Here is a 57,671-nt window from a genome sequence, read left to right on the forward strand (position 1 = left end):
CGGCACGCCTATGCGACCGGTACCGCCGCAGGCCGCCGCACCGACTCGATGATGCTGCTGCACTACGGCAGCGGCGGCACCACCCTCGTCAGCCTGCCGCGCGACTCCTACGTCCCGATCCCCGGCCACGGGTCCAACAAGCTGAACGCCGCGTTCGCCTTCGGCGGCCCCAAGCTGCTGGTCCGCACCCTGGAGCAGGCGACGGGCGTCCACATCGACCACTACGCCGAGATCGGCTTCGGCGGCTTCGTCGGCGTGGTGGACGCGATCGGCGGCGTCGACATCTGCGTCAAATCGGCGATGAAGGACCCCAAGGCGGGCCTGAACCTCAAGCCGGGCTGCCAGACGCTGAACGGCGGGCAGGCCCTCGGCTACGTGCGGACGCGCCACTCGGCCCGCGCCGACCTGGACCGCGTCCAGCACCAGCGCGAGTTCTTCGGCGCGCTGATGAGGAAGGCGACGAGCCCCGGCACGCTGCTGAACCCGTTCGCGAGCGTCCCGCTCGCGCTGAACGCCACGTCCAACTTCCGGGTCGACAATGGCGACCACCTCTACGACCTGGTCCGCATGATGTGGGCGATGCGCGGGGTGAGCGGCGGGAGCGGCCTCACCACCACCGTCCCGATCGGCGGGACGGGCTCCTCGGCCGCCGCCGGCTCCTACATCACCTGGAACCGCACGCTCGCCGGGCAGCTGTTCGGGGCGCTGAAGGAGGACAAGCCGGTGCCCGACACCGCCGTCGCCAAGTGAGCGCGCACCGGGCGGTGATCTCCGGTGGCTAGAGTTCGGGCATGACCGATGTGACGCCCGGCGAGGCCGAGCTGGAGAAGATGCCGACGTCCGACCTGCACGACGCGGCGGTGAAGAGGGCCCGGGAGCGGCGCGACGTCGGGTTCATGTGGGAGCTGCTGCGCGCCATCCCCGCCGCGGCCGCCACGACCGGCGACGTGGACCGCGCCGAGTTCGACATGTTCCACGTCCTGTCGCTGCTGGAGGAGTACCGCAACGCCGGCGAGGGCGAGCTCGGCGAGGCGCTCCGACCGATGTATGTGAGCTATCTCACCGAGCACGGCCTGCCGGCCGGCGACTGACCCCGCCACCTGCGCCGTTACCGAGGCGATCGCGGAACTCCGCGATCGCCTCGACGCGTTCTTTGCGCCGCGTTGACCAGCGTCCGCCGCAGCCGGGGAATTACTCTTCGTAGTTAAGTGAGCGCAGAGGGTGGGGGACGTGAACAAGAAGCACATGAAGCTGGGTGCCATGGCTTTTGTCGCCTGGTACGTGATCAGCCGGCCCGAGGGCGCGGCCAACCTGGTCAACAGCGCCCTGGGGGGTCTCGGCGGCGCGGCCGAATCGCTCTCGCAGTTCGTCAGCGCCATCCCGTAGCGGGGGAGGGCCCGTCCGCCCCGTGCCCGGTTCCGGGTGCGGGGCCCGTTCGTCCGCGGGGGGATCGAACGGCCGTCCGAGCGCCAGACATCATCCGCTAGCCGCAGAGCCACAGTAAAATCGCGCTTTGCGAGTCGGAGCAGATGGGCACAATCTGATCGGGTCAGTGTGTCGCTGCGCTACAACAGGGACGGCGTTCGGATGAAGAAGAACCTCCGCTATGTGGCCATCGCCTTCGTCATCTTCTACCTGCTCACCTCCCCCCGGGCGGCCGCCCAGGTGGTCAACAACGCCTTCGACCAGCTCGGCAACGCCGGGCACTCGCTGTCGGTGTTCGTGAGCGACCTCGGCACCTGACGGGGGCCGGCCCGGGGCCGGCGGGTGCGGCGGGGCGGCGGGGCGGCGGTCTCCTAAGATCGTCCCCATGTCTGTCTTCGACGTGGAGATCGGGGGCCTGCGGACGCCGTCCGCCGACCTCGAACAGTACCGGGGCAAGGCCGTGCTGGTCGTCAACGTGGCGTCCAAGTGCGGTCTCACCCCTCAGTACGGCGCGCTGGAGGACCTCCAGAAGCGCTACGCCGAGCGCGGTTTCACCGTTCTCGGGATCCCGTGCAACCAGTTCATGGGGCAGGAGCCGGGGACCCCGGAGGAGATCGAGGCGTTCTGCTCGACGACCTACGGGGTGACCTTCCCCCTCACCGAGAAGGTCGACGTCAACGGCGACGACCGGCACCCCCTGTACCGGGAGCTCGTCGGCGTCCCCGACGCCGAGGGCTACACCGGCGACATCCGGTGGAACTTCGAGAAGTTCCTCGTCGCCCCCTCCGGCGAGGTCGTGGCGCGCTTCTCGCCGCAGACCGAGCCCGACACCGACGCCGTCGTCTCGGCGATCGAGTCCCACCTGCCGTCCTGACGGCCGTCCCGCCGCGCGGCGGCCGGGCGGCTTGTCCGCGTCCGGCCGCGCGCCTAGGTTGGTGCGGCGCCGACGTCCGGCGCGCGACATCGGAGGTTCCCATGGGCTGGTCGGCGTCCGACATCCCCGATCTGCACGGCCGGCGGGCCGTCGTCACCGGGGCCAACAGCGGCATCGGCTACCACACCGCCCTCCAGCTCGGCCGGCACGGCGCCGACGTCGTGCTGGCCTGCCGCGACGCCGGGCGCGGCGAGGAGGCCCGCACGAGGATGGCCGCGGCCGTCCCCGGCGGCCGGTTCGAGCTCGCCTCGCTCGACCTCGCCGACCTCGCGTCGGTGCGGGCGTTCGCGGCCGCCCACGCCGGCGACCCGCTGGACCTGCTGGTGAACAACGCCGGCGTCATGGCGCTGCCGCACCACACCACCGCCGACGGCTTCGAGATGCAGTTCGGCACCAACCACCTCGGCCACTTCGCGCTGACCGGCCTGCTGCTGCCCGCGCTCCTCGCCGCGCCCGCGCCCCGCGTCGTCACGGTGACGAGCGGCATGGCCTGGACCGGGCGGCTGCGGCTGTCGGACCCCAACTCCGAGCGCCGCTACAACAAGTGGGCCGCCTACGGCTGGTCCAAGCTCGCCAACCTGATCTTCGCCAAGGAACTGGACCGCCGCTACGAGGGGCTGCTCGGCGACGCCGCGCACCCGGGCTTCGCGGCCACCAACCTCCAGGCCGCCGGCCCGAGGATGGCCGGGCGCGGTCTGGAGGAGAAGCTGATGGGCCTCGGCAACACCGTCATCGCCCAGTCGGCGGCGTCCGGCGCGCTGCCCACCCTGTACGCGGCGGCGTCCCCCGACGCGCGCGGCGGCGCCTGCTACGGCCCGCGCGTGCTGAGCGCCTGGGGCTCGCCCACCAAGGCCGTCATGCCCCCGGCGGCGAACCGCCCCGAGGCGGGCCGCGCCCTCTGGGAGCTGTCGGAGGACCTGACGGGCGTGAAGTACCCGGTGTGAGCTTGCGAGCCGCCACGGGGCGGGCCGAGCCGGAGGGCGGGGGATCTCCGGCTCGGCCCACGTCCGGTGGGTGGTACGGACCCAGGGTCGGATCGGGATCGACGTCAGCCGAGACCGCTCTTGATCGCGGAGATCAGCTCGCCGTTGGAGGTGTCGCCGGTCAGCTCCCAGAAGAAGGCGCCGCCGAGCCCCTGGGCGTTGGCGTAGGACATCTTGCCGCCGATCGTCGCGGGGGTGTCGTAGCTCCACCACTCGCTGCCGCACTTGGCGTAGGCGGTCCCGGCGACCGTCCCGGTGGCCGGGCACTTGGACTTGAGGACCTTGTAGTCCTCGATGCCGGCCTCGTAGGTGCCGGGCGCGGCGCCCGTGGCGGTGCCGCCGGGGGCGGCCTGCGTGACGCCCGTCCAGCCCCGGCCGTAGAAGCCGATGCCGAGGAGCAGCTTGGACGCCGGGACGCCCTTGCCCTTGAGGTTCTGGATGGCGGCGTCGCTGTAGAAGCCGGGCGTCGGGATGCCGCTGTAGGAGGTGAGCGGCGAGTGCGGGGCGGTCGGGCCCTGCGCGGCCCAGGCGCCGAAGTAGTCGTAGGTCATCGGGTTGTACCAGTCGACGTACTGGGCGGCGCCGGCGTAGTCGGCGGCGTCGAGCTTGCCGCCGCTGGAGCCGTCCGCGCTGATCGCGGCGGTGACCAGGTCGGACGAGCCGAACCGCGAGCGCAGGGCCGACATCAGGTTCTTGAAGGCCGCCGCGCCGCTGGAGTCGCAGGACAGGCCGCAGGCGTTGGGGTACTCCCAGTCGATGTCGATGCCGTCGAACACGTCCGCCCAGCGCGGGTCCTCGACGAGCTTGTAGCAGGAGTCGGCGAAGGCGGCGGGGTTGGCGGCCGCCTGGGTGAAGCCGCCCGACCACGTCCAGCCGCCGAACGACCAGATCACCTTCAGGTTCGGGTACTTCTTCTTCAGCTCGCGCAGCTGGTTGAAGCTGCCGCGCAGCGCGCCGGCGTCCCAGGTGTCGGCGGTGCCGTCCACGCTCTCGGCGGCCGAGTAGGCGCGGTCGTAGTCGGCGTAGCTGTCGCCGACGGTGCACTGCCCGTTCTGGACGTTGCCGAACGCGTAGTTGATGTGGGTCAGCTTGGCGGCCGAGCCGCTCGTGTCGATGTTCTTGACGTGGTAGTTGCGCTGGTAGACGCCCCAGTCCACGAAGTAGCCGACGACCTTCTTGCCGCCGGGCTGCGTCGTCCCGCCGTCGGGAGTGGTGACGCTGACGGCGCTGGACGCGGCCGAGGTGTTGCCCGCCGCGTCCCGCGCCTTGACGGTGAAGGTGTAGGCGGTCTTGGCGGTGAGCCCGGTGACGGTGGCGCTCGTGCCGGTCACCGACGCCGCCTTGGTCGCGCCCTGGTAGACGTCGTAGCCGGTGACCGCGACGTTGTCGGTGGAGGCCGTCCACGACAGCGCGACGCTGGTCGAGGTCGAGCCGGTGGACTTCAGCCCCGACGGCGCGGTCGGCGCCTGGGTGTCGGCGGTGCCGCCGCCCGACCCGTCGCACGCGCCGCCGTCGACCTTGCAGCCGGTGACCCAGCCCGGGCCGGTGCCGCCGAAGCCGAACGCGACCGAGGCGCCGGCGGCGACGGTGCCGTTGTAGGAGGCGTTCGTGAAGGTGTAGTGGTCGCCCGAGACGGCCTTGACCGCGTCGTAGGTGCTGCCGATCGCGGTGCCGGACGGCAGGTCGAGCTCGACCTTCCAGCCGTTCAGCGCCGTCCCGGTGCCGTTGGTGACGGTGCACCTGCCGTCGAAGCCCGTGCCCCAGTCCGAGGTCTTGGCGCAGGTCGCGGTGACCGACCCGGCCGAGAGCGCGGGCGGCGCCCCCAGCAGGCCGCCTGCCGCGGCCATCGCGAGCGCGCCGAGCAGCGCGCCGATCCTTCTGGACATGACTCTCCGTTCGTCCGGCCCCCGAACCAACAGGAATCCCGCCATCTCTTAGGAAAGTTTCCTAAGAGTTGAGGGGATGGTAACCGGGCGATCCGGGCGCCACAAGGGCGGATCCGCAGGTCTAGGGGTGGTCTAGCCGCTGCGCTGGACCCGTCCTGTGCGGCGGGATCGGCCCGGGGCGGTGCCGGCTCCTCGGGGTCCGTACCGCCGCCTGTCCCTCGGTGCGCGCCGGCCGTCACCGTGCGCCACACCTTGCTCACCCGCAGGGGAAGGAAGGGCGTCCCCGGTGCCCATGGCGCCCCGGAGATCACCTGGGGAACATGCTTCCCGGGAGGCCCGCATGGCGAGTGATTTCCAGTACAGCAAGATCGCTCTGGTGTTCGCGGCGATGGACCGCGACGGGGACGGCTACCTCACCGAGGCCGACTTCGCCACGCTCGCCGCCCGCTGGACCGCGCTCCGCGGCGCCCCGCCGGGAACGCCCGAGCACGCCCGGCTGCACGCGGTGATGACCGGCTGGTGGGACACCCTCGCCGCCACCGCCGACACCCGCCACCCCGGCCGCGTCTCGCCCGCCGACGTGCTGCGCGTCGTCGACCACCTCGCCGAGATGCCCGACGCCGTCGCCGCCACCGCCGAGGCCATGTTCGAGGCCGTCGACGAGAACGGCGACGACCGCGTCTCGCGCGCGGAGTACCGCCGCCTCATCGAGGCGTGGAACGGCCGGCCGACCGACACCGACGCCACCTTCGACCGCCTCGACCTGGACGGCGACGGCCACCTGTCGCGCGCGGAGTTCACCCTGCTGTGGGCGCAGTTCTGGGCGGGCGACGACCCGGCCGCGCCCGGCACCTGGGTCTTCGGCCCCCTCGACCTGCGCGCCCTGGCCTGACCGCCGCCGCCTGACCGCCGTCGCCGGGGGCGCGGCGGCGCGTCAGGACGGGGCGCCCCCGGCGGCGAGGCCGTGGACGGCCTGGGCGACGGCGGCGTCGATGACGGCGGCGGCCCGGCCGGGACGGCGCTGCGCCGCGACGGCGGCGGCGTCCACGATGCCCTGCACCAGCTCGGCGCGCAGCTCGGCGTCGGGGACGCCCGCCTCCTCCAGCGCGCCGATCAGCGGCCGCAGCAGCAGGGCGTGGCCGTCGCGGATGCGCTCGCGGGCGGGCTCGGCGAGGGCGTGCTGGGCGAGCGCGACCGCGGCGGCGTGCCGCCCGTCGGTCATGATGACCAGCTGCGCGCGGACGTAGGACTCGACCTTGCCGACGAGGTCGGGCGGGCCGGCGAGCGCCCGCGCCGTCAGCGCCGCCCAGCGCGGCAGCTCCTCCTCGACGATCGCGGCGACCAGGTCGTCCTTGGAGCGGAAGTACTCGTACAGGCTCGGCCGCGACAGCCCCACCCGGCGGGCGAGCGCGGCGAGCGACAGCGCCTCGATGCCCTCCTCGGCGACCAGGGTGCGCGCGGCGTCCAGCAGCGTCCGCAGCTGGCGGGCGCGGTGCTCGGCGACGGTGGGTTCGCTGATCCTCGGCACGCCCCCATCCTACGTTTGCCGACGGCCCGTCGGTAACTCCGCGCGGCCCCTCCGGGCGCGCGATACGCCCGGGAGCCGCGCGCGGCAAGCCCCGGAGCGGGCCGTTCCGGGACCTGTCCGGCATGGGTCACACCCCTGCCGATCAGCTCCCTTTCCGTCCTACTTTGCGCACAGTGGACGCACGTTCACTGATCGTATTCACGGGGAGGCGGGCATGGCCGTCGTCAAGAAGAACGTCAAGACCTGGGGGAAGGGGCCGATCACCTACGCGGTCGCGGGCTCGGGGAAGCCCGGCGACAAGTGGCTGGCGGACGGGATCGGCAAGTTCAACACCCGCGTCGGCACGACCGTGTTCACGCCGGTCGCCTCGGGCGGGACCGCGCAGGTGACGTTCCAGTACTCCACCGCCGGCGAGTCGGCCATCGGCTGCACGGGGACGGTGCCGCAGGTCATCAGCTACCACGAGAACGACGCGTTCGGCGTCGCCGCCTACAAGACGCTGCACCACGAGATGTGCCACTGCCTCGGCCTCGGCCACGAGCAGTTCCACAGCGCCTTCCCGCTCCGCGCCGACCTGATCTCGGTGCTCACCGGCAGCACCGAGTTCCGCGAGCAGCACACCCTCGACGCGCTGAACAGCGGCGACTGGGCGGACCTCGGCGGTTACGACGCGGCGTCCATCATGATGTACGACCTCGGGTCGATGGCGAACCCGGGCCGGTTCGAGAAGGACGCCGCCGTCACGGCCGTCACGGTGCTGCCGGCGGGCACGACCACGCCCACGCCGACGTCCACCCCGGCGTCCTCCACCCGCGCCCGCAGCTCCAGCAACCCCGAGCCGTCGAAGACCGCCCCGGCGCCGGTGACGCTGCTGACGCCGCGCATCCAGTTCCCGCCCGGCTACCGCATCCCCGGCGGCGACAAGCTGACCGACCTGGACGTCGCCGCCATCCTCAAACTCCTGACCTGACCCACCCCGCGAGCCGCCCTCCGCCCCCAGCGGCGGGCGGCTCCGCGTCCGGGCGGACCGCTCGTCAGATCGCCCGCCCGGCCGCCTTCGCGCTGCGCCGCCGGTGATAGTGGACGGTGACGGCGGCGAGCAGCGGGCCCCACAGCACCACGGGCGCGTAGAGCACCTGGATCAGTACCTTCGCCCAGGGGGCGGCGTCGATCTGCGAGTGAAAGTTGGTGTAGACGAACAGCACCCCGTAGACCGTGGTGATGAGGGAGCCGAGAGCGGCGGGCACGGTGGCGGCGAGGACGGGCACGCGCCTGCCGCGCACGAGCGGAACCCAGCGCGGCCAGGTCTCGCCCCAGGGCTGGACCAGCCCGAGCGCCAGGAACCCGAAGACCTCGGCCAGCGCGGACAGCCCGACCAGGTAGAGCGATCCCCAGCCAGGGGCGTGCAGGGCCCGCAGCTCCGAGTCGGCCAGCCCGAAAGCGAGCCCGCAGGCCAGACCGATCCGCCACAGCCCGGACGGCACGTTCACCAGCGCCGCCCCGTGCGCGGCCCAGCGGGCCCAGCGCGGGACTCCCGGGACGGTGCGCCACGGGGACACGCGCGCGGCCGTCCGCTCCGCGGTCGGATGGGTGGGCGACAGGGCCACGACGACCTCCATGAAGATCAGTTTCTGGTCGTCCACGAGCATCCCGACGTGCCGCCGCCCCGCGCTTCCCCCATCGGGGTCGGCGGGTTCGCCCGTACGGGGGAGCGGCCGCTCCCCGCTGAGGGGAGCCGATGGGGGCCGGGCGTGCGGGTCCGCGCGGCCTCGCCTAGGAGCGGGGGCCTTCGGCGGGGTCCCAGTCGAGGGTGGCGGGGAGGGCGCCCTCGAACATCAGGAGCCAGCGCTTGACCTCGACGCCCGACCCGCCGCTGTACCCGCCGAGGCCGGTGGACGACACCACGCGGTGGCAGGGGACGATCAGCGGGATCGGGTTGCTCCCCATCACCTGCCCGATGGCCTGCGCCGGGACGCCCGCGCCGCTGCGCGTGCCGATCTCGCCGTAGGTGGTGAGGGCGCCGTAGGGGACGGTCGTGTAGAGGGTCTCCAGCACCTGCCGCTGGAGCGGCGAGTACAGCCGCCAGTCGAGGGGGACGTCGAAGTCCCGGGCCTCCTCGGCGAAGTAGGCGGCGAGCGCGGCGGTGACGGGGGCGGTGCGGGCCGGGTCGGCCACGACGGGCAGGCGCAGTGCCCGCACCGCGCGGGCGCGGGCGTCGGGGCCGTCGCGGAAGTCCAGCCAGGCGACGCCGTCGCCGGTGACGGCGGCGAGCAGCGGCCCGAGGGGCGTCTCGGCCGTCGCGAACGCGAGGGTGTCGGTCATCGTGTCCATGATGCCCGTCATGCGAGGGCCTCTTTCAGGCGCCGGGCCTCGCGGGCGAGGCGCGAGGAGCCGCCGCGTGCGGCGGCGGCGTCGAGTTCGGGGAAGGAACCGGAGCGGTCGGCGACGCGCGTGGCGAGGGCGAGCAGGTCGGGCAGCCCGGCGGGCGCCTTCGGGCGGGTGAGCAGGCCGGGCAGGGCGGCCCGCAGGACGGTCCGCACCTGGACGTGCGCGCCCGCCTCGGCGCATTCGCCGAGGGCCGCCGCCAGCCGGTTCGGTTTGAGGGCGACGCCGCCGATGACCTCGCCGATCTGCGCGGCGGGCAGCAGGTCGCGGGCGGCGAGGGAGAGCAGCGCGTCGACCGCCGCCGACCGGGCCGCCTGGTCGCGGGCGCCGAGACCGTGCGCCAGGCAGGCCGCGGTGGCGCCGCCCGCCGGGCCGCCGGCCTCGGCGAGGGCGGGCAGCGGCGTGGCGAGCGGCCGTTCGCGGTCGGTGTCGTCGGCGAGCGCGGGCAGCAGGTGCGCGGCGGCCGCCTCGCGGTGGCCGGGCAGCAGGATCGGCCACCAGGCGACGTCCAGCCCCTGCCAGCGCGCGCGGCGCGCCTCGTAGGGCGGCCAGGCGGTGTCGAACAGCGGCGCGAGGGCGTCGGGCGCGCCGTCCGGTGGCTCGATCACCGCCTGCGCGGTGCCGCCCGCGACGAGCGCGAGCACGCGCACGTCGTCGCGGGCCCCCTCCAGCCACGCCACGTAAGGGGCGGGCAGGCGGGACGCCAGCGGCGCGGGGTCGGTCCCGGCGGGCAGCCGCAGCACGGCCTGCGCCAGGTCGAAGGGGCCGGGACGGCGGCCCGCCGCCGCGAGGCGGTCGAGGCGCTCGGCCAGGACATCGGGGTCCACGTGCCCGGACGCGGCGGTCGGCGTGGCGAGCAGCAGCGGCGCCTCGCCCAGCAGCCGCGCCGCCTCCTGCAACCGCTCGGACAGGAACCCTTGGAGCGGCGGGAGGCGCTCGCCCGGCATCGTCCGGCGCGGCGGGTAGGTGTCGTGCCCGGAGAAGCGGGCCAGCATGAAGCGGACCCAGCCCGCCGGCTCGTTGAAGAAGTACCAGTCGTCCAGCGGTGCCGCGCCCGCGACGGCCCGCGCGGTGCCGTCCGGGTCGCGGTGGACCTGCTCGACCAGGCCCGCGAGGAGGCGCTCCAGCCCGCACGGGTCGAGCGGCGGCCCGATCTCGCCGGCCAGCTCGTCCAGCGAGGCGATCGGCGGCGGCAGCGGCGCGGGCGGGACGTAGGCGGGCAGCGGCGGGAAGGCCGGGACGTCGGCGACGGGCCGGGCGGTGCCCCCGAGCTCGGCGGCCAGCTTCGCCGCGCGCTCGCGGAGCAGCGCGTCGTCGTGCGCGAGGACCGGCTCGACGGCCGCGGCGGCGGCCTCGCGGCGGCCGGCGGACCCGTCCCGCACCCAGTCCAGCATGGCCCGCACGAGCTTCTTCTCCGGCCGGAAGGCCAGCGCCGACGCCGCCTCGCCGAACAGCGCGGCGTCCAGCGGCGCCACCGCGTCCACCGCGCGGACCTCGGCGAGCGCCAGCGACGCGACGGGCCCGGGCGCGGCGGCCAGCAGCCGCACGTAGTCGCGGACGCGCGCGGCGGACTCCTCCGCCGACGGCGCCAGCAGCCCGTGGAAGTGCACGAACCAGCGCAGCTCCCCGGCGGTGCCGCCGCGCAGGAACCGCGACAGGCAGCCGTCCAGCAGGATCTCGCGGTCCGCCACGGCGATCAGCTCGCGGTCGTAGCGCTCCTGCGCCGGGCTCCAGCGCAGGTAGCCGTCCCAGAGGCGGCCGACGCCGTCGACCTCGAACAGGCGGGGGATCAGCGCGGCCGCGAACGGGTCGTCCGCGGGCTTCAGCCGGTCCATGTCGTGCACCGCCCAGCCGAGGACGAAGGCGTCGTCCAGCGGGACGGGCAGCCCGTCCGCCGCGACGATCCCGGCGGCGACGCGCCACGTCCCGGACCGCCCCGACCCCGGCCGCAGCCCGGCGGCGAGGCGGCCGGCCAGGTCGGCGCGCCAGGGCGCGGGCCGGTCCGCCAGCACGCGCAGGACCGCCCGCACCAGCACCGGCGCCGACCACGGTGCGAACTCGCGGCGCCGCAGCCAGGCCGCCACGCCCGCCGCCCCGCCGATCGTGCCCGCCCCCGCCACCAGCAGCGCCTGCCGCTCCTGGGGCCGCGCCCGCAGGACCCCCGGCAGATCCGCCGCGACCGCCTTGCGACCCGCCGCGTCCAGCGCCAGGACGGCGTCCGCGACGGCCTCGGCATCGCCCGCTTCCCACACGTTCACGCCAGTGCCTCCTGCAGACGGGCCGCCTCGCGCACCAGACGCGAAGAACCGCCGCGCGCGGCGACCTCGGCGAGGCCGGGCACGGGGGTGCCGGGGACGGCGGTCGTGGTGGCGAGGGCGATGAGGTCGGGGAGCCCGGCGGCGGCGCGCGTGCCCGGGGCGGGCCAGAGGGCGGGCAGCATCGTCGTGATCGCGGCGAACGCCTCGCCGGGGGCGCCGGCGGCGGCGAGGTCGGCGAGGCAGGGGGCGACGCGGTTCGGGCGCGGTTCGGGCAGGCCGGCGAGCGCGGTGCCGAGCAGCGTCCCGTCGAGCTGCCCGCGGGAGGCCAGGACGATCAGCGCGGACGTCGCGTGCGCCCGCGCCTCGCGGCGGTCGAAGACCAGGCCGCGGGCGAGGGCCGCCGCCATCGCCGGGCCGACCGGGCCGTCGGCGTCGGCGAGGGTGAGCAGGACCTCGCCGAAGTGGACGTCGAACACCCACGTCTCGGCGTACTCCTTCATCCACGGCACCAGGTGCGCGGCGGCGATCTCCCGGTGGGAGGGCACCAGCAGGTGCCAGCCCTCCATGTCGCCGTCGTCGTCGACCTCGTCGGGACCGCGCGGCGGCGCGGTGAACGGCAGGCCGCCCTCGGGGACGGCCGTGACCAGCTCGGGCAGGTGACTCCCGGGCGGCACCCGGAACACCGGGTCGCCGGGGACGCCGGGGGCGGTGCGCGGGCGGCGCAGCAGCGCGCCCTCCAGGTCCGCCGGGCCCGGCTCCAGGCCCGCCGCCTCGTAGCGGGCGAGCCGCTCGGCGAGCACGTCCGGGTCGACGTGGCCCGTCACCGACGTCGGCGTCGCCAGCAGCACCGGTACCCGGCCGACCAGCCACGGCAGCTCCGCCACCCGCCGCTGCCAGAACTCCGACAGCGGCGGCAGCGGCAGGTGCGTCCTGTACCGGACGCCCGTCAGGACGCCGCCGAGCCAGTTCCCGGTGTCGGCGGTCACGCGGTTCACCAGCTTGCCGACCTCCTCGGGGTGCTCGTAGGCGAACCGGACGAGCCCGTCGAACAGGCGCTCCTGGTCCGCCACGGCGGGCGCCCAGTGCGGGACGCCGTCCATCGCCTCCTCCAGCTCGGCGAGGGAGCCGATCACCGGGAACGGGCCGGGCGGCGCCCAGGCGGGCAGCGCCGCCGGCGCCTCCGGCCCGGCCTCCACCGCGCCGAACGCGGCGGCGATCCGGTCGCGGAACGCCGCCGGCAGCGCCGTCGCGGCGTCCCGGACGGCCCGCCGCGTTTCGGGTGACGCCGCTTCGGCGTGCTGCTCGGCGATGGCGACGGCGCGGTCCAGCAGGTCCAGGGAGTCCTGCCGGAACGCGGCGGTGAGGGCGGTGAGCGCGGCGTCCGGCCGGGTGCGGGCCTCCTTGGCGACCCACGCCAGACCCGCCCGCACGATCTTCTTCTCGGAGCGGAACAGCACGCCCTCGGCGGCCCCGGTGAACGCCGCGTCGTCCAGGCCGGGGACGCCCCGCACGAGCGGCAGCACGAGGTCGACGACGGGGCCGGGCGCGCCGGGCAGCACCGCGACCAGGTCGCGGGCGCGCGCGGCGGCCTCGTCGGGAGTCATGGCGAGGGCCTCGAACAGGCGGGTGAACCAGCGCAGGTCGCGGGGCTCGCCGCCGCGCAGGAACCGCGACACGCACCCGTCGACGAGCAGGGCGCGGTCGGCGCGGCGGGACCGGTGGGTGAGCGCCCGGTGCCACACCATGTCGCCCTCCAGCAGCCGGCCGACGCTCTCGTGCTCGAACAGCAGCGGCAGCATCGCCTCCCGGAACGGGTCGCCGGCCAGGTGGCGCGGGTCGGTGAACGCCGCCCAGCCGAGGACGAACCCCTCGTCGGCGGGGGCGGGCGCGCCGGTGTCGCGCACCAGCGCGGCGGCCAGGTGCCAGGTCGGCTTGAGGCCGTCGCCGCGCCAGTTCAGCAGGTCGGCGGGGCGCAGCCGCGCCGCGATGCGCGCGGCGACGTCGGCGCGCCACTCGACGGGGCGGTCGGCGAGCAGCTCCAGGATGAGGGCGGTGTGCAGCTCCAGCGGCCGGCCCCCGGACCGGAACCGGATCTCGCGGCGCGTCACCCACTGCGCGACGGCGGCCGCGCCCGGCAGGCACGCCGCGCCCGCCACGTGCAGCGGCGCCGCCTCGTCGAAGACCCCCTCGCGGGCCAGGCCGCGCAGGAACGGCGCCAGCTCGGCGCCGGCCGCCTTCCGCTCGGCGGGCGACGCCGCGCGGATCGCCGCGCCCGCCCGCTGCGCGTCGCCGCGCGCGACGGCCGCGCGGATCTCGTCCCAGAGGCTCACCGCGCACCCCCCGCCGGGACGGCCGCGCCGTCGCGGACCAGGCGGGCGGCCAGCACGTGCTTGCAGGGGCCGCGGTCGCCCCGGTACTTCGCCCACCACGGGCAGGTGCAGCGGGCGGCGTCGCCGGTGAAGCGGACCTGCCGGTCCTGGTCGCTGCCCGGGACGAGCGCCACGTCCGGCGCGGTGAACCGGACGGCGCCCATCAGCTCGCGCGCGGCCCGCAGGCGCGGGTTCAGCGCCGCCACCCGGGACGGGTCGTAGGGCAGCTCGCGGTGGAAGAACGCCGCCTCGGCCGCGTCGAACCCCACCCGCCCCGACGTGCCGAGCTGGGTGAGCGCCGCCCGGGTGCGGGCGAGGTCCAGCCCCGACCGCTCGGCGAGCAGGTCCGGCTCGACGCGCGGCTCGAACGCCAGCAGCGCGCCGAGCAGGTCGGCGTCGGCGGCGACCTCGTCGCCCGCCAGCGCGTCCAGCACCGCGCCCTCCCCGGAGAACCCCCGGTCGGTCTCCGGCGACAGCGCGAGGACGTAGCGCATCCCCGGCAGCTCCAGCTCCCACACGCTCGACAGCGGCCCCGACGCCGCCGTCGCCGGCGGCCCGTAGGCGCGCAGGCCCGTGGCGAACCGCAGCAGCGGCAGCATCGTGCGGAGCCGCTCGGCGCCCGGCAGGCAGACCGCGCCCGGCACCGGCCGCGACCCGAGCCGCAGCGTCCGCCCGGCCGGCACCGCCCACATCGGGCCGCGCGTCCGCGCCGGCAGCGCCCGCAGGAACCGGACGGCGTCCGCCGCCGCCAGCTCGGCGCGCGGGTCGAACCCGGCGGTGATGACCTGCACCTCGGCGAAGCCCCGCAGCCACCGGTCGGGCAGCGGCACCTTCTTCTCCACCACCGCGCCGTCGCCGGTCGTCACCACCAGCTCCTCGGCGCCGACCGCGAAGTGCAGCGGGTCGCCGCCGCCGACGCGGGCGAGCGCCTCGCGCAGCGGGCCGTTGACGTCCACGTTCGTCGTGCCGCGCTCGCGCACCTCGCCGTCCATGCCCGCCTGGAGCACGTCCAGGCGGGCGTAGACGCCGCCGCACGCCGAGAACGACTCCAGCCGCAGCCGGTCGCCGTTGCAGGTCACCACCGGATCGCGGAACCCCGTCGGGCGCGGCTGGAAGTAGCGGGTGCGCGCGACGTCGGCGAGGCCGAGCAGCGCCGCCGCGGCGGGCGCGGGCCGCGTCAGCACGCCGCTGAAGAAGTGCGGGTGCGCCTGCGGGCCCGCGAGCGTCGTGCCGCCCGAGGTCGCCAGGTCGAGGACGCCGCCGGCCAGTCCCGACGGGCGCGCGTAGCTGTAGCCCTGGGCCGGGCCTGCCGTGGTCGCCATGGCGCAGAAACTAGAGGACGGGCCCGACATTCCGCGGCGCTTCGCCACAGAAGACGATCAACCCGTCGTCAGCCGAGCTCGGCGGGGAACAGCAGCGCCAGCTCGCGCGGGTACTCCGCGATGAGGCGCAGCTCGTCGTCGGTGAGCGGGCGGCCCGTCATCGCGTTGCACAGCTGCACGAGCTTGAAGGACAGCCCCTCGTCCACCGGCTCGATCCCGAGACCGTCCATGACGTGCCGGAACCCCGCCTTGCCGCCGTACTCCCCGGTCAGCACCACCCGTCCTTCGCGGGCGTGCCAGTCGTCGGGGAACGGGCCGAGCGTCCCCTCGTCGTACAGCTCGTAGTTGCCGTGGTCCTTCAACGCGCCGTCGGCGTGGATGCCCGACTCGTGCGCGAACGCGTTCCGGCCCGTTCCGACCTGGTTGTAGGGGAGCGGCTGCCCGAGCGCGTAGGACGCCCAGAGCGCGAACCGCCGCGCCCACGACAGGTCGATCGGGTCGCCGATATCGGCGTCCAGCCCGAACCCGTGCCGGAACGCCAGAATGCACGACAGCAGGTCGGCGTTCCCGGCGCGCTCGCCGACGCCGTTGACGCAGGTGTTGATCCAGGCGTCCTGCCCGGCCTCCAGGTCGCCGAGCGCCCCGGAGATGGAGTTGGCGACGGCGAGCCCGAGGTCGTTGTGGCAGTGCGTCTCCACCGGCATCCCGACGGCGGCGGCCAAGGCGGCGAACCGCTCCCTGATGCGCCCCGGGGTGTCGCCTCCAATGGTGTCGCAATACCGGACGCGGTCGGCGCCGGCCTCCTTGGCGGCGAGCGCGAACTCGGTGAGGAAGCCGTCGTCGGTGCGCGACCCGTCCTCGGCGTTGACGCCGACCGTCGCGGCGCCGCCGTCCTTGGCGGCGCGCACCGCCGCGACCATCTCCGTCACGATCGCGGCGCGGTCCAGCCGCCCCCGGAACTTGTTGGCGATCATGTATTCCGAGGTCGAGATGGACAGGTTGTAGTGCGCGAGGCCGAGCGGGACGGCCTTCTCGACGTCGGCCGCGACGCCCCGGCACCAGCCCGACAGCCGCAGGCCGCCGAACGCGCCCGCCTCGGCGAGCGCGACCTGCGCCCGCACGTAGGGGACCTCGTGGAACAGGAACGGGAACCCGATCTCCGACTGCGCGACGCCGAGCCGCCCGAGGTAGCGGTTCACCATCGTCTTGCCGAACTTCGACAGGCCGGTCCGCGCGGTCTGCACGCCGTCGCGGTTGGTCACGTCCAGGAAGTGGATCTGAGGCATGGCTTCAGATTGACACCGTGCGGCACATGTATCAATATTGATCAAAATCAATGTATCGGGGTGGGGATGGGCGAGAAGGACCAGGCCGGGGAGTGGATCGACGCGGCGGCCGCCGCCGAGCGGCTCGGTGTGAAGCCCGCCACGCTGTACGCCTACGTCAGCCGCGGCGTGCTGCGCCGACGCCACGCCCCCGACGGGCGGCGCAGCCTGTTCGACGCCGCCCAGGTCGAGGAGCTGGCCCGGCGCGGCAAGCCCCGCCGCCCGCCCGGCCCCGGCGAGCCGGCCATCGAGTCGGCGATCACCGCGCTCGGCCGCGACCGCCCCTACTACCGGGGGCGCGACGTCCTGGAGATGGCGGGCGCGCTGCGCTTCGAGCAGGTCGCGGCCTGGCTCTGGACGGGCGGGGACGGGGACGGCGCGGGGGAGTGGCGGGCCGCGCCGGGGGCGGGCGCCGCCGTCGCCGCCGCGCAGGCGGCGCTGCCCGCCGGGACGCTGCCCCTCGACCGGCTCCAGCTCGCCGTCGCCGTCCTCGGCATCACCGACCCCGGCCGCCACCGCCTCGACCCGGCGGGCGTCACCGCGACCGGCCGCGCCCTCGTCGCGGGCCTCGTCGAGGCCCTGCCCGTCCTCGGCCCCGAGCCCGGCGCGCCCGACGGCTCGATCGCCGGGCGGCTCTGGGCGCGGCTCTGCCCGCACCCCGCCGGGCCGGGCCTGCGGCGGGCACTGGAGGCCGCGATGATCCTGCTGGCCGACCACGAGCTCGCCGCCTCGACGGTCGCCGCCCGCGTCGCCGCGTCCGTCCGCGCCGACCCCTACGCCGTCGCCGCCGCCGGGATCGGCGCGGTGAGCGGGCCGCTGCACGGGGCGGCGTCGTACGGGGTGGAGCGGCTGTTCGCCGAGATCGGCGGTGACCCCGGCGGCGCGGCGGCGGCCGTGGACGCGCGGCTGCGCGCGGGCGAGCGGATCCCCGGCTTCGGGCACCCCGTCTACAAGCAGGGCGACGCGCGCTTCGGCCGGCTCATGGACCTCGTCCGCGCGGCCGCGCCGGACCGGCTCGCCGTCCCCGACGCCGTGCTCGCCGCGGCCGCCGCCCGGCGCCTGCCCGCCCCCAACGTCGACTTCGCCGTCGCCGCGCTCGGCGCCGCCGCCGGGACGGCGCCGGGCGCCGGCGAGGCGGTCTTCGCGATCGCCCGGACGGCGGGCTGGCTCGCGCACGCCCTGGAGGAGTACGCGCGCCGCTCCCCGCTCCGCCCGCGCGCCGTCTACACCGGTCCGCCGGTCCCCGCCTGACGCGCCCGCGCGGGCGCCGCCGCGACGCGGACGGCCGCTTGGCCGGGGGCGGGCACGGGCTTGGCGGGCACCGGGGTACGCTCGGTGACGTGCGCAGGTTCTTCACCCCCGGCTGGCTCGGCCTGCATGCGATCGCGGTGGTGCTCTTCGTCTCGTTCCTCGGGTTCGGATGGTGGCAGTTCGACCGGGCGCAGGCGGGCAACGACCGCAGCTGGGGCTACACGTTCGAGTGGCCCCTCTTCGCGATCTTCGTCGTGGTCATGTGGATCAAGATGATGCGCGACGACCTGGCGTCCGACGGCAAGCCGAAGGAGCCGCAGGTCATCGAGGAGCCCGCGGGGGCCGCGGTGACGCGCGAGCTGATCCGGCAGCACGAGGCCGAGGACCCCGAGCTCGCCGCCTACAACCGCTACCTGGCGCGGCTGAACAGCGAGACCCACCGGCGCGACTGACCGCCCGGCACCCCGCCCCGGGCCGGCCCGCACGCGCCGGCCGCCCCGTGTTGACGCGCCGCGCCCGGCGCGCTGAGAAAGGTGTGACCCCGTGGAAGGTGCCATCAAGCGGTACCGCGTCATGGCGCTCGTCGTCGGCGTGATGCTGCTGATCCTGGTCTTCGTCGCGATGCCGGTGCGCTACATCGGCGGCGACCCGACGCTGTCGGGCATCGTCTCGCCGATCCACGGCTTCCTCTACATGGTCTACCTCGTCTGCTCCTACCTGCTGTGGACGAAGGCGAGGTGGGGGTTGAAGAAGATGCTCGTCATGGTGTCGGCGGGACTCGTCCCCTTCCTGGCGTTCTTCATCGAGCGCAAGATCGTGCGGGAGGCGACCGAACTCGCCCGCGCGCAGCGCGGTCTTCCGGCCAAGGCGCCGACCGGCGCGAAGCTGTCGAAGTAGCCGCCGGCCCTTCCGCGCCCCGCCCCGCCCCGCCTATGTTTGACTGAGTCAAACACTTCGCGAGGGAGGCGGGGCCATGGGCGTCCCCACCGCGGACATCGCCGCCGTCCGCACGTTCAACCGCTTCTACACCGGCGTCATCGGCGTGCTCGGCGACGGGCTGGTGCACACCCCCTACTCGCTGACCGAGGCGCGGGTGGTGTTCGAGCTCGCGCAGCGGGCCGAAGCCGAGACCCTGGACCTGCGCCGCTCGCTCGGGCTGGACGCCGGCTACCTCAGCCGCATGCTCGCCCGCTTCGAGGCCGACGGCCTCGTCGAGCGCGGCCGCTCCGCCGCCGACGCCCGCCGGCAGACCGCCCGCCTCACCGCGCGCGGCCGCGAGGTCGCCGCGCTGCTGGACGAGCGCTCCTCGGCCGAGGTCGCGGCCCTGCTGGAGGGCCTCGGCGAGGACGACCGGTGCCGCCTCGTCGCCGCGATGGGCACCGTGACCGGCGTCCTCGGCGGCGCGCCCGGCCCGCGCCCGGTCGCGCTGCGCGGCCTGCGCCCCGGCGACCTCGGCTGGGTGGTGCAGCGCAACGGGGCCCTCTACGCCGCCGAATGCGGCTGGGACCGCACCTACGAGGCGCTCGTCGCGTCCGTCGTCGCCGCGTACGTGGACGGGCACGACCCCGCCCGCGAGAACGCCTGGATCGCCGAGGTCGGCGGCGAACCGGCCGGCGCGGTGTTCTGCGTGCGGCGGGAGGAGGCCGTCGCGCAGCTCCGGCTGCTGCACGTCGAGCCGTCGGCGCGCGGCGCCGGCGTCGGCGGCGCCCTCGTGGACGCGTGCCTGGACTTCGCCGGGAACGCCGGCTACGCGGAGATCATGCTGTGGACGACGGCGCTGCAGCGCCCCGCCCACCGCCTCTACGAGCGCGCCGGGTTCGTCCTGGCCGAGCGCGAGGAGCCGGTGCGGCGCTTCGGCGACGAGATCCACGGCCAGATCTGGCGCCGCCGCCTCTGAGGCGCCGGGACGGAACGGGCCCGGCCCGGGCAGGTGGGGTGTCACCTGCCCGGGCCGGGCCCGGCAGCGATCGGCGCTGCTGGTTCCGGGCGGCCCGGGGAACGGGGGTCGTGACGTCGGCCCGGGCCGTCCGGGCGGGGTCCGGCGGGCGCCGGTTCGGGTCGCTGTCCTGGTCACCCCCCTCTCGTGATGGATGCTGCGCGATGGTCGCTGCGCGGTGCGGCCGTCACCGGCGCCCGCGGATCTCCAGCGGGGCGGCCGGGCCGGCGGCGCCGAGGTCGGGCGGGGCCGCCGGCCCGGCGGCGGGGGGCGGCGGCGCCGCGGAGGCGTGCGGCGCCGGTGCCCGGTGGTGCGCCGCCCGCCGGGGCGCGGCGGCCCCGCGGGCGGGCGGCGAGGCGAGAGGGCCTGCCGCCGCACCGCGCTCCCGCGGCGGCAGGCCCGTCCGGTGCCCCCGCCGGGCCCGGCGCCGCGCGGGGGGCGCGGCGGGCCGGGAGGCGGCGGGGGAGGGTCCGGGACGGCCGAGGACCCGAGGTGTGTCCCCGCGCGCCGCACCGGTCACGGGCACCCGGGAGGTGGGGGGCCGATGCCTGGCGACGTGCGGCGGGCGGGGAACGCCCTCGGCCGTCCGGACGAGCATGCGGGCGAGGCCGGGAACGGTGCCCGCGGCGGCGGGGGCGGCGGGGCCGAGCGGCGCCGGCCGTGTCCGAGCGGTGCGGGCCTTCCGCACCGGCGTTCCGCTCCGCACGATCGCACCTCCCGCTCGGCCCCGGGCCCGGCGCCGGGGGACTTTGCCGTCCCCCGCCCTCCGCCTTCACCCGTTGTCACGATCTCGTTGCGGAGAGTATGCCACCGGCAAGGGGGCGTAAACCCAGGTCAACGGAGTTTCCGCTGCCGGCCCGGCCCTTTGCCCCGAGGATGCCGGTACGCGAGAAAGATCAGCCGAGGCGGCGGAGCGCGAGCGCCGCCGCGCAGAGCAGCAGGCCGCGCGCCGTGCGCGGGTCCGCGCCGGTCAGCCGCGCCACCCGGGCGAGCCTGTTGTCCACGGTGTTCGGGTGCACGCCGAGGGCCCGCGCGGTGCGGCGCCGGTCCATGTCCTGCGCGGTGAAGGCGCCGAGCGTGGCCAGCAGCTCGGGGCGGCCGTCCAGCGGGTCGAGCAGCGCCGCGACGGCCGGGCCGCTGTCGGTGGCGCCGCTCAGGTGGTAGTCCAGCAGCACGTCGCCCATCCGGTAGAGGCCGGGGGGACGGCCGGACGCCCGCGCGACCCGCGCGACCCGGACGGCCTGCCCCGCCGCGGCGGGGACGTCCGCGACGCCGCGCGACCGGGCCGCACCGACGATGGCGGCCTCCCCGTCTCCCGGCTCCGCCAAAGGCGGCGCGTCCCCTTCCGGGACGGGGACCAGGACGAACGTGCCGCGCTCGTCGGCGATGGTGAGCGGCGGCTCGTCGGCGAGCCCGTCCAGGCGGGCGCGCATCCGGCGCAGCAGCCGCCGGTCGGCGATCTCGCCTTCGCCGGTGGGCAGCGGGTGCAGGACGAGGTAGGCGGCGGCCAGCGGGACGCCGCGCCGGGCGGCCGCGCCGGCCGCGTCCTCGCCGGCGAGCAGCGACCGCGCCACCTCCCGCAGCGCCTCGCTGCGGTCGGCGAGGACGGCCGCCTGCTCGGCCTGGTAGGCGCTCGCCACGGCCGCCACCACCCGGCCGAGGCCGCGCAGCTGCGCGGCGCCGAGCCAGCGCAGCGCCTCCTCCTCGCCGGGCCGCGCCTCCTCGCAGAGCGCGTGCCAGACGGCCTCGGCGCCGAGGTGGTAGGTGTGCAGCAGCGTCCCGAGGTCGAGTCCCTCCTCGGCGCGCTGCGCCGCGCGCTCGCGGAACGGCGCGAGACCGTCCTCGGCGGAGCGGACGCCCCCCGCGCCCGCCAGGAAGCGGCGGATGGCGAAGCGGGCCGTCGCGGCGACCTCCACGTCGCGCAGGTCGCGCGGCAGGCCGCTGTAGCCGGGCAGCACCGCGAGGCGGCGCTCGGCGACCTCGCGCGCGAGCGCGTTCACCCGGCCCTCGCACCGCGCCGCGAGACCGGCCGCGATCCGCCGCAGCTCTTCGTCCTCGATGTCCGTTCCCTCCCGCCCCGCATTGTGACATGTCACAGCGGCGGCCCCGGGCGGGTGGGACGGGCGGCCCTTGCCCCGGACGGCACCGCCCAGCAGGGTGATCCCCATGAGCACCGGCGACGACCTCGACATCCGCGACTACGCCGACCGCGTCTGGCGCGGCGAGACCGACGACAGCATCGTGCACACCGGGATGGGCGGCGCGGGCGTCGTCGACATCGCCGGCGGCCTCGGCTGGCAGCCGGGGTTCGGCAACACCGTCGCGTTCCGCACCCGCGGCGAGCTGCTGCTGTTCGACACCGGCAGCCCGCTCGGCGCCGCTCAGCTGCACGCCAACGTGCGCGCCTGGTCGCGGGACCCGCTGACGACGGCGTTCTACTCGCACGGCCACATCGACCACGTCTTCGGGCTCGGCCCGTTCGACGCCGAGCCCGGCGCGCGCGTCCAGGTCGTCGCGCACGAGGCCGTCCGCGACCGGTTCGACCGCTACCGGCTCACCAACGGCTACAACGCCGTGATCAACCAGCGGCAGTTCCAGGCGCCGGACCTGACCTGGCCGACCGGGTACCGCGACCCCGACGTCACCTTCCGGGACGCGCTCACCGTCACCCGCGGCGAGCTGACGTTCGAGCTGTTCCACGCCAAGGGCGAGACCGACGACGCGGCCGTCGCCTGGGTGCCCGAGCACCGGCTGCTGCTGCCCGGCGACCTGTTCATCTGGCTCACCCCCAACTGCGGCAACCCGCAGAAGGTGCAGCGCTACCCGCGCGAGTGGGCGCACGCGCTCCGCCGGATGGCCGCGCTCGGCGCCGAGGTGATGATCCCCTCGCACGGCGCGCCGGTCTTCGGCGCCGGACGGATCCACCAGGCGCTCACCGAGACCGCCGAGTGGCTGGAGTCGATCGTCGAGCAGACCCTGGCGATGATGAACGACGGCGCCCGCCTGGACGCGATCGTGCAGGCGGTCCGGCCGCCCGCGCACCTGGCGGACCGGGTGTACCTCCAGGCCAAGTACGACGAGCCGGAGTTCATCGTCCGCAACCTGTGGCGCCTGTACGGCGGCTGGTACGACGGCAACCCCGCGCGCCTGAAGCCCGCCCCCGACGCCGACGTCGCCCGCGCCGTCGCCGATCTCGCGGGCGGCGCGGCGGCCGTCGCGGACGCCGCCCGCCGGGCCGCCGACGGCGGCGACCTGCGGCTCGCCGCGCACCTGGCGGAGATGGCCGTCCAGGCCGACCCGCAGAGCGCCGCGCTGCACGCGGTGCGCGCCGAGGTCTACGCGGCCCGCGCCGCCGCCGAGCCGTCGCTGATGGCGCGCGGGGTCTACACCTGGTCGGCGGCCGAGTCCCGGCGCGCCGCCGGCGAGGACGCCGACGGCCGCGGCCCGGCCGCCCGCCTTCTCACCTGACGGGCGGACTCGCCGCCGCCAAGCTATTGGCGTCACGTCAATAGGGGAGTAGAACTGGGGGCGAGGAGGTGCCCCCATGCCCCCCGTGTTCACCGAGGACCTGCGCGCCCGGCTCGCCGAGCGCTCGACGCTGCAGCACCTGGCGGCCGAGCCGCTGCTCGGCCTCACCGCCGGCCGCGCCCTGCTGCTCCAGCTCGCCGCGCCCGGCGTCGCGCAGGGCGTCGCCGACCACAGCGACTTCCGCGACCGGCCGCTCGCCCGGCTGTTCGGCACCCTGGACTTCCTGCTGATCACCACGTTCGGCGCCCCCGAGGAGGTCGAGCGGATGGCCGCCCGCGTGCGCGGCCTGCACAACCGCGTCACCGGGCCGGACTACAGCGGCAACGACGCCGGCCTCCAGGTCTGGGTGAACGCCACCCTGATCGACTCGGCGCTCTTCGCCTACCGCGAGCTGATGCGACCCGGCGACGACGAGCGCGACCTCGCCCCCGACTACTACCGGGAGGCGACCCTCGTCGCCGACGTGCTCGGCTGCCCGCCCGGCGCGCAGCCCGCCGACCTCGCCGCCTTCGACGCCTACATGGCCGAGACGGTCGCCGCGCTGGAGGTGAGCGACACCGCCCGCGAGGTCGCCCGCACCGTCCTCTGGCCCGCCAGGCTGCGCGCGCTCGCGCCCGCCCTCTGGGTGTTCCGGCTGCTGACCCTGGCGACGCTGCCGCCGGCCGTCCGCGAGCAGTACGGGTTCCGCTGGACGCACCGCGACCAGCGCCTCGCCGACCTGTTCCTGCGCCTCGCCACCGACCTGCACCACCTGACGCCGGGGTTCGCCCGCCGCCCGCCGCGCCGCCTGCTCGTGCGCCTGGCCTCCCGGCGCGTCCAGGCCACGTTCAAGGCGCGCCGCGCCCGCGGCCGCGCCTGACGGGCCGCCGGGCATGCTGGGGATCTGCGCCGACCTGCCCTGGGCGTACGCGTCCGGGGCGGGCATCGCCCTCGCCGCCGCCCACCAGCTGCGCGGCGCCCGCACGCGCGGCGGCGCGCCGGAGCCGGACGGGGACGCGCCGCCCGGCCGGGCGCCCCGCGTGAAGGGCGCGGCGGGCGGGCGGCACTTCGCCCTCGCCGTCCTGTACGGCGCGCTCGTGTTCGTCCCGACCAGCGTGTACGTCGCGCACGCCTACCCGCAGTGGGCGAGCCTGCAGTACCGCACGACGCTGCCCGGCCCGCTGCTGCTGCGCGTCGCGGCCGCCGAGCTCGCGCTCGTCGCGGCGGGGTTCCTGCTCGCCCGCTGGAGCCTGGTCGCCGGGCGCATCCGCTGGGCGCTGCTCCAGGTCATGCTGCCCGCCCTGGCGATGACGGCGGTCCTCGTCTACGGCCGGGACGGCTCGGGCTGGCGGCGCGTCCTGTCGCACGACCGCCGCGACTACGCCCTCTTCCCGCAACCGCGCCGCGTCGACGACCTGAGCGCCCTCGGCGCGCAGGTCGGCCGCACGCTGTTCTCCGGCCTCGGCCTCACCCTGCTGGTCACCGGCGCCGTCGCCCTCGGCGCGCTCGGCCTGATCATGGGCGTGCTGCACCAGTTCGGGCTGACGGACGCGGGCGTCCCGGACGGCCCCGGCCTGCTGCGCGCCGGCCTGATCGGCGGCGTCGCCTCCGCCGGGATCGGCGTCCTCGCCGTCCTCGCCGCCCTGCTCGCGGGCGGCCTCGGCCGCCTCAGCCTCCTCGCGCTCGTCCCGGTCCTCTGGCTCGCCGTCGTCGCCCGCGGCGGCTTCGCCACCCTGGTCATCCGCGACCTCGGCCTGCCCCCCGAACGCGACTGACCCCGCCGTCCGGAGCGGCTCTCGCCGGGCAGGGGCCGCCGCCCGCCCGGCGACCGGATATCCCGCCGGTCAGGACGCGAGCGCGGCGCGGAGCGCCGAGGGGCGGAGGCTGACGAAGCCGGTCGTGCCGCCGCCGGGGGAGGGCTCGGTCCGCAGGATCCAGTGGGACCGGACGAGCGGGCTCCCGCCCAGGTGGCGGCACTTCACCCACAGGCCGTCCAGCGCGTACGGCTCGAACGCCTCGCCCCGGTCGAGGAAGGTGAGCCCGCCGGCGAGGGGGTCCAGGGACGCCAGCGTGCGGGCCTCGCCGGCGCGGACGGCCAGCAGGTCGTCCTGCTCCCGGCCGAAGTCGGTGATCTCACTCAGCGGGAGGTAGCCGAGGTGGTGCCGGCCGTAGCGGCGCAGGTGGGCGGCGGCGAAGTCCGGGTCGGCGCCGGCGTAGTCGCCGGCCGCCACGCCGGCCGCCTTGTCGTGGCCCCGGTAGACGAAGGGCTCGCCGCGCCAGCGGAAGGTGATCCGGTCGCGCGTCCAGGCGTCCAGCTCCGCCGGGTCGACGCGCAGGCCCGGACCGGCGGCCGGCTCCAGCACCGCCGCGGCGGCCAGCTCGTCGGCGGAGGCCCGGTACTCGCGGCCCCGGTGGACGGCGTGGAAGCGCTCCGGCGGGCCGAGCGGGAACGGCGCGTCCGAGGGGAAGACCGGCATGGTCGCCACCTTAGGGCCGCCGCCCGCGGCCTGATCGCTCAGAGCGAACGTTGCCGCGGAAACAAAATCCTGCTCCGCTTTCTTGAGTGTGTATGACTCAACTTGAGGTTGGGTCCTGAGAAGGACTTGGAGCTGAGCATGAGCGAAACCCTGACGCTGCCGGTGCTGCCCCTGGACGAAGGGGTCGTTCTGCCCGGCATGGTCGTTCCGCTGGACCTGTCGGAGAGCGTGGAGGTCCGGGCGGCGATCGAGGCGGCCAAGGCCGTCGCGCAGAGCAGGGGCCCCGGCATCCGCGCGTCCGCCAAGCCGCGGGTGCTGGTCGTGCCGCGGCTGGACGGCCAGTACGCGGGCGTCGGCACCCTCGCCGTCGTCGAGCAGGAGGGCCGCCTGCCCGGCGGCGAGCCGGGCGTGGTCGTGCGCGGCCTGGCGCGCGTCCGCATCGGCACCGGCACGACCGGCCCCGGCGCGGCGCTCTGGGTCGAGGGCGTCCAGGAGGCCGTCCCGGCCCCGACGGGCCGCACCCAGGAGCTGGCCAAGGAGTACAAGGGCCTGGTCAGCGCCATCCTGCAGAAGCGCGGCGCCTGGCAGGTCGTGGACGTCGTCCAGCAGATCGACGACCCGTCGACGCTGGCCGACAACTCCGGCTACGCCCCCTACCTGACCGACGAGCAGAAGATCCAGGTGCTGGAGACCACCGACACCGACGAGCGGCTCACCCTCGTCATCGGCTGGACCCGCGACCACCTGGCCGAGCTGGACGTCGCCGAGACGATTCGCAAGGACGTCCAGGAGGGCATGGAGAAGACCCAGCGCGAGTTCCTGCTCCGCCAGCAGCAGGAGGCGATCCGCAAGGAGCTCGCCGAGCTGAACGGCGACCCCGCGGACGAGGAGGACGACTACCGCGCCCGCATCGAGGCCGCGAACCTGCCCGAGAAGGTCCGCGAGGCGGCCCTCAAGGAGGTCGACAAGCTGGAGCGGTCCTCCGACGCCTCGCCCGAGGGCGGCTGGATCCGCACCTGGCTGGACACCGTCCTCGACATCCCCTGGAACGAGCGGAGCGAGGACTCCTACGACATCGCCGGCGCCCGCGCCGTCCTCGACGCCGACCACACCGGCCTCGACGACGTCAAGGAGCGCATCGTGGAGTACCTGGCGGTGCGCAAGCGCCGCGAGGACAAGGGCCTCGGCGTCGTCGGCGGCCGCCGCAGCGGCGCCGTCCTCGCCCTGACCGGCCCGCCCGGGGTCGGCAAGACCTCCCTCGGCGAGTCCATCGCGCGGTCCATGGGCCGCGAGTTCGTCCGCGTCGCCCTCGGCGGCGTCCGCGACGAGGCCGAGATCCGCGGCCACCGGCGCACCTACGTCGGCGCGCTGCCCGGCCGCATCGTGCGGGCGATCCGCGAGGCCGGGTCGATGAACCCCGTCGTGCTGCTGGACGAGATCGACAAGGTCGGCGCCGACTACCGCGGCGACCCGACGGCGGCGCTGCTGGAGGTCCTGGACCCCGAGCAGAACCACACCTTCCGCGACCACTACCTGGAGGTCGAGCTCGACCTGTCGGACGTGCTGTTCGTGGCGACCGCCAACGTCGTCGAGGCCATCCCCGGGCCGCTGCTGGACCGCATGGAGCTGGTGCGGCTCGACGGCTACACCGAGGACGAGAAGGTCGCGATCGCCCGCGACCACCTCGCGCCCCGCGAGCTGGAGAAGGCCGGCCTCACCGCCGGCGAGGTCGCCATCACCGACGGCGCGTTCCGGCTGCTGGCGGCCGAGTACACCCGCGAGGCGGGCGTGCGGTCCCTGGACCGCTCGATCGCCCGCGTGCTGCGCAAGGTCGCCGCGAACGTCGCGCTGGAGAAGGCGAGCCTGCCGGTCACGGTGGACGCCGCCGACCTCAAGGACTACCTCGGCCGCCCCCGGTTCACCCCCGAGGCCGAGCTCAGCAAGTCCGAGCAGCGCACGGCGGTGCCGGGCGTCGCGACGGGCCTCGCGGTCACCGGCGCGGGCGGCGACGTCCTCTACATCGAGGCGTCGCTGGCCGACAAGGAGACCGGCGGCACCGGCGTCACCCTCACCGGGCAGCTCGGCGACGTCATGAAGGAGTCGGCGCAGATCGCGCTCAGCTACCTGCGCTCGCGCGGGGCCGAGCTGGAGCTGCCCGTCGGCGACCTGAAGGACCGCGGCGTGCACGTGCACGTCCCGGCGGGCGCCGTCCCGAAGGACGGCCCGTCGGCCGGCATCACCATGACGACGGCGCTCGCGTCGCTCCTGTCGGGCCGCGCGGTCCGGCCGGACGTCGCGATGACCGGCGAGGTGTCCCTCACCGGCCGGGTGCTGCCGATCGGCGGCCTGAAGCAGAAGCTGCTCGCCGCGTCCCGGCTCGGCATCACCACCGCCATCGTCCCGAAGCGCAACGAGCCGGACCTGGAGGACGTGCCGGCCGAGGTGCTGGAGACCATGACGGTCCACACCGTCAGCGACGTCCGCGAGGTGCTGGACCTGGCCCTGGAGCCCGCCCGCACCCCCGTCGCCGCCTGACCCGACCCCCGTCCCCGACCCGGAGGCCGCCCCGCACCCGCGGGGCGGCCTCCGCCGCGTCCGGCGGGCGAAACGGCCGAGAACCGGACCGGGCCGTGGGCGCGGCTTTGCCCGGACGCGGAAACGCCGTGGGGGAGGGAAGGAGACCGTGTGTCGATCGCCGTGGACGTCCGCGTCGCCAGCGTGGCGGAGCTCGTCGAGGTCCTGGAGCGGGGCGGGCCGCCCGCCGAGGTCCAGGTCGCCGGGACGCTGGAGGGGGTGCCGCCGCTGACGCTGCCGCCCGGCTGGGCGCTCGCCGGGAGGCCCGAGGCCGAGCTGGTCTTCGCGCCCGGCGGCGACGGGATCCGCCTGACCGGCGGCAACCGCCTGGCCCGGCTGCGGCTGGAGACCGCGCCCGACCGCGCCGCCGTCTCCGCCGACACCTCCGCCGCCGACCTCGGGACCGTCGAGCTCGCCGACCTCACCGTCGCCGGCCGCGTCGAGATCGCCGCCGAGGGCGCCCTGCGCACCGGCCACGTCGTGGTGAGCGGCCTGCACCTGGAGGCCGCCGACGCCCGCGCCGCCGGGCCCCGCCCCGCCGGGTACGGGGTGGAGGTGCTGCCCGGCGCGTTCACCCTGCACAACCGGCAGCCCGACGAGGGCTCCCTGCTCACCGCCGACCTGTCGCGCATCACCGCGGGCGCCCCGCACGCGCCCGTCCGGGGGAGCGGGGTGTTCGTGTCCGGGACGCGCGACGGCGGCCGCGTCGAGGCGGTGCGGCTCCGCACCGGCGAGATCCACAGCGACGGCGGCCTCGCGCCCGGCACGGCCGACCGCATCACCGCCGGGGTGTTCGTCGGGCACGGCGCCGAGGTCCGCGAGGTCCTCACCGAGGGGCCCGTCACCACCTACGGCGCCAACGACATGGTCCTGGACCTGTGGGGCCGCGCCGACGTGTGGACGGCGACCGCGCCGCTCACCTCGCACGGCGCGAGCGGCATCGGCTTCGTGAACTTCGGCGACATCGGGCGGCTCCGCGTCACCGCCCCGATCGAGACGCACGGCACCGGCGCCCGCGGCTTCAACCTCTACGACGGCACGATCGACATCATCGAGTTCGACCGCATCCGCACGCACGGGGACGCCGCCGTCGGCATCCAGCTCTCCCGCCCGTTCGGCGCCCTGACGGTCTTCAACGGCGTCCGCACCTCCGGCGGCACCGGCGACAGCCTCGTCAAGGGCGAGATCCGCAAGCTGCCGGCGACCGGGATCAGCCTGCTGCCGGGCACCGCGGGCGGCGCCGTCCGCGTCAACGGCGGCGTCCTCGTGGACGCCGACGGCGTGCCCGCCCTGGACGTCCGCGGCACCGTCGCCGACATCGCCGTCACCGGCGGCGTCGGCCGCGCCGCACCCGCCACCGGCCGCGAGGCCGCCCGCGAAAGGGACCGCCCATGACCGCCGACGACGCCGCGCTGCGCGCCGAGGACACCGAGCTCTTCCCCGAGATGCCGTGGGAGGACTGGCTCCCCGCCAAGGAGACCTTCCACCGCTACGTCCAGATCGTCGGCAAGGTCCGGCTGGCCGCCAGCGACCGCCGCAACCACTGGTGGAACGTCCCCTTCCACCTCACCGGCCGCGGCATCACCACCCGCCCCATGGGCGGGCTCGGCGAGGGGCCCCTGTTCTGCGTCGACTTCGACCTCGTCCGCCACCGCCTGGTCGTGGACCGCCTCGACGGCCGCTCCGAGGAGCTGCCGCTGGAGCCGGGCCTGTCCGTCGCCGCGTTCTACACGGCCTTCATGGACATGCTCGCCTCCCTCGGCGTCGAGGTGGAGATCCACGCGGTGCCGTTCGACCTCGCCGACAAGACCCCGTTCGCCGAGGACACCCACCACGCCCACTACGACCCCGCGCAGATCAACCGCTACTGGCGGATCCTGTCGCAGGTCAACCGGCTGCTGGAGCGCTACGCCGCCGACTTCACCGGCAAGACCAGCCCCGTCCACCACTTCTGGCACACCTTCGACATCGCCGTCACCCGCTTCACCGGCCGCAAGGTCCCGGTGCCCGCGGACGCCGACCCCGTCACCCGCGAGGCCTACAGCCAGGAGGTCATCAGCGCCGGGTTCTGGTTCGGCGACGAGGACCGGCCCTGGCCCGCGTTCTACTCCTACACCGCACCCGAGCCGCCCGGCCTCGCCGACCAGCGGCTCTGGCCCGACTGGGCGAGCTGGCTCGACTCCGGCTCCAGCCACCTCGCCGTGCTCCGCTACGACGACGCCCGCACGAGCGACGACCCCGTCGAGACGGTGCTGCGGTTCCTGGACAGCGCCTACGACGCGGGCGCCCGCCTCACCGCCTGCGACGAGCGGGCCCTCGCCTGCCCCGGCGGCGTCACCGACCCCTACCGCAAGGAGGACCGCGTCCATGACCGGTGACGGCGGCCTGCCCATCCTGGAGGAACCCGGCTTCGCGGTGCACGTGAAGCCGCTGTTCCGCGACAAGGACCGCGACTCGATGCTCCGCTCGTTCGACCTGTGGGACTACGACCAGGTGTGCGCGAACGCCGGCGCGATCCTGGAGCGCGTCGCCGACGGCTCGATGCCCTGCGACGGCGCCTGGCCGCCCGACCGCGTCCAGCTCTTCCGCGACTGGCTCGACGGCGGCATGCGCCCCTGATCAGCCCCTGACCGCCCGGTCACCACCCGTTGAGATGCGGCGTGTTGGCCTCTTCGAAGATCGAAAGAGGCCAACACGCCGCATCTCAACCGACGATGACCGGGTGGTCAGCGGAGGAGGGCGGCCGGGCGGGCGCCTTGCGCGGTGGTAATGATCCGCTTACGTCCGGGAAAAGTATGGTTAGCCTCGCCTAATGAACTCTGCGGGTGGGGGGACGGATGGAGGCTGCCGGACGCGAGGTCCTGCGCGGCGCGGTCCGCGGGCAGTGGCGGGACCTGACGGTGGCCTCCGCGCTGGCCTCGGCGCACCAGGTCGGGGAGACGCTGGTCCCGGTGCTGATCGGCGTCACGATCGACCGGGCCGTCGGCGCCGGCGACGGGCGGGCGCTGCTGCTCTGGCTCGGCGCCCTCGCCGCCGTCTACCTCGCCCTGTCCTGGGGCTACCGGTGGGGCGCGTACCGCGGCGAGCGCGCCGCCGCGCGGGCGGCGCGGGACCTGCGCACCGCGCTCGTCACCCGCGTCCTCGACCCGCGCGGCGGCGCCGAGGACGGCCGGCTGCCCGGCGCGCTCGCCGGGATCGCCACCGAGGACGCCCGCCGCGTCGGCTACGTCAACGTGGCGATCATGGCGGGGGCCGCGGCGCTCGTCGCCATCGGCCTCGGGACCGTGCTGCTGCTCCGCATGTCGGTGCCGCTCGGCCTCGTCGTCCTGCTCGGGACGCCGCCGCTGCTCTGGGCCGGGCACCTGCTGAGCCGCCCGCTGGAGCGGCGGAGCGCCGCCGAGCGCGAGCGGTCCGCGCACGCCTCGGCCGTCGCCGCCGACCTCGCCCGCGGCCTGCGGGTGCTGAAGGGCATCGGCGCCGAGGGGGCCGCCGCCCGCCGCTACCGCGCCACCAGCGGCGGCGCCCTCGCCGCGACGCTGCGCGCCACCCGCGCCGAGGCCGGGCAGGAGGGCGCCGTCCTCGCCCTCACCGGCGTGTTCATCGCGGTCGTCGCGCTCGTCGGCGGCCGGCTCGCCGCCGCCGGCGAGCTCACGCTCGGCCAGCTCGTCGCCGCCGTCGGCCTCGCGCTGCTGCTCCTCGGCCCCTTCTCCGTGCTCGCCTGGGTGAACGCCCAGCTCGCGCAGGGCCGCGCGTCGGCCGCGCGGGTCGGCGCGGTCCTCGCCGCGCCCGCCGCCGTCCAGGGCGGCGACGCGCCCCTCCCGCAGCCGGTGGGCGGCGCCGTCCGGCTGCGCGGCGTGACGTACGGCCCGCTGCGCGGCCTGGACCTGGACGTGCCCGCCGGGCAGATCGTCGGCGTCGTCGCGGGCGGCGCCGACGCCGCCGCCCTGCTGGACCTGCTCGGCCGCACCGCCGACCCCGCCGAGGGCGACGTCGAGCTGGACGGGACGCCGCTGCGCGGCCTGCACCCGGCGGCCGTGCGCGCCGCCGTCCTGGTCGCCGCGCACGAGGCCGACCTGTTCGCCGGGACGGTCGCCGCCGACGTGGCGGCCGCCGCCCGCGGCGCCGACACCGGCCCCGCGCTGCGCGCCGCGGGCGCGGACGGCCTGGACGGCGCGACCGGCGACGGCGGCGGCGCCCTGTCGGGCGGCCAGCGCCAGCGCGTCGCGCTCGCCCGCGCGCTCGCCGCCGACGCGCCCGTCCTCGTCCTGCACGACCCGACGACCGCCGTCGACGCCGTCACCGAGGCGCGCGTCGCCGCCGGCGTCCGCGCCCTGCGCGCCGGCCGCACCACGGTCCTCGTCGCCACCAGCCCCGCCCTGCTGGCGATCACCGACCGGGTGGTGCTGGTCGAGGACGGCCGCGTCGCCGCCGACTCCTCGCACGCCGACCTCGCCCGCGGGCACGACGGCTACCGGACGGCGGTGCTCTCGTGACCGCCGCCGAACCCGCCGCGCCCGCCGCCCGCGAGCTGCTGCCCGTCGCCGACGCGCGCGGCGTCCGCGCCCTGCTCGGCGAGCTGGCCCGCCCGCACCGCCGCCTCGCCGCCGCCGCCGTCCTCACCCTGACCGCCGCGACCGCCATCGGGCTGCTCACCGCGCCGCTGGTCGGCCGCATCGTCGACCTCGTCGCCGACCACCGCCCGGCCGGCGACCTCACCCCCATCGCCGCCGGCCTCGCCGCCGTCGCACTCGCCCAGGGCGCCGCCACCGCGGCGGGCCTCGCCCTCATGTCGCGGCTCGGCGAGACGCTGCTCGCCCGGCTGCGCGAGCGGTTCGTGGACCGCGCCCTGCACCTGCCGCTCGCCGACGTCGAGCGGGCCGGGACCGGCGACCTCACCGCCCGCGTCACCGGCGACGTCGCGGTGATCGCCGAGGCGGTCCGCGAGGCGCTGCCCGCGCTGGTGCGGTCGGTGCTCGCCGTCGCCCTCACCCTCGGCGCGCTCGCCCTGCTCGACTGGCGGTTCCTGCTCGCCGCCCTCGCCGCCGTGCCCGTCCAGGTCTACACGGCCCGCTGGTACGTGCGGCGCGCCATCCCGCTGTACGCCGAGCAGCGCGTCGTCGAGGGGACGATGCAGCAGCAGCTCCTCGACAGCATCGGCGGCGGCGCGACCGTCCGCGCGTTCGGCCTGGGGGAGCGGCACACCGGCCTCGTCACCGACCGCGCGGACGCCGTGCGCGACTACACGATGCGCGGCATCCGCCTCGCCCTGCGGTTCTACAGCCGCCTGCACGTCGCCGAGTTCACCGGGCTCGCCGCCGTCCTCGCCACCGGCTACCTGCTGGTCGGGCACGGCGCCGCGTCGATCGGCACCGCGACCGCCGCCGCCCTGTACTTCCACAACCTGTTCGAGCCGATGAACACCGTCATCGGGCTGCTGGACGACGCCCAGTCGGCGGGCGCCGGCCTCGCCCGCCTCGCCGGCGTCGCGGGCCTGCCCGCGCCCGCGCCCCGCCCGGCTCCCGAGAGCGCCGACCGCACCGTGCGCGTCACCGCGCTGGAGCACGCCTACGAGCCGGGGCGGCCCGTCCTGCACGGCGTGGACCTGCGGGTCGGCGCGGGCGAGCGGGTCGCGCTCGTCGGCGCGAGCGGCGCCGGCAAGACCACCCTCGCCAAGATCATCGCCGGGGTGCAGCCGCCCGCCGCGGGCCGCGTCGCGCTCGGCGGCGACGTCGGCCTCGTCAGCCAGGAGGTGCACGTGTTCGCCGGCGGCCTCGCCGCCGACCTGCGGCTGGCCCGCGAGGGCGCCGCCGACGCCGACCTGCGCGCCGCCCTCGCCCGCGTCGGCGCCCTGGAGTGGGCCGAGGCGCTCCCGGACGGCCTCGCCACCGTCGTCGGCGACGGCGGCCACCGCCTCACCGGCGCGCAGGCCCAGCAGCTCGCCCTCGCCCGCCTCGTCCTCGCCGACCCGGCGGTGGCCATCCTGGACGAGGCGACCGCCGAGGCCGGCAGCGCCGGCGCCCGCGCCCTGGAGCGCGCCGCCGCCGGGGCGCTGGACGGCCGCACCGCCCTCGTCGTCGCGCACCGCCTCACCCAGGCCGCCGCGGCCGACCGCGTCATCGTCATGGACGGCGGCCGGATCGTCGAGTCGGGCACCCACGACGGGCTCCGCGCCGCTGGCGGCGTCTACGCCGCCCTCTGGCACGCCTGGTCCGGGACCCGGGAAACCTCCGCGATCCGTCCCGATCCGGCCGCATGAACCGCCCCTGAGCGGGGAGACCGCTCGCTGATCGGGTGCGGCGCGAAGGAGTGGCAGTGGTCGGGACGGTGCAGGCGCAGGAGGCGCCCGTCCAGCGGGCGAGGACCCGCTGGTACGTGAAGCTGCTGCGCGCCATCGGCGTGCTCGTCGCGCTGGCGGCGCTCGCCGCCTTCGGCTACATGGCTTACCAGCTCACGCTGACGCCGGTGCACGACAACGGGTGGGCCGTCGGCAACACCCACCCCGGGCACACGCTGCGCTTCTACACCGAGCAGCCGCCGAAGCAGGCGATCCTGCAGATCGGCGGCAACCTGCTGCTGCTCGCACCGCTCGGCGTCCTGCTCCCGTGGGCGTCGGTGCGGCTGCGCGGCCCGATCCGCCTCGGCGTCATCGGCTTCTTCGTGTCGCTGTTCATCGAGTCGATCCAGGGCCTCGCCGTCCCGGGCCGCGCCTTCGACATCGACGACGTCATCCTCAACACGATCGGCGTCGTCGTCGCCTACCTCCTCGTCGGCTGGAAACTCTCCCGCGTCATGCGAGGCCGCCGCCGCAAGTCACCCCCGACGGCCTGACCCGACGGCACCGGCCACGGCCCGCTCGACGTCACCGCTCGTGCCGCCGACCGCACGGACGTTCCCGGCGCCGCTCCCCGCCCCGACGGCGAAGAAGAGAGCCGCGGGAAAGTCCCGCCCCACCGTCATGACCGTCTCCACCGGGATCTTCCCGACGGCGAGGACGACACCGCAACGGCGTTGCACCAGGCCGGACAGATAGGTCCGGGCGTTCGCGACGGTCGGAGGCCCGGCGACGGCCGTGTACTGGACCATGGCGTGCGTCTTCAGCGACGCCTTCTGCATCCCCGTCCATACAGGCGCGGCGTCCCGTCCGGCGATGCCCTGCGCGTCGGTGAGCAGGCATGCCTTGAACGACGAGTACTGACGTGCGCGCGGCGGCGTCCCGCCGGAAGAGGTGTCGATGACGAGGCCGGCCGCCACGAGGACGGCGATGGCCGCCGTCACGAGGGAGCCGGTCTGCCAAGGGGGTGAGAGCCGCCTCCAGCTGTTGCGAAGAGCTGTCAGAGAGATGAACATTGCGCGACGCGCCTTCGCGACGGCACCGGCTTCGGCGGCGGACGATCTCTTGATACCGGGGATTGTGCGAGGCGCGGGCATGCGTCTTCACCTCGTGTTCCTTCGGATCGTTCCGAGTCCGGGAGAGTATTCGGAGGGGATCTTATGCCGGGAAAATGGCCTCTCCAAGGTCTTTCGTGCCGAAATTCCGGCGGCATCCTCCGTTTTCGATTCTTGTCAGGATCTTGTCCGGCCGCCGGGTGATCGCTTACGTTGACGCCGCCTGATCTTCGCGGAGGAGATCATCGTTGGAGCCGCCGCCCGCTCGTCGGAGGGAGGCGCCGGAGAGGCCGGTGGTCGATGCCGAGCGCACAGATCCTGGGTATCCTGATCGTCCTGCTCGGCGCCGGCCTCGCCGCCGCGCTCAGCGGCTACGTCGCGGGGCTCCTCTACAGGCTGTCGCTCTGGTGCCGGCATGGCCGGGGCCGTCCGCGTCGCCCCGCCGGACGGTGGCGAGCGGGCGTCCTGCGCAACCTCCGCTACAGCGCGGCGGCGCGCCGCACCGCCGCCGTCATGACGGTGGTGCTGGCCCTGGCGATGACCGAGCAGCCCGCGATGGCGTCCGAGGGGCTGCCCGAGGTGTCGTTCGCCGGGGTCACCGGAGTGCTCGGCTGGATCGCCGGAAAGCCCTCGCCGCATTGGGGGCCGCTGCCCGTGCAGAGGTCCGGTACGGCGGGGGGCAAGACCCACGCAGCGCCGGCCTCGGCGACGGAAGCGCGCGTCGGCACGGGCCGGAAACCGGGACGTGGCAAGGGCGAGCTGGGCGCGTACGCGCCCGGCTCCCGGAAGGTCCCGAAGGGCCAGAGCAGCAAGGCGCGCGTCGGCTATCTGCCCTCGACCAGCCGCCGAGACGCCGCGAAGTCGTCGGCGACGAGCGACTACTTCCGCAACGCGGACGGTTCCACCACCCGCAAGCTGGCGCAGAGCCCGATTAACTACAAGGACGGGCACGGCGACTGGCGCCCGATCGACACCACCGTCCGGCAGGGGACCGATCGACGCTGGCACGAGAAGGCCAACGAGGTGACCGTCGACTTCGCGCAGCAGGCGTCGGATCCGGTCCTGGCAAGGATCGGCGGAGACGGCCGGGAACTGTCGTACGCGCTCCAGGGGGCGGCTCCGGTCACGCCGAGCGTCTCCGGCTCGGTGGTCACCTATCCGGGCGTGCTGCCATCCACCGACCTGTCGGTCTGGCCAACCTCGACGGGCATGAAGGAGTCGATCGTCCTCCGGGACGCGAACGCCTCCAACACCTGGGTCTTCCCGCTGAGGTTGAAGGGGGTGAAGGCCCGGCGCGCGGCCGACGGGTCCATCGAGCTCGTGGACGCGGCCGGCACGGCGAAGGGCCGTATCCCGGCGGCCTATGCATTCGACTCGAAGATCGACGAACGTTCCGGGGAAGGGGCGAGCACCCATGCCGTCGCCTACGGGCTGATCCAGAAGGACGGTGCGCCCGCCCTCACCGTCACCCTGGACGACGCCTGGCTGCACGCGCCGGAACGGGTGTTCCCGGTGACCGTCGATCCCTCTTACGACAACGTCTTCACCTGGACCACCACCTACGCCGAATCCGGCATCGACCCCGGCGACCACTCGATGGAGCAGACGATCAAAATCGGCTCCTACGACTCGGGGCCCCACAGCGCGCACGCATTCCTGAAGTTCCCGCGCGCCGGGATCGACGGCTCGAAGGCGACCGTGTCCGCCGCGCAGCTGAAACTCTTCGACACCTGGGCGCCGACCTGCACCGCCGAGCGGTTCGACGTCTCGGCGATCGATCAGGACTGGTCCCCGTCGACCGTCACCGCTTATCCCGGCCCCCACTACGGCGCGGCGATCGGCACCCTCACCCCGAGCGTCCCGAACGCCTGCGCCAATACCGGCGGAGACCGGACGAAGGGCGACTGGCTGACGGTCTCCCTCTCCACGACCACCTTCAACAACTGGGCCGCGGGCCAGAACGACTATGGCCTCGCCCTGTTCGCCGCCAATACCGACGCCTTGCACTGGAAGCAGTTCAACACCGCCTACACCCCGACGGGCGGACCGTACCTGTTCCTCACCTACACCGGCGCGATGCTCCCGCAGGTATACGGTCAGCTCCCGGGCAACGGCCAGCACGCCGACACGCTCACACCGCAGCTGGAGGCGTGGGGCGGCAAGGATCCCAACCTCACCACCACGCTGAAGTACGACTTCCGCGTCACCGACTCCGACGGCAACACCGTCGCCGACTCGGGCCTTGTGACCCCGAAGGCGCCGTCGAGTACGGCGACCTGGCAGGTCCCCGCGGGAAAGCTGAAATGGGGGCGCACCTACTACTGGGCCGCGGTCGCCTACGACGGGACGAACTACTCGCCGGCACCCGTGATGAACGCCCTGCCGATCGATGTTCCGCAACCGGAAGTCACTTCGGGGCTCGCTCAGAACTCCGAGCGCGATTTCGATCCCGCGACCGGCAACTACACCTCGTCCGCGACCGATGCCGACGTCAGCGTGGTAGGCCCGAGCCTCTCGGTCGTCCGCGACTACAACTCCCGCGACCCGCGCGCCACCGGCGCTTTCGGCACGGGCTGGTCGAGCGTCTTCGACGCCAAGGCCACTGAGTGGTACACGCCCGCGGGAACGGTTCGCAGCGTCGCGGTCACCTACCCCGACGGGTCCACGGTCGGGTTCGGCAAGAACTCCGATGGCACGTTCACCCCACCGCAGGGACGGTTCGTCACCTTCACGTCGATCACCGGCGGCTATCGTCTGACCGACAAGAACGACACCGTCTACACCTTCACGCAATCCCTCGGCACGGGCTCCTACGGACTCACGTCGGTCGCCGACGCATCCGGCCGGGCGGTGACCTTCACCCGCACGTCCGGGCAGGTCACCACCATGACGTCCGCGGCGGCGAGCCGCAGCCTGCACGTGACGTGGAACACCCCGGCCGGCGCCACCGCCGCGCACGTGGCGACCGTGACGACCGATCCCTCGACCATCGATGACTCCTCGACGGCGCTGACCTGGGCCTACACCTACAACGGTGATCAGCTCACCCAGGTCTGCTCACCCGTCGACACCGCCCCCAACTGCACCCGGTACGGCTATGAGGGCGCCTCGCCCCACTATGAGCAGGCCCTCGACAAGGGCGCGGTGTCGTTCTGGCCGCTCGCCGAGAGTACGGGAACGGCCGCCAAGAGCGCCGTCCTGGCCAATGAAGGAGTCGACAACGGCGTCTACAACAACGTCACGCTCGGCCAGGCGGGCCCGCTGGCCGGCGGGGCCGCGACCGCGGCCGCGTTCAACGGCACGACGTCCCAGATCGCCCTCCCCGACCTGCACATGGGTGTGTCGACAGGCGAATCGGTGTCGCTGTGGTTCAAGTCGTCCCAGGGGCCCGGCGTCCTGCTCTCCTACTCCGACAAAGAGATCGCCGCGACCAACACCGCCGGCGGGAACTACACGCCCGCCCTGTACATCGGCACCGACGGCAAGCTCAAGGGCACCTTCTGGTGGGACGGGGAGACCCCCGGCCCGATCAGCACCACCGCGTCGGTCGCCGATGGGAACTGGCATCACGTGGTGCTGTCCGGAGGGCCGACGGGACAGACCATGTGGCTGGACAACGCGAAGGTCGGGACGGCCGCGGGCTCGTCGTCCTTCGACTTCGGCTACTCCCCGAACTCCTTCATCCACCATTACCTCGGCACCGGCTACCTCGGACAAACCTGGCCCGACCAGCCGCACTCCAGCACGACGTCCACCACGACCTACGGCACCTACTTCAAGGGCGCCATGGCGGACGTCGCGCTGTACGACCGGCCGCTCGTCACGGCCGACGTCGCCGACCTCTACCAGACCGGCAAGCGGGCCACGAGCCTGCTGTCGTCGGTGGTGCGGCCGTCGGGCAAGATCCACGCCACCGTGACCTACGATCCGGTGACCACGACCGTCAAGCACGTCACCGACCAGAACGGCGGCTCGTGGGACCTCGCCGCTCCCACCGTGGCGGGGTCCTCGCAGGTGTACCGGGCCGCGGTGCTCGGCTCGCAGCCGACCGGCTACCACCGGCTCGGCGAGGCCGCGGGCGCGACGGCCGCCCTCAACGAGGTGAATTCCAGCCCGGCCGCCTACTCCGGCGTCACCCTCGGCACCACGGGACCGTTCGCCGACGCCACCGCCGCGACGTTCAACGGCACGTCGTCCTACGTGCAGATGCCGGCGGCCGACCAGGTGAAGACCTCGCCGGGCTCGGTCGAGATGTGGTTCAAGGTCCCGGCGGGCAACGTCGCGGGCGGCGTCCTGTACGGGCAGCAGTCCGATCCTCTCGGGCCGCCCACGGGCAACTACGTGCCCGCCCTGTACATCGGCACCGACGGCAAGCTGCACGGCAAGTTCTGGGACGCCAACGGTACGAAGAGCCCGCTGCTCTCCGCGGCCAAGGTCAACGACGGGGTCTGGCACCATGTCGCGCTGACCGCCGCGGCCGCCAACCAGACCATGTACCTCGACGGGGTGGCGCAGGGCACGCTGTCCGCGACCCTCACCGCCAGCACGGCCAACTACGTCTACGTCGGGGCGGGCGCCTCGGGCGGCAACTGGACGGCGCATCCCACCAACACCGCCGGCTACTTCACCGGGTCGATCTCCGAGGTCGCCTTCTACCGCTCGCAACTGTCCGGCGAGGACGTCGTCCGCCACTTCACCGCCGGGAGGAACTCCTACGGGCTGGCGCCGACGGTCACCGTCAACGTCACCGATCCGGGCGGCAAGAAGCTGGTTCACCAGTACGATCCGGGCAACGGCTACCGTCCCGTCGCCGAGTACGACGGCCTGGGGAACCGCACCACCTACGGCTACGACTCCGGCGGGTTCCTGCACACCATCACCGATCCCAACGGCAACGTGCAGATCACCGGCCACGACGTGCGTGGCAACGCCGTCTCGCGGACCACGTGCCAGGACCAGGCCGCCGACAAGTGCTCGACGACCTACACGAGCTATCTGCCGGACGACACCACCGCACAGCTGACGCCGAGCCCGCTGAACGACCTGACCGCCGCGGTCCGCGACGGCCGGTCGAGCGGCGCGTCCGACGACACCTACAAGACCGCCTATACCTACGACGCGGCGGGGAACACCACCGGCGTGACGACGCCGCCGGTGCCGGGCTTCCCGCACGGCCGCACCACGAGGATCACCTACACCGACGGGACCTCGGTCGCGGCGGCCGACACCGGCTACGCGCCGGCCGGACTGCCCGTCAGGACCGTGTCGCCGGGCGGTGCGACGACCTCGATCGTCTACTTCCGCAACGGCGACGTCGCGTCGGTCACCGACGCCGCGGGCAAGATCACCAAGTACACCTACGACGGCCTCGGCCGGCCGCTGACCAGTACCGAGATAGCGGACGCCCACCCGTTGGGGCTGGTCACCTCCCACACCTATGACGGCATGGGCCAGGACCTCACCACGACCGGACCGCCGATCACCAACCGGATCACCGGTGCCGTCCACACGGCCCGGACCACCTCGGTGTACGACGCCGACGGTCAGCCGACGTCCCAGACCATCGCCGACCTCACCGGCGGGGACGCCCCGCGCACCATCTCCACCGGCTACAACCAGTACGGCCAGGCCACCACCGCCACCGACGCGCTCGGCAAGATCACCGAGACCACCTATGACGCCTACGGCAACAAGGCGACCGACAAGAGCCCGAGCGGCATCACCACCGCCTACGGCTACGACCCGAACGGCCAGCCGACGACCCAGACCCTGAAGGGCTACACCGGGGACCCCGGAGCCCCGCAATCCCCGAAAGACCTGGTGGAATCCTCTCGCGCCTACGACCCGGCCGGACGGCTCGCCTCGCTCACCGACGCGATGGGCAACACCACCACCTACACCTACACCGACAACGACCTGCCGGTGACGATCACCCGTACCGACTCCACCGGCGGTTCACCGTTCGTCGAGCGGTCCACCGAATACGACGCGGCGGGCAACCCCGTCAAGCAGGTCACCAACAACGGAGCCACCGTCACCACCGCCGCGCTCGACGCCGCCGACCGCGTCACCGGCACCACCCTCGACCCCGGCGGCCTGGCGCGCACCACCACCGTCACCTACACGCCCGACGACCAGGTGGCGCGCAGCACCCAGAGCGACCCGACCGGCTACGCGTACTCGACCGCCTACACCTACGATCCGATGGGCCGGATGACGAGCCGGACGCTGGAGGGCGACACCCCCGGCCATCCGGTCGCCTGGTGGAAGCTCGACCAGACGTCGGGCGGCACGGTCGCCGACGTGTCGGGCACCGGGAACAGCGCCACCGTCGGCGGCGGCGTCACCTGGGCCGACCAGGCCGCGGTCCTTCCCGGCACGGCCGGCCAGGACATCGCCACCAACGGCCCGGTGCTGGACACCTCACAGAACTTCACGGTTTCGGCGTGGGTGAAGCTGGCCGCCACATCGGCCACCGCCTTCCAGACGGTCCTCAGCCAGGACGGCGCCCACGACAGCGGCTTCTACCTGCAATACGACGGACCCGACAACAAGTGGGCGTTCAGCCGCGTCACCGCTGACACCGACGCCGACCCGGCCGGGGTGCGCGCCCTCTCGACGACCGATACGCCGGCCGCCGGGACCTGGACCCAGCTCGTCGGGGCGTTCAACGCCGCCGACGGCACGATGACCCTGTACGTCAACGGCACCGCGCAGGGCACCGCGACCGACCCCACCCCCTACAACGCGACGGGTCCGCTCGTGGTCGGGCGTGGCCAGTACAAGAGCGCCGCCGCCGACCTGCTGACCGGGTCGGTCGCCAACGTGCAGGTCTACGACCGGCTCCTCACCGGCGCCGAGGTCGCCGGCCTGTACGGCAAGGGCCGCACCGGCGGCACCGTCCACTCGTACCAGACCGCGACGACGAGCTGGCTGCTCGACCAGCGCGGCATGCCGACGCAGATGACCGACCCGCAGTCCCGCATCACCCGCTACACCTACGACGAGGCCGGCCGGCTCGCGATCACGACCGCTCCGACCGTCAACGCCGAGACCGGCGGCGGTACTCCGGTGTCCACGCATCCGGTCTCCATGAGCGGCTACGACACCTTCGGCGAGACCACCGAGACCGAGGATCCGAACGGCGATACCACCACCGTCGCCTACGACGCCGGCGGCCACGAGTCCGGCACGACCCTGCCCGGCTACACCCCGGCGGGGGGCGGCGCACCCGTCACCGCCACCACCCACCGCACCTATGACGACGACGGCAACGTCAGCGACGTCACCGATCCGCTCGGCAAGACGACCCACTACGAGTACGACCAGTTCGGCGACGTCAGCGCGGTGACCGACCCCGCCGGGGGCGTTACCCGGACCGTCTACGACGCGAACGGCGAGCCGCTGTCGGTCACCACCCCGACCGGGGCGAAGACCCAGAAGACCTACGACCACCTGGGCCGCGTCCTCACCTCCACCGTCCTCGACCGCTACCCGACGCCGACCGCCGCCATCAGCCGCTACGCCTACACCGCGTCGGCCGACGACCCGGGCGGCACGTGGCCGTCCAGCACGACGACACCCGACGGCGCCACCACGTCCTACGCCTACGACAAGGCAGGCGAATCCACGCAGGTCACCGACCCGGCGGGCGGCGTCACCCAGTACCGCTACGACCCGCTCGGCCGCCGGACAAAGACGATCGCCGACGACGGCACCGCCACGCGCGCCACCCTGAACCAGTACGGCCTGGCCACCAAGACCGAACGGCTCGACACCGACGGCTCCGTGCTGTCCAGCACATCGGCGACGTACGACACCATGGGCAGGCTCCGGTCCAGCACCGACGCCCGCGGGCACACCACGACCCTCACCCTGGACGCCCTCGGCGACATCACCGCCGAGGTCCAGCCCGTCGACGCCGACCACTCCATCACCACGACGTTCGGGTACGACGCCGCAGGCAACCGCACCCGCTACACCGACGGCCGCGGCAACAACTGGATCTACGGCTACACCTCTTGGAACCTGCCGGAGTCGGTCCTCGAACCGGCCACCGCCCTCTACAGCGGTGCCGCCGACCGGACGACGACGACCGCCTACGACGCCGGTGGCCGCTCCGTCCGAACCACCCTGCCCGGCGGCGTCACCGTCTCGACCGCCTACGACGACCTCGGCCGCATAACAGGCCAAAGCGGCGGCGGCGCCGACGCGCCCACCGCCGACCGCTCCTTCACCTACGACCACGACGGCCGGATGCTGACCGCCGGAACCGCCGAGGCGGGCAGCGCGGCCGCCACGGACGAGACCTTCACCTACAACGACCGCGGCCTGCTGCTCACCGCGTCCGGCGCCGCGGGCTCCAGCACCTTCGCCTACAACAACGACGGCCTGGTCACCTCCCGCACGGACGCCGCCGGGACCACCGGCTACACCTACGACGGCGCCGACCGGCTCTCCACCCTCACCGATCCGGCGACGGGCACCACCCTCACCTACGGTTACGACGATCTCTCGCAGCTGACCGGCGTCACCTACGGCACCGGCGGCAACACCCGCGCGTACACCTACGACCATCAACACCGGCTGACCGGCGACACCCTCAAATCAGCGGCCGGCGCCACCATCGCCTCGATCGCCTACGGGTACGACGAGAACGGCAACGAGACCGCCAAGTCGACGACCGGCTTCGGCGGCGCCGTCCAGAACACCTACAGCTACGACTGGGCGAACCGGCTGACGAGCTGGAACAACGGCACCGCCACCACCGGGTACGAGTACGACGACTCGGGCAACCGCACCCGTGTCGGCGCGGACGTCTACACCTACGACGCCCGCGACCAGCTCACCTCCGACGGCACCGTCACCTACTCCTACACCGCCCGTGGAACGCTGTCGGGCCAGAGCGCGGCGTCGGGGACGCTGACGGCGACCAGCGACGCCTACGGTCAGCAGATCGAGCAGTCGGCCGCCGCCGGATCCCAGACCTACGACCACGACGCCCTCGGCCGCGTCCTCAAGGCCACCACCAGTACCGGCGGGACGGGCCGCGCCTTCTCCTATTCCGGCGCCGGCACCACCCTCGCCTCCGACGGGTCCGCCACCTACACCTGGACGCCGTCGGACTCCCTGGTCGGCATCGGCGCCCCGAACGGCGGCACCGGCGGCGTCCTCGCCTACCTCGACCAGCACAGCGATGTCGTCGGCGACTTCACCGCGACCGGCGGCGCCCTCGTCGGAGCCAAGACCTACGACCCGTTCGGCAACGTCACCGGACTCACCGGTTCCGTCAGCGGCGACCTCGGCTACCAGTCGGGCTGGACCGACGACACCACGGGCCAGGTCAACATGGCGGCCCGCTGGTACAACCCGAAGACGGGGCAGTTCCAGAACAAGGACACCGTCTCCCTGGACCCCGTCCCCGACTCCGCCCAGGCGAACCCACACGCCTACGTCGGCGACAACCCGCTGCTCGGCACCGACCCGACCGGCCACTGCTGGAGCGGCTTCGGGCTGATCTGCAAGGGCGCCAGCATGGTCAACAAGTACGTCGTCCAGCCGATCGTCCACGCCGCCGGCTCGACCTGGCAGGCGCTCACGCAGGGCACGTCCTGGCTGATCAAGCACACCGGCCGGGTGCTGTCGGCGCTCAGCCGGGGCATCAGCGCGGCCATCGCCTCGATGGAGCGGCAGATTCGGCTCATCGACCAAGAGATCCACGACATGTACGTCCAGGCGAGGCGGAAGGCGGCGCAGGCCAGAGCCGCGGCGAAACGTGCGGCCGCACGGGCGAAGGCGGCCGCCATCGATCGATATAACAAGCTCTACGAACTGGGCAAGTACGCCTATCACGCCACAGCGAAGGCGGTGCACACCAGCGCCACGTTCATCCAGCACCACGGCGCGGCCATCGCGTCCTTCGCCCTCTCCACCGCGACCTTCATGGGCTGCGAGGCCGCCCTCGGCGTCCTGACGATGGGCGTCGGCGCGGTCGCCGGAGCCGTCGGCTGCGGCATGCTCGCCGGCATGGTCGGCGCCGCCGTCGATCAGGGTGCCAAGTGCATGGACGGCCAGAAGGGCGCGTGCTCGGCGAAGTCCTTCGGCGAGTCGATGCTGATCGGCGGCCTCGGCGGCGCCGTGGGAGGCGCCCTGGGCGGCAGCCTCGGCGGCAAGCTCGCTGAGTCCGCGCTGGGCAGGATCCTGCCCAAACTCGCCACCGATGCCCTCGAAGGCGCCGCTATCGGCGGCCTGTCAGGTGCCGCGGAGGGCGGCATGAGCTACGGCCTGACCTGCGGCAAGCGCTCCGGGGGCTGCTCCTGGAGCGGCGCCGCGGGCGCCGCCGCCTCCGGCGCCGCGGCCGGCGCCGTCGGCGGCGCAGTGGGGGGCGCGATCGGCGGTCGTCTGTTCCGCGGCTGCAGAACTCACAGTTTCGCAGGGGCGACGCCGGTGCTGATGGCGAACGGCAAGGCCAAGCCGATCAGCAAGGTCAAGGCCGGTGACAGGGTCGCGGCGTCCATGCCAGGCGGCCGCACGGAGACGCACACGGTGCAGCGCGTCATCATCACGAAGACCGATCGCGACTTCGTGGACCTCACGGTCAGCACGGCGCACCGGGGCCGCGGCCCGCCCAGCCGCCTGACGACCACCACGAACCACCCCTTCTACGACATCACCCAGGCGGCCTTCACCAACGCAGCCGATCTGCACCCGGGCGACGAGCTCCAGCAGCCCGACGGCGGCACCGCGACCGTTCGGACGGTCCACCGCTACAACACCTCACAGGTCACCTACGACCTGACCATCAACGGCCTCCACACCTACTACGTCCTCGCCGGCCCCACCCCCCTCCTCGTCCACAACTGCGACGAGCCCAATTGCACATGCGCTGCCGACGCGGTGGACTGGGTGCCGGAGGGCGGTGACCTGCGCCTCCCCGCACCTCGGTATGGAATGAAGCCCAAGGACTACAATTATCAGTCCGGAGTGGCCGGTGCTCGATCAGATCTGGGCAGCGGGAGATCCCTGGCTCCTCAGCTTGAGATGCCCGGCATCGACGGTGATCCGGTGACGGCCAAGTTTGATGGCCTCCAAGGCGATGAGATCATTGATCGCAAGAGCAACCCCATGTTCACCGCGAAAGCGGTCGATCAAGCCCGCAGGCAGGCGGCGACGGCGGCTTATCACGGTTTGCGACCGGTATGGGAATTGCCCACACCTGCGGCGATCGCAGCGGCAGGTAGATTCATGGCGAGTGCCGGTATCACCACGATTGAACTAAGGATGGCGCCTTGATGGACGCACGGCCGCTGGTGCGCGCGATAGTGGGAGCCCTGCTATTGCTGGAGAATTCGCCTTCGGATGAACTGGATCCCGATGTTGCGGTTCGGGGCATGGAGCACATCGCACAGGAACTACTCCAGCTTTCCATTGAGGACAGAAGGGAATTTTCCGCTCTTCTCGAAGAAGAGGCGGTCCGATCCGAAGATCCGCATTATGCAGAATTTTTGAGGGCACTTCCGTTCATGGTGGGCATGGCCGAATGACCGTAAGGCGGTTTTTCTACATGGCTTCTGGGCCTGGCGATCGACCAGTAGATCGTTTGCCGACACGGATATGCCGCTGTAGAGAGGCGCGTCAGTTGCCGTAAAGATATGGTGTCCGCTCCCGGTGGGGTGCGGCCAGGAAGACGCGCTCGTCAAACTCTTCGGCGGGTCAAAGCCGGTGGCAAGGTCGTCGCGTCCATGCCGGGCGGCCGCACCGAGAAGCACAAGGTGCAGCGCCTCATCGTCACCAAGGCCGGCCACGACTTCGTGGACCTGACCGTCAGCACGGCGTATAGGGGGCGCGGTCCGCCGAGCTGCCTGACGACCACCACGAACCACCCCTTCTACGACATCACCCAGGCGGCCTTCACCAACGCAGCCGATCTGCACCCGGGCGACGAGCTCCAGCAGCCCGACGGCGGCACCGCGACCGTTCGGACGGTCCACCGCTACAACACCTCACAGGTCACCTACGACCTGACCATCAACGGCCTCCACACCTACTACGTCCTCGCCGGTAACACCCCGGTCCTCGTCCACAATGACAACCTTCCTTGTTCTCATCCCATCCATGCTCTGGGAGAATCGGGAAGAGCGAGTTATCGCCAGCTTGGATCAGCGCTGAACGAAGTCACTGGGCGTAGTGCCGTCGACCTCGGCGATCTGGTCACCCCGGCACAACGTGCCGCAGTGCTGGAGAAGCCGTTCCTGAAGCGAGTATTCTACGGTTCGGTGGTGGAAAGTGCCGTGGCCGGGCATCCCGGTGTCGTGGCCGATGGAAACATCACGCATATGGGTAACGCTATGCCCGGACAGGCGGTCCCCGACTTTGAGATCAGGGCCAATGGGCGAACTTTTAGTGTGGACATCACTGGTCCCAGTGAAGGGTCGTGGCGAGACCATTGGAGCAGGCCGTACATCACGAGCCCCTTCCAGATCATGACTTATGGCCATCCCAGCGACGATTATCTCGATGACATGTTCCGCTGATCGGGTACTTTTCTGAAAGGAGTTCGATAGCTGTGCGCATTGAGGGACGGGAATTTCTGGGCGTCAAAATCGTGGGTTCAATGCACTGCTATGAAAACGTTGAGATCGTAAACAGTAAGCTAATTTCCTGTGCGCTGGCTCAGTTCGACGACCCGGAATACCGCTTGACGGTACGCGGCGCCTCCGTGAGAGAGTGCATGGTTTCAGGGGGAAGTATACAGGGGGTCCATGTCGAAGACAGTCTGATCGAGAATGTGAACGGAGGATCGGTTTTCTATGCCCATGGCTGCGTATTCGATCGCGTGGTTATCAGAGGAGCCATTGGGGCGATCATGGCTATTATGCCAAATTCATCCCTCGCGGCCCGCGATCTTCATGTAGCGCGCATGATAGAGCTGTATCGGCAGGTAGAATGGGCCCTCGACATCAGTGCGGCGGAGTTCGTCGACGTAGACCTCTGTGGAGTGCCAGGGCATTTGGTGAAAATTGATCCGGAAACACAGATAATTCTCCATCGAGACAGGTTCGATAATATTTCCGTTCATGACCTCCCACCTCTTGTTCAGGTATGGTTGGGGCGTTTCAGGGCAACGCCGTTCGATTCGATAGTGGCCGTTGCACCGAAGCTTTCGGAAAATTTCCTGCGCTACCTGGACGGTATTCGATGGCTGCGTGATAATGGGCTCGGCATTTAATAAGAAACCTTGACTACAGTGATCGTTCTTGCGGCTTTTGGAATCGTGTGGTCCGGCTTCGGGGCGTGTCCCACATGGTTCATCGGTGATCGGCCGGTATAACGTCGGACTGTGGTGTTGCCAGATCTTGCGCACCGGTTGATTCTGGATGGATGTGGGAGATCGCCGAGCTCTTGACCCCGGGGTTCTCATCGTGGCCACAGTGTGGTGGTGCCGCGTCGCTGGACGAGCGGCTGGCAGTCGCCGCGAACCATTTCTTCTACGACATCACCAGGCATCCTTTGTCAACGCCGCCGGCCTCCGCCAGGGCGACGAACTCCAGCAGCCCGACGGTGGTACCGCGACCGTTCGGACGGTCCACCGCTACGACACCTCACAGGTCACCTACGAGCTGACCATCAACGGCCTCCACACCTACTACGTTTAGAAAGCTGAAAGAACTGGCCGGTGAGCTTGGGTATGTTCGCGTCTATGAAACTGATCTGACCCCTCAGGTGCATACCGATGTTGAACAAATATCGTTCAATGCAATCGACGAGAACGAGTATGAGGCTGACGGAATAATCGCATCATCAAGGCCCGCTTGCGGAATTCGTCGACAGGACTGTGCGGGGCGGGCGAACGGCTATTCTGGAATTCAGTTGTAGGATAGGAGTCGACGCGCCCGTGCAATGTGGCCGCTGTATCGGCGCGGTAAGCGGCCGTTGTGGACAAGGAGTGTCAGATGGAATTCTGGAGTCAATGCGGGGCGGAACTCATTGCTTCGGTATTCGAGTACCGCGCCAGAAATCCCCTTGTATGGTCGCTCGATGCCAACTGTGTGGAAAATTTTCTCGATCGGTGTGATCGGCTACCGGAAGAGACGGCGAGACCGGCCGTCGGGCCTTTTATGATGACATTTGTGCGCCTTTTTTTAAACCCTTTCCAGGGGTGTCTCCGTGGATGACGTGATGGAGATTCTCTGCTCATGCTATGAGTCGGTCCTGATGGCGCATCTCACCGGTCGGATCACTCTCGAAGATGGGCGGAACAGTATTCGATGCGTTCGGCACATCGACAGACGGGTCAAGATGATAATGGATATCTTGCGGTCTTGAATTATTGATTTCGTCGTGTCGTCCTGGATTTCCCATGGCGGCGGTGGCCGAAAGGAAAGGCGGGCCATTCTTCATTGGGGCAGGTTCGACGATATCACCGTTGTCGGGGTCTTATGGCCCGGATTTCGTGTGGGAGTCGCCGATGGAAACTTTTCCGTTCGTTCGGCCGCATTCTCCGGTGCCTGGGCGAGGGGGGTGGCTTTGGAGGAATCGCCATCGGCTTGGCCTTGCCTTTCAAAGGGCCGGCGACGCTGGCTCGGCGCCCTGGTAGGCCAGGACGATGGGGCGCGGGCGGCCAGTGCGCGGGCAACACCACGGATCCGCGCGGCCTTCAGGTCATGGAACGAGCCGGGGAACACCCCCTACAGCAGACGATTCGGGGCAGTGAACGGTTCTGTGGACGTCATCGATCGTTCGATGGATTCTTACGGCAGGGTGCGAACGGAGTTCTATCCGGATGTCGTGGCGGCCGGCGGCCTTGCGGCGGCTTTTCGGGTGCGGGCCGCTGCTCTGGGTTCGCCGTTGGGTGGATCCGATGCGGTTGCGTCGTCGGCCGGAGTGGCGTCGATGAGGATCGCCGCCGGGAACGGGATCGTCTCTGTCGCATTGGTCATCGAGTGTCGCTCCTTCTCCGTCTCCGTCAGCGCGGGGCGGATTCAGGCGGCCACGGGAACGACGTCCGACCTCGATGAGGTCGTGGCGATGGCCGATGCGTGGAGGACGGGCGGTCGCTCGATGAGTTCGCGCGGCGCTTTCCCTTCATGAAGGTCTCGAAGCTCGCCCGCGTGCTGGAAAGCGATGATCCGGTGCGGGCGCAGTGGGACTGGCTGCTCCACGATCCGGTCTTCTCCGGCGGGCGGGAACTGCTTGAAGCGGCGTGCTCGGTCCCGGTGATGGGATCGCTCTTCCCCGATCTGAGCCACTCGGTGCTGAAACTGACCGTCTCCTGGGGCAGCCGGGAGCCGTGGGTGGACATCGCGTTCGTGCGTGGGGTCTGGCGTGTACGGGCAGAGGCGTTCGAGTGCTCGTACCGCGAGCTCTCCGAGGCGTTGGTGGAAGCCGTACGTGCCTGGAGCGCGAGCGCAGCGAACGGCCCGGACTCGTGATCTGCGTCGAAGCCGGTGTCAGCCGGCGGCCTTTTCGGCGGCGGTGGGGGTGAGGCGGAAGACGCGGAGGTTGCGGTCGACGCGGGCGGCGTACTGGTCGTAGACGGGCCAGACCTTCAGCAGCGTCGGCCAGACCTGCTCGCGTTCGTCGCCTTCCAAGAGGTGTGCGGTGACGGGGGTGCGGCGGCCCTTGAAGGTGACGGTGGCCGCCGGGGTCTTCAGGAGGTTGCCCGTCCAGGCGGGGTGCTTCTCGCGGCCGAAGTTGGAGCCGACGACGAGCCAGGTGCCGTCCGGCTCGGGGACGCAGGCGAGCGGCGCCTCGCGCGGCTGGCCGCTCTTGGCGCCGGTGGTGGTGAGCAGCAGGCTCGGCACCATGCCCTGGCTCATCAGGACGCGGCCGCCGGTCGCCTTGGAGATGACCTTGTCCAGCCGGGGGACGATCTTCGGGCCCACCTTGGAGAACCAGACGGAGCCGGCCATCCGCTGGATGAGCGGGGCCATCGCGCGCTGGGCGGGGTTCGGCATGGGTCAGGACTCCTTGACGTCGGTGGGGGCGAGGCGGCCCGCGCGGGCCGCCGGGAGGTGGCCGGCGGCGGCGAGCCAGCGCAGGCCGTCGGCGACGGTCTCCTCGACCGGCCGCGGCTTCAGGCCGAGCGCGTCCAGCGCCGGCGCGTCGTCGGTCGGGACGAGGCGGACCATGAACTCCGCGGCGTCCCGGGTGAGGGGGTAGTGGAAGGGCTTGACGCGCTTGGCGAGGTCCAGCAGCGTCCCGGCGGCCAGCAGCGCCGCCGCCGGGACCTTCACGCGGCGGCACTTCACGCCGGTGAGGGCGTCGCAGATGTCGGCGTACTGCGGCCAGGTCAGGTAGTGGCCGCCGAGGACCCAGCGCTCGCCGCCCGACGCGGCGGTGACGGCGCGGGCCAGCGCCTCGCCGAGGTCGCGGACGTCGATGACCGATACCCCGCCCGGCGCCATCGGCCACGCCGTGTCCAGCGCGCCGACCAGGCCCTCCATCAGCGAGTCCAGGACGGGCTGCTCGGGCCCGCACACCCCGCCCGGGTAGACGATCGCGACGGGCGCGCCCTCGTCCTGCAGCCCGCGCACGTACTCCTCGGCCGCGACCTTGGAGCGGCCGTAGCCGGTGCGCGGCGAGGCGAGCGGCCCGTCCGCGGTGATGACGGGCGCGACCGGCGGGACGAACACCCCGACCGAGGACACGTGCACGATCGTGCCCGCCCCGGCCCGGACGGCGCCGCCGACCACGTTGCGGGTGCCGTTCAGGTTCACCGCGACCAGGTCGCCGGCGTCGCCGGTCACGCCGACCGCCGCGGCCGAGTGGATCACCGCCTCGCAGCCTTGCAGGGCCGCGTCCACGGTGGTGGGATCGAGCATGTCGCCGGGCACGAGCTCGACGTCGCCCGGGTCGACGCCGATGGCCGCGAGGACGCGCGCGCCCTTGGCGGGGTCGCGGACGAGCGCCCGGGGCTCGTGCCCCGCCGCCAGCAGCGCCCGCGCGGTGTAGGAGCCGACGAAGCCCGACGCGCCGGTGAGGAAGACCCGCATCCTGACAAACTAGCGTTTGGTGGGTAGCGGGCGCAGCGTGTTCCGGACACCTACTTATCCCCTGTGAGTGACCGTCCCGGCCGTTGACGGACATGGAACGCTCCAGCACACTCAGGGCCCACCCACCGCCGTCCGGGAGGTACCTCCTCATGCGGATCGGACTGGCCGGCGCGGGGCGCATCGGTGCGCGCCACGCCGGAGCACTGCGGCGGCTGCCGGACGTCGGCCTCCTGCTCATCGCCGACGCCGACCCCCGGCGGGCCGAGCACCTCGCCGCCCACCTCGCCGCCCGCCCCCTGGCCCCCGCCCCAGCCTCCGCGATGGCCTCCCAGGCGAACGCCGCACGACCGGACGGCCTCGCCCGTCCACCGGACGGTGCAAGCGGCGCCACCGTGGGGCCGGGCGCCGGGCCCTCGCGGGCCGCGGGGGCGGGTGCCGGGCCATGGGACGGCGGTTCTTCGGGCGGTGGCCGACCGCAGGACGCCGTTTCGGTAGGGGCGGCGCCGGACGCGGCGGTCGGCGTGTTCTGGGACGGCGGCCCGGCGGGCACCTTCTCGGCAGGGGCGGCGCCGGGCGGGTGTGCCGACGTCGTCGCCGTCGCGTCGGTCGAGGAGCTGTTCGGGCGGGTGGACGCGCTGGTCGTGGCCGCCGCCACCGGCGCGCACGCGCCGCTCGTGCGGCGGGCGATCGCGGAGCGGATACCGGTGTTCTGCGAGAAGCCGCTCGCCGCCGACCTCGATGGAACGTTCCAGATCGTGGCGGCGGCGGACGCCGCGAGCGTCCCCGTGCAGGTCGGGTTCCAGCGCCGGTTCGACGCCGGGTACGCGGCCGCGCGCGAGGCCGTCGCGTCCGGGCGGCTCGGGTGGCTGCACACCGTGCGGTCCTGCGGGTTCGATCCGGCGCCGCCGCCGCCCGGGTACGTGCCCGGCTCGGGCGGCCTGTTCCGCGACTGCCTGATCCACGACCTGGACTCGATCCGGTACGTCACCGGGCGCGAGGTCGCGCGGGTCATGGCGGTCGGCGCGAACCTCGGCGCCGCGGTGTTCCGCGAGTGCGGCGACGTCGACACCGGCGCCGCGCTGCTGGTGCTGGACGACGGCGCGCTCGCCACGGTCGCCGCGACCCGCTACAACGCCGCCGGCTACGACGTGCGGCTGGAGCTGTTCGGGTCCGAGGGCAGCGTCGCCGCCGGGCTCGACGCGCGGACGCCGCTCACCGCGCTGCCCGCCGCCGCCGCGCCGGCCGACCCCTACACCGGGTTCCTGGACCGCTTCGCCGACGCCTACGACGCCGAGCTGCGCGCGTTCGTGCGGGTCGCCGCCGGGGAGCTGGCGAACCCGTGCCCCCCGGCCGACGCGCTGGAGGCGTTCTACCTGGCCGAGGCGTGCGAGCTGGCGCGCCGGGAGGGCCGCGCCGTGGACCCGGCGGAGGTGCGGCGGTGAGGCTGGCGGGGGCGCCGATCTCCTGGGGCGTCTGCGAGGTGCCCGGCTGGGGCCACCAGATGGCGCCCGGCCGCGTCCTCGCCGAGATGCGGGCGCTCGGCCTGGCGGCGACCGAGCTCGGCCCCGACGGCTACCTGCCCGCCGGGCTGCCCGCCGCGCACGGGCTGGCGGTGGCGGGCGCGTTCGCGCCGGCCGTCCTGCACGATCCCCGCCGCGACCCGCTCCCGGCGATCCGCCGCCGCCTCGCCGCGCTGCCGCCGGGCGCGGTGCTGGTGCTCGCCGCCGCGACCGGCCGCGACGGCTACGACGCCCGGCCCGCGCTGGACGCCGCCGCCTGGGCGGCGCTGCTCGCCAACCTCGACGCGCTGCGCGGCCGCCCCGTCGCGCTGCACCCGCACGTCGGGACCGTCGTGCAGGACGCCGCCGAGGTGCGGCGGGTGCTGGACGGCTGCGGCGTGCCGCTCTGCCTGGACACCGGCCACCTGCTCATCGGCGGCACCGACCCCCTGGACCTGGCGCGCTCCGACGCCGGCCGGATCGCGCACGTGCACCTCAAGGACGTGGACGCGGGCGCGGCGGCCCGCGTCCGCGCCGGGCGCGTCCCCTACGGCGAAGCGGTCCGGGCGGGCCTCTACCGCCCCCTCGGCGCGGGCGACGTCGACATCGCGGGCATCGCCCGCGCCCTCACCGGTGCCGGATACGGAGGCTGGTACGTGATGGAACAGGACACCGTCCTGGACGCCGAGCCGCCCCCCGGCGGCGGCCCGTCCGCCGACGTCGCGGCCGGCCTCGCCTACCTGGCGGGGGCGACGCCATGAACGACGCCCCCTTCGACGTCATCACCATGGGCCGGGTCAGCGTGGACGTCTACCCGCACGCGACGGGCGTCCCGCTGGAGGACGTGGAGTCCTTCGGCCGCTACCTCGGCGGCAGCCCGACGAACGTGGCCGTCGCCGCCGCCCGCCTCGGCCGCCACACCGCCGTCATCACCCGCACCGGCGACGACCCGTTCGGCCGCTACGTCCGCCGGGCGCTGCGCGGGCACGGCGTGGACGACCGGTTCGTGCGGGCCGTCCCCGGCCTGCCGACGCCGCTCGCCTTCTGCGAGATCTTCCCGCCGGACGACTTCCCGCTCTACTTCTACCGCTACCCCAAGGCCCCCGACCTGGAGATCCGCGCCGCCGAGCTGGACCGCGCGGCGCTCGCCGCCGCCCGCGTCGTCTGGGCGACCGTCACCGGCCTGTCCGCCGAACCGAGCCGCACCGCCACACTCGAAGCGCTCTCCTGCCACACCGGCCTCACCGTCCTGGACCTGGACTGGCGCCCCATGCTGTGGGAGCGACCGGACGAGGCGCCGGGCCGCGTCCGCGAGGCGCTGCGGCACGCGACCGTCGCCGTCGGGAACGCCGAGGAGTGCGCGCTCGCCACCGGGGAGCGCGACCCGGACGCCGCCGCCCGCGCCCTGCTGGACGCCGGCGTCGCCCTCGCCGTCGTCAAGCGCGGCCCCGCCGGGGTCCTGGCGCTGACCGCCGGCGAGCGCGCCGAGTCCGCGCCGGTGGAGGTCGAGGTCGTCAACGGACTCGGCGCCGGGGACGCCTTCGGCGGCGCGCTCTGCCACGGCCTGCTCGCGGGCTGGGGCCTGGAGCGCGTCCTCGCCTTCGCGGGCGCGGCGGGCGCGCACGTGGCGTCCCGCCTGGCCTGCGCCGACGCCATGCCCACCGCCGCCGAGGTCGAGGCCCTGCTGCAAAGGGAGGCGCCGTGAAGCACTACGTACCGTGGGGGACCGCCGCGGAAGGCCCGTACGGGCTCGTCGTCACGCCCGAGTCGGCGCGCTGGACGCACACCGCGCTCCGTGTCCTGGAGCTGGACGGCGCGCACACCTTCACCACCGGGGAGTTCGAGACGATCGTGCTGCCGCTGGCGGGCAGCGCCGCCGTCACCTGCGACGGCGTGACGATGGCGTTGCAGGGCCGCCGCAGCGTGTTCAGCCGCGTCACCGATTTCGCGTACGTGCCGCGCGACGCGCGCGCCACCGTCCGGGGGCGGGGACGGTTCGCGCTCGCCGGGGCCCGCTGCGAGCAGCGGCTACTGCCGCGCTATGGACCCGCCGAAGACGTGCCGGTCGAGTTGCGCGGCGCGGGGGCCGCGAGCCGCCAGGTCAACAATTTCGCGACGCCCGAGGGCTTCCCGTATGCGCAGAAGCTCATCGCCTGCGAGGTGCTGACTCCCGGCGGCTGCTGGTCGTCCTATCCGCCGCACAAGCACGACGAGGCGGGGCCGCACGAGTCGGTGCTGGAGGAGGTCTACTACTTCGAGGTGGACCGCGGCGGCGCCGCCTACCAGCGCGTGTACGGCACCACCGACGTGCTGGAGGAGGTCCGGACGGGCGACGCGGTGCTCATCCCGCACGGCTGGCACGGCCCGTCGATGGCGCCGCCCGGCCACGACCTGTACTACCTGAACGTGATGGCGGGCCCGTCGCCCGAGCGCGCCTGGCGGATCTGCGACGATCCGGCGCTCGCCTGGGTCCGCGACACCTGGCCCGGCCAGGCCGTCGACCCGCGCCTGCCCCTCACCACCACCGGCGAGCGGGAGGAGGCGCGGTGAGGCTCACCGTCGCCCAGGCGACCGTCCGGTTCCTGGCCGCCCAGCACGTCGAGCGCGACGGCGAGGAGCGGGCGTTCTTCGCCGGCTGCCTCGGGATCTTCGGGCACGGCAACGTCGCGGGCCTCGGGCAGGCGCTGCTCCAGGAGGGCTTCCCGTACGTGATGGCCCGCAACGAGCAGGCCATGGTGCACACCGCCGTCGGGTACGCGCGGGCGTGCGACCGGCTCGCGGCGTGGGCCTGCACGACCTCGGTCGGGCCGGGCGCGACCAACCTCGTCACCGGCGCCGCCCTCGCCACGATCAACCGCGTCCCGGTGCTGCTGCTGCCCGGCGACGTGTTCGCGACGCGGACCGCCAACCCCGTCCTGCAGGAGCTGGAGGACGCCCGCACGCTCGACGTGTCGGTCAACGACTGCCTGAAGCCGGTCTCGAAGTACTGGGACCGGATCAACCGGCCCGAGCAGCTCGCGCCCGCGCTGCTCGCCGCGATGCGCGTCCTCACCGACCCGGCCGAGACCGGCGCCGTCACCCTCGCGCTGCCGCAGGACGTGCAGGCCGAGGCGCACGACTGGCCGGACGGGCTGTTCGCGCGCCGCGTCTGGCACGTCCCGCGCCCGCTGCCCGAGCCGGGCGAGCTGGCGCGCGCGCTCGACGTCCTGACGGCGGCCGAGCGGCCCCTGATCGTGGCGGGCGGCGGCGTCCACTACTCGGGCGCGGCGGCCGAGCTGCGCGCGTTCGCCGAGCGCACCGGCTTCCCCGTCGCCGAGACGCAGGCCGGCAAGGGCGCGCTGCCCTGGGACCACCCGCAGGCGGCCGGCGCGATCGGCGCGACGGGCGGGACGGCGGCGAACGAGCTGGCCCGCCGCGCCGACGCCGTCCTCGGGATCGGCACCCGCTACAGCGACTTCACCACCGCCTCCCGGACGCTGTTCGCGCGCGACGGCGTCCGGTTCGTCAACCTCAACGCGGCGCGGTTCGACGCCGCCAAGCTCGCCGCGCTGCCGCTCGTCGCCGACGCCCGCGAGGGCCTGCGCGCCCTCGCCGCCGTCCCGCCCGTCGGGGACGCCTACCGGGCGGAGGTC

At 73.6% G+C, this 57,671-nt stretch carries 46 protein-coding genes (2 of these 46 cut by a window edge); 33 read left to right on the plus strand and 13 right to left on the minus strand.

What is annotated here, in order from left to right:
• From K1Y72_RS08955 to K1Y72_RS08980, 6 genes are all read left to right on the plus strand, one after another.
• Nucleotides 1-750: the 3' portion of an LCP family protein gene (locus tag K1Y72_RS08955; protein WP_220165034.1), read on the plus strand. It extends 354 nt beyond the left edge of the window; the window shows 750 of its 1,104 coding nt (coding positions 355-1,104); its start codon lies off the left edge, out of view; it ends in the stop codon at nucleotides 748-750.
• Nucleotides 751-791: 41 nt separating this feature from the next.
• Nucleotides 792-1,091, plus strand: a complete 300-nt coding sequence (locus K1Y72_RS08960) for a hypothetical protein (RefSeq protein WP_220165035.1) — start codon at nucleotides 792-794, stop codon at nucleotides 1,089-1,091.
• A gap of 139 nt (nucleotides 1,092-1,230) precedes the next feature.
• Entirely contained in the window at nucleotides 1,231-1,386 is a 156-nt protein-coding gene (locus K1Y72_RS08965; RefSeq protein WP_220165188.1) for a hypothetical protein, read from the plus strand.
• A gap of 201 nt (nucleotides 1,387-1,587) precedes the next feature.
• Nucleotides 1,588-1,743, plus strand: a complete 156-nt coding sequence (locus K1Y72_RS08970; RefSeq protein WP_220165036.1) for a hypothetical protein — start codon at nucleotides 1,588-1,590, stop codon at nucleotides 1,741-1,743.
• A gap of 67 nt (nucleotides 1,744-1,810) precedes the next feature.
• Nucleotides 1,811-2,299 (plus strand): glutathione peroxidase, encoded by a 489-nt coding sequence (locus K1Y72_RS08975; protein WP_220165037.1) that lies wholly within the window; start codon nucleotides 1,811-1,813, stop codon nucleotides 2,297-2,299.
• Nucleotides 2,300-2,400: 101 nt separating this feature from the next.
• Nucleotides 2,401-3,303 carry an oxidoreductase gene (locus K1Y72_RS08980; protein WP_220165039.1) on the plus strand — a complete coding sequence of 301 codons (903 nt, stop codon included), beginning with the start codon at nucleotides 2,401-2,403 and terminating at the stop codon, nucleotides 3,301-3,303.
• Between the two features lie 104 nt (nucleotides 3,304-3,407).
• Here the strand turns inward: K1Y72_RS08980 and K1Y72_RS37045 are convergent, their stop codons facing one another.
• Complete coding sequence (locus K1Y72_RS37045; RefSeq protein ID WP_220165042.1) at nucleotides 3,408-5,228, minus strand: glycosyl hydrolase family 18 protein; 1,821 nt, start codon at nucleotides 5,226-5,228, stop codon at nucleotides 3,408-3,410.
• Between the two features lie 340 nt (nucleotides 5,229-5,568).
• Between K1Y72_RS37045 and K1Y72_RS08990 the strand changes: the two genes are divergently transcribed.
• Nucleotides 5,569-6,120, plus strand: coding sequence for an EF-hand domain-containing protein (locus tag K1Y72_RS08990; RefSeq protein WP_220165043.1), 552 nt, complete (start codon nucleotides 5,569-5,571; stop codon nucleotides 6,118-6,120).
• A 42-nt stretch (nucleotides 6,121-6,162) separates the two neighbouring features.
• On the opposite strand, the gene K1Y72_RS08995 is transcribed toward K1Y72_RS08990, so the two are convergent.
• Nucleotides 6,163-6,756 (minus strand): TetR/AcrR family transcriptional regulator, encoded by a 594-nt coding sequence (locus tag K1Y72_RS08995; RefSeq protein ID WP_220165045.1) that lies wholly within the window; start codon nucleotides 6,754-6,756, stop codon nucleotides 6,163-6,165.
• A 214-nt stretch (nucleotides 6,757-6,970) separates the two neighbouring features.
• Here K1Y72_RS08995 and K1Y72_RS09000 point away from each other — a divergent pair, with 214 nt between their 5' ends.
• Complete coding sequence (locus K1Y72_RS09000; protein WP_220165047.1) at nucleotides 6,971-7,726, plus strand: M12 family metallopeptidase; 756 nt, start codon at nucleotides 6,971-6,973, stop codon at nucleotides 7,724-7,726.
• Between the two features lie 64 nt (nucleotides 7,727-7,790).
• Here K1Y72_RS09000 and K1Y72_RS09005 read toward each other — a convergent pair whose 3' ends face one another.
• The 6 genes from K1Y72_RS09005 to K1Y72_RS09030 form a co-directional block, all read right to left on the minus strand.
• Nucleotides 7,791-8,399, minus strand: a complete 609-nt coding sequence (locus K1Y72_RS09005) for a hypothetical protein (protein ID WP_308286962.1) — start codon at nucleotides 8,397-8,399, stop codon at nucleotides 7,791-7,793.
• Between the two features lie 130 nt (nucleotides 8,400-8,529).
• The gene (locus K1Y72_RS09010; protein ID WP_258572115.1) at nucleotides 8,530-9,099 is read right to left on the minus strand and encodes a methylated-DNA--[protein]-cysteine S-methyltransferase; all 570 of its coding nucleotides are present in this window, start codon (nucleotides 9,097-9,099) and stop codon (nucleotides 8,530-8,532) included.
• Nucleotides 9,096-11,399: a hypothetical protein gene (locus tag K1Y72_RS09015; protein ID WP_220165049.1), complete on the minus strand. Its 2,304-nt coding sequence runs from the start codon at nucleotides 11,397-11,399 to the stop codon at nucleotides 9,096-9,098. Before K1Y72_RS09015 ends, K1Y72_RS09010 begins: the two co-directional genes overlap by 4 nt.
• On the minus strand, nucleotides 11,396-13,729 hold the full coding sequence (locus K1Y72_RS09020) for a DUF6493 family protein (protein ID WP_220165051.1): 2,334 nt from the start codon (nucleotides 13,727-13,729) through the stop codon (nucleotides 11,396-11,398). The genes K1Y72_RS09015 and K1Y72_RS09020 overlap by 4 nt, the downstream gene beginning before the upstream one ends.
• The gene (locus K1Y72_RS09025; protein WP_220165052.1) at nucleotides 13,726-15,090 is read right to left on the minus strand and encodes an SWIM zinc finger family protein; all 1,365 of its coding nucleotides are present in this window, start codon (nucleotides 15,088-15,090) and stop codon (nucleotides 13,726-13,728) included. Before K1Y72_RS09025 ends, K1Y72_RS09020 begins: the two co-directional genes overlap by 4 nt.
• 68 nt (nucleotides 15,091-15,158) lie before the next feature.
• Nucleotides 15,159-16,376 carry a LeuA family protein gene (locus tag K1Y72_RS09030; protein WP_220165055.1) on the minus strand — a complete coding sequence of 406 codons (1,218 nt, stop codon included), beginning with the start codon at nucleotides 16,374-16,376 and terminating at the stop codon, nucleotides 15,159-15,161.
• 66 nt (nucleotides 16,377-16,442) lie between these two features.
• On the opposite strand from K1Y72_RS09030, the gene K1Y72_RS09035 reads away from it, so the two are divergent.
• The 4 genes from K1Y72_RS09035 (at nucleotide 16,443) to K1Y72_RS09050 (ending at nucleotide 19,563) form a co-directional block, all read left to right on the plus strand.
• Nucleotides 16,443-17,666, plus strand: coding sequence for a citrate synthase (locus K1Y72_RS09035; protein ID WP_220165057.1), 1,224 nt, complete (start codon nucleotides 16,443-16,445; stop codon nucleotides 17,664-17,666).
• An 89-nt stretch (nucleotides 17,667-17,755) separates the two neighbouring features.
• Complete coding sequence (locus tag K1Y72_RS09040; protein WP_220165059.1) at nucleotides 17,756-18,118, plus strand: hypothetical protein; 363 nt, start codon at nucleotides 17,756-17,758, stop codon at nucleotides 18,116-18,118.
• Nucleotides 18,119-18,209: 91 nt separating this feature from the next.
• On the plus strand, nucleotides 18,210-18,563 hold the full coding sequence (locus K1Y72_RS09045) for a DUF3817 domain-containing protein (RefSeq protein ID WP_220165061.1): 354 nt from the start codon (nucleotides 18,210-18,212) through the stop codon (nucleotides 18,561-18,563).
• 76 nt (nucleotides 18,564-18,639) lie between these two features.
• On the plus strand, nucleotides 18,640-19,563 hold the full coding sequence (locus K1Y72_RS09050; RefSeq protein WP_220165063.1) for a bifunctional helix-turn-helix transcriptional regulator/GNAT family N-acetyltransferase: 924 nt from the start codon (nucleotides 18,640-18,642) through the stop codon (nucleotides 19,561-19,563).
• A 935-nt stretch (nucleotides 19,564-20,498) separates the two neighbouring features.
• Here the strand turns inward: K1Y72_RS09050 and K1Y72_RS37050 are convergent.
• Nucleotides 20,499-21,602, minus strand: a complete 1,104-nt coding sequence (locus tag K1Y72_RS37050; RefSeq protein ID WP_220165064.1) for an RsbRD N-terminal domain-containing protein — start codon at nucleotides 21,600-21,602, stop codon at nucleotides 20,499-20,501.
• Between the two features lie 166 nt (nucleotides 21,603-21,768).
• On the opposite strand from K1Y72_RS37050, the gene K1Y72_RS09060 reads away from it, so the two are divergent.
• The 3 genes from K1Y72_RS09060 (at nucleotide 21,769) to K1Y72_RS09070 (ending at nucleotide 24,884) form a co-directional block, all read left to right on the plus strand.
• Nucleotides 21,769-23,070, plus strand: coding sequence for an alkyl sulfatase dimerization domain-containing protein (locus K1Y72_RS09060; protein ID WP_258572117.1), 1,302 nt, complete (start codon nucleotides 21,769-21,771; stop codon nucleotides 23,068-23,070).
• A gap of 76 nt (nucleotides 23,071-23,146) precedes the next feature.
• Nucleotides 23,147-23,989: an oxygenase MpaB family protein gene (locus K1Y72_RS09065; protein ID WP_220165065.1), complete on the plus strand. Its 843-nt coding sequence runs from the start codon at nucleotides 23,147-23,149 to the stop codon at nucleotides 23,987-23,989.
• Between the two features lie 13 nt (nucleotides 23,990-24,002).
• Nucleotides 24,003-24,884 carry a hypothetical protein gene (locus K1Y72_RS09070; protein ID WP_220165066.1) on the plus strand — a complete coding sequence of 294 codons (882 nt, stop codon included), beginning with the start codon at nucleotides 24,003-24,005 and terminating at the stop codon, nucleotides 24,882-24,884.
• 69 nt (nucleotides 24,885-24,953) lie between these two features.
• On the opposite strand, the gene K1Y72_RS09075 is transcribed toward K1Y72_RS09070, so the two are convergent.
• Entirely contained in the window at nucleotides 24,954-25,586 is a 633-nt protein-coding gene (locus tag K1Y72_RS09075; protein WP_220165067.1) for a hypothetical protein, read from the minus strand.
• Between the two features lie 138 nt (nucleotides 25,587-25,724).
• On the opposite strand from K1Y72_RS09075, the gene lon reads away from it, so the two are divergent.
• The 7 genes from lon to K1Y72_RS09110 all read left to right on the plus strand — a co-directional run bounded on the left by lon (nucleotide 25,725) and on the right by K1Y72_RS09110 (nucleotide 34,988).
• Nucleotides 25,725-28,121 carry an endopeptidase La gene (gene lon / locus K1Y72_RS09080; protein WP_220165068.1) on the plus strand — a complete coding sequence of 799 codons (2,397 nt, stop codon included), beginning with the start codon at nucleotides 25,725-25,727 and terminating at the stop codon, nucleotides 28,119-28,121.
• A gap of 150 nt (nucleotides 28,122-28,271) precedes the next feature.
• Nucleotides 28,272-29,555 (plus strand): hypothetical protein, encoded by a 1,284-nt coding sequence (locus tag K1Y72_RS09085; protein ID WP_220165069.1) that lies wholly within the window; start codon nucleotides 28,272-28,274, stop codon nucleotides 29,553-29,555.
• A complete protein-coding gene (locus K1Y72_RS09090) occupies nucleotides 29,552-30,538 on the plus strand; it encodes a DUF5996 family protein (RefSeq protein WP_220165070.1) in 987 nt (328 codons plus the stop codon). Before K1Y72_RS09085 ends, K1Y72_RS09090 begins: the two co-directional genes overlap by 4 nt.
• Nucleotides 30,528-30,779 (plus strand): hypothetical protein, encoded by a 252-nt coding sequence (locus K1Y72_RS09095; protein ID WP_220165071.1) that lies wholly within the window; start codon nucleotides 30,528-30,530, stop codon nucleotides 30,777-30,779. The genes K1Y72_RS09090 and K1Y72_RS09095 overlap by 11 nt, the downstream gene beginning before the upstream one ends.
• A gap of 218 nt (nucleotides 30,780-30,997) precedes the next feature.
• On the plus strand, nucleotides 30,998-32,653 hold the full coding sequence (locus tag K1Y72_RS09100; protein WP_220165073.1) for an ABC transporter transmembrane domain-containing protein: 1,656 nt from the start codon (nucleotides 30,998-31,000) through the stop codon (nucleotides 32,651-32,653).
• Nucleotides 32,650-34,416, plus strand: coding sequence for an ABC transporter ATP-binding protein (locus tag K1Y72_RS09105; RefSeq protein WP_220165075.1), 1,767 nt, complete (start codon nucleotides 32,650-32,652; stop codon nucleotides 34,414-34,416). Before K1Y72_RS09100 ends, K1Y72_RS09105 begins: the two co-directional genes overlap by 4 nt.
• A gap of 56 nt (nucleotides 34,417-34,472) precedes the next feature.
• A complete protein-coding gene (locus K1Y72_RS09110; RefSeq protein ID WP_220165077.1) occupies nucleotides 34,473-34,988 on the plus strand; it encodes a VanZ family protein in 516 nt (171 codons plus the stop codon).
• Here K1Y72_RS09110 and K1Y72_RS09115 read toward each other — a convergent pair.
• Nucleotides 34,971-35,507: a hypothetical protein gene (locus tag K1Y72_RS09115; RefSeq protein WP_220165079.1), complete on the minus strand. Its 537-nt coding sequence runs from the start codon at nucleotides 35,505-35,507 to the stop codon at nucleotides 34,971-34,973. The genes K1Y72_RS09110 and K1Y72_RS09115 overlap by 18 nt on opposite strands.
• Nucleotides 35,508-35,846: 339 nt before the next feature.
• Here K1Y72_RS09115 and K1Y72_RS09120 point away from each other — a divergent pair, with 339 nt between their 5' ends.
• The 6 genes from K1Y72_RS09120 to K1Y72_RS09145 all read left to right on the plus strand — a co-directional run bounded on the left by K1Y72_RS09120 (nucleotide 35,847) and on the right by K1Y72_RS09145 (nucleotide 50,977).
• Entirely contained in the window at nucleotides 35,847-46,838 is a 10,992-nt protein-coding gene (locus tag K1Y72_RS09120) for a LamG-like jellyroll fold domain-containing protein (RefSeq protein ID WP_220165081.1), read from the plus strand.
• Nucleotides 46,838-47,089 (plus strand): hypothetical protein, encoded by a 252-nt coding sequence (locus K1Y72_RS09125; protein WP_220165083.1) that lies wholly within the window; start codon nucleotides 46,838-46,840, stop codon nucleotides 47,087-47,089. The genes K1Y72_RS09120 and K1Y72_RS09125 overlap by 1 nt, the downstream gene beginning before the upstream one ends.
• A gap of 108 nt (nucleotides 47,090-47,197) precedes the next feature.
• The gene (locus K1Y72_RS09130) at nucleotides 47,198-48,079 is read left to right on the plus strand and encodes a polymorphic toxin-type HINT domain-containing protein (RefSeq protein WP_220165085.1); all 882 of its coding nucleotides are present in this window, start codon (nucleotides 47,198-47,200) and stop codon (nucleotides 48,077-48,079) included.
• A gap of 32 nt (nucleotides 48,080-48,111) precedes the next feature.
• On the plus strand, nucleotides 48,112-48,774 hold the full coding sequence (locus tag K1Y72_RS09135) for a hypothetical protein (RefSeq protein ID WP_220165087.1): 663 nt from the start codon (nucleotides 48,112-48,114) through the stop codon (nucleotides 48,772-48,774).
• A gap of 1,493 nt (nucleotides 48,775-50,267) precedes the next feature.
• Nucleotides 50,268-50,636: a hypothetical protein gene (locus K1Y72_RS09140; RefSeq protein WP_220165090.1), complete on the plus strand. Its 369-nt coding sequence runs from the start codon at nucleotides 50,268-50,270 to the stop codon at nucleotides 50,634-50,636.
• Complete coding sequence (locus tag K1Y72_RS09145) at nucleotides 50,585-50,977, plus strand: hypothetical protein (RefSeq protein WP_220165092.1); 393 nt, start codon at nucleotides 50,585-50,587, stop codon at nucleotides 50,975-50,977. The genes K1Y72_RS09140 and K1Y72_RS09145 overlap by 52 nt, the downstream gene beginning before the upstream one ends.
• 18 nt (nucleotides 50,978-50,995) lie before the next feature.
• On the opposite strand, the gene K1Y72_RS09150 is transcribed toward K1Y72_RS09145, so the two are convergent.
• Nucleotides 50,996-51,502 (minus strand): nitroreductase family deazaflavin-dependent oxidoreductase, encoded by a 507-nt coding sequence (locus tag K1Y72_RS09150; RefSeq protein ID WP_220165094.1) that lies wholly within the window; start codon nucleotides 51,500-51,502, stop codon nucleotides 50,996-50,998.
• Between the two features lie 3 nt (nucleotides 51,503-51,505).
• Nucleotides 51,506-52,540 (minus strand): SDR family NAD(P)-dependent oxidoreductase, encoded by a 1,035-nt coding sequence (locus K1Y72_RS09155; RefSeq protein ID WP_220165096.1) that lies wholly within the window; start codon nucleotides 52,538-52,540, stop codon nucleotides 51,506-51,508.
• Between the two features lie 149 nt (nucleotides 52,541-52,689).
• Between K1Y72_RS09155 and K1Y72_RS09160 the strand changes: the two genes are divergently transcribed.
• The 5 genes in view from K1Y72_RS09160 to iolD are tightly spaced (each overlapping or abutting the next) and all read left to right on the plus strand, a layout consistent with a single transcriptional unit that may run on beyond the window.
• Nucleotides 52,690-53,982, plus strand: a complete 1,293-nt coding sequence (locus K1Y72_RS09160) for a Gfo/Idh/MocA family protein (RefSeq protein WP_220165097.1) — start codon at nucleotides 52,690-52,692, stop codon at nucleotides 53,980-53,982.
• Nucleotides 53,979-54,800, plus strand: coding sequence for a TIM barrel protein (locus K1Y72_RS09165; protein ID WP_220165098.1), 822 nt, complete (start codon nucleotides 53,979-53,981; stop codon nucleotides 54,798-54,800). The genes K1Y72_RS09160 and K1Y72_RS09165 overlap by 4 nt, the downstream gene beginning before the upstream one ends.
• Complete coding sequence (iolC, locus tag K1Y72_RS09170) at nucleotides 54,797-55,744, plus strand: 5-dehydro-2-deoxygluconokinase (protein WP_220165099.1); 948 nt, start codon at nucleotides 54,797-54,799, stop codon at nucleotides 55,742-55,744. The genes K1Y72_RS09165 and iolC overlap by 4 nt, the downstream gene beginning before the upstream one ends.
• Nucleotides 55,741-56,589: a 5-deoxy-glucuronate isomerase gene (iolB, locus tag K1Y72_RS09175; RefSeq protein WP_220165100.1), complete on the plus strand. Its 849-nt coding sequence runs from the start codon at nucleotides 55,741-55,743 to the stop codon at nucleotides 56,587-56,589. The genes iolC and iolB overlap by 4 nt, the downstream gene beginning before the upstream one ends.
• Nucleotides 56,586-57,671, plus strand: the 5' portion of a protein-coding gene (gene iolD / locus K1Y72_RS09180; protein WP_220165101.1) for a 3D-(3,5/4)-trihydroxycyclohexane-1,2-dione acylhydrolase (decyclizing). It continues 726 nt past the right edge of the window; the window shows 1,086 of its 1,812 coding nt (coding positions 1-1,086); its start codon is at nucleotides 56,586-56,588; the stop codon falls past the right edge of the window. Before iolB ends, iolD begins: the two co-directional genes overlap by 4 nt.

This window comes from Actinomadura parmotrematis, from assembly GCF_019458805.1.
Taxonomy (GTDB): Bacteria; Actinomycetota; Actinomycetes; order Streptosporangiales; family Streptosporangiaceae; genus Spirillospora; species Spirillospora parmotrematis.

Bases quoted from the DNA above. Each gene is read 5' to 3' on its own strand.
- K1Y72_RS08980 (WP_220165039.1), top strand. From the start codon at position 2,401: ATGGGCTGGTCGGCGTCCGACATCCCCGATCTGCACGGCCGGCGGGCC.
- K1Y72_RS08970 (WP_220165036.1), top strand. From the start codon at position 1,588: ATGAAGAAGAACCTCCGCTATGTGGCCATCGCCTTCGTCATCTTCTAC.
- K1Y72_RS09160 (WP_220165097.1), top strand. From the start codon at position 52,690: ATGCGGATCGGACTGGCCGGCGCGGGGCGCATCGGTGCGCGCCACGCC.
- iolC (WP_220165099.1), top strand. From the start codon at position 54,797: ATGAACGACGCCCCCTTCGACGTCATCACCATGGGCCGGGTCAGCGTG.
- K1Y72_RS09130 (WP_220165085.1), top strand. From the start codon at position 47,198: ATGGTGTCCGCTCCCGGTGGGGTGCGGCCAGGAAGACGCGCTCGTCAA.
- K1Y72_RS09025 (WP_220165052.1), bottom strand. From the start codon at position 15,090: ATGGCGACCACGGCAGGCCCGGCCCAGGGCTACAGCTACGCGCGCCCG.
- K1Y72_RS09125 (WP_220165083.1), top strand. From the start codon at position 46,838: ATGGACGCACGGCCGCTGGTGCGCGCGATAGTGGGAGCCCTGCTATTG.
- K1Y72_RS08960 (WP_220165035.1), top strand. From the start codon at position 792: ATGACCGATGTGACGCCCGGCGAGGCCGAGCTGGAGAAGATGCCGACG.
- K1Y72_RS09090 (WP_220165070.1), top strand. From the start codon at position 29,552: ATGACCGCCGACGACGCCGCGCTGCGCGCCGAGGACACCGAGCTCTTC.
- K1Y72_RS09120 (WP_220165081.1), top strand. From the start codon at position 35,847: ATGCCGAGCGCACAGATCCTGGGTATCCTGATCGTCCTGCTCGGCGCC.
- K1Y72_RS09065 (WP_220165065.1), top strand. From the start codon at position 23,147: ATGCCCCCCGTGTTCACCGAGGACCTGCGCGCCCGGCTCGCCGAGCGC.
- K1Y72_RS09000 (WP_220165047.1), top strand. From the start codon at position 6,971: ATGGCCGTCGTCAAGAAGAACGTCAAGACCTGGGGGAAGGGGCCGATC.
- K1Y72_RS09150 (WP_220165094.1), bottom strand. From the start codon at position 51,502: ATGCCGAACCCCGCCCAGCGCGCGATGGCCCCGCTCATCCAGCGGATG.
- K1Y72_RS09075 (WP_220165067.1), bottom strand. From the start codon at position 25,586: ATGCCGGTCTTCCCCTCGGACGCGCCGTTCCCGCTCGGCCCGCCGGAG.
- lon (WP_220165068.1), top strand. From the start codon at position 25,725: ATGAGCGAAACCCTGACGCTGCCGGTGCTGCCCCTGGACGAAGGGGTC.
- K1Y72_RS09115 (WP_220165079.1), bottom strand. From the start codon at position 35,507: ATGTTCATCTCTCTGACAGCTCTTCGCAACAGCTGGAGGCGGCTCTCA.
- K1Y72_RS09155 (WP_220165096.1), bottom strand. From the start codon at position 52,540: ATGCGGGTCTTCCTCACCGGCGCGTCGGGCTTCGTCGGCTCCTACACC.
- K1Y72_RS09100 (WP_220165073.1), top strand. From the start codon at position 30,998: ATGGAGGCTGCCGGACGCGAGGTCCTGCGCGGCGCGGTCCGCGGGCAG.
- K1Y72_RS09070 (WP_220165066.1), top strand. From the start codon at position 24,003: ATGCTGGGGATCTGCGCCGACCTGCCCTGGGCGTACGCGTCCGGGGCG.
- K1Y72_RS09095 (WP_220165071.1), top strand. From the start codon at position 30,528: ATGACCGGTGACGGCGGCCTGCCCATCCTGGAGGAACCCGGCTTCGCG.
- K1Y72_RS08990 (WP_220165043.1), top strand. From the start codon at position 5,569: ATGGCGAGTGATTTCCAGTACAGCAAGATCGCTCTGGTGTTCGCGGCG.
- K1Y72_RS09010 (WP_258572115.1), bottom strand. From the start codon at position 9,099: ATGACGGGCATCATGGACACGATGACCGACACCCTCGCGTTCGCGACG.
- K1Y72_RS09050 (WP_220165063.1), top strand. From the start codon at position 18,640: ATGGGCGTCCCCACCGCGGACATCGCCGCCGTCCGCACGTTCAACCGC.
- K1Y72_RS09030 (WP_220165055.1), bottom strand. From the start codon at position 16,376: ATGCCTCAGATCCACTTCCTGGACGTGACCAACCGCGACGGCGTGCAG.
- K1Y72_RS09035 (WP_220165057.1), top strand. From the start codon at position 16,443: ATGGGCGAGAAGGACCAGGCCGGGGAGTGGATCGACGCGGCGGCCGCC.
- K1Y72_RS08975 (WP_220165037.1), top strand. From the start codon at position 1,811: ATGTCTGTCTTCGACGTGGAGATCGGGGGCCTGCGGACGCCGTCCGCC.
- K1Y72_RS37045 (WP_220165042.1), bottom strand. From the start codon at position 5,228: ATGTCCAGAAGGATCGGCGCGCTGCTCGGCGCGCTCGCGATGGCCGCG.
- K1Y72_RS09060 (WP_258572117.1), top strand. From the start codon at position 21,769: ATGAGCACCGGCGACGACCTCGACATCCGCGACTACGCCGACCGCGTC.